Below are 55,023 nucleotides of genomic sequence, written 5' to 3'. Positions count from 1 at the left end.
CGCCGAGGAGCAGGTGGTCAGCACCGTGGCCGGCGTTCGCGAGGTCGCGTCCGCTCCTCGCGAACGGCAGCGCTTCGGCATCGCGGCGGAGCACCGGGGGACGGCCACTTCGTAAGCCTTCACGACGGGACCGCGCACCCCCGTCCGCCACGGCGGGGATGCGCGGTCGTTCCGTGCGGCCGGAGGCCGGCCCCCGTGCGGCCGGTCAGCCGGCGGGGGCCGGGCCCGGCTCGGCGGCGGGCTCCGCGTTCCCCGCGCGCTCCTCCATCGCGCGGCCGAGGAGCACGGCGCCCAGGCCCAGCGCCGCCCACCAGGTCAGCGTCAGGGCGGGGCCGGCCGCCGCCGCGCCGTCGAAGAAGGACACCGAGCGCAGCAGCGACACGCCCGCCCCCGGCGGCAGCCACTGGCCGATCGCCCCGGCCGGCTCGGGCAGCATCTCCGGCGCCGAGGACGCCCCCGAGAAGGGGTTGCCGAGCAGCATGATCACAAAGCCGCCGAGCGCGATGCCCGCCCGTCCGATCAGCGCCGAGAGTCCGGCGACCGCCGCGCCCATGGCCAGTGCGGCCAGCGCGAACGTGCCGGCCACGGTCCACCAGTTCCCCGGAACGGCGTCCAGCCAGCTCTGCGCCAGCGCCGCGGCCACCGCGCCGACCAGGGCGGCGGACCCGGCCAGCGCGGCCACCGCGCGGGCACCGCGCAGCCCCAGCAGCGTCACCGCGGTGCCGGCACCGATCCCGGCCAGGGCCAGCGGCAGCACGCTCGTGTTCAGGACCGCGCCGCGCGGATCCCCCTCGGCGGCGGGCGCCACGTCCACGGTGGTGACCTCGCTGCCCGAGGCGGACGCCTGGTGCGTCACCGCCTGCTGCAGCAGCTGGGCCACGACCGGGCTCGCGGCGGACGCGGTGAGCAGTTTCGGCCCCTGCGCGGTGACGACGACCGCGCCGTACACCTCGCGGTCCTCGACCGCTTCCCGGGCGGCGGCCTCGTCGGCGTAGTGGTGGAGGTCGAAGGCGCCCTCCCGGTTCTCCAGCCGCTGCTCCACCGGTGCGGTCGCCGCGGTGGGGCCGGCGACACCGAGCGGCAGGTCGCGGGGCGCCGTACGGGCCGCGGGCCAGGCGAAGGCCCAGAGAGCCAGCGCCACCAGGGCGGGGACCAGCAGCGTCACGGCGACGATGCGGCGGTGCGGCGACAGTGACGAGGGGGACATGATGACTCCGGCGGTAAAAAAGAAGGATCGTTCGTTTTTCTGTCACCGCCACCGTCCCGCTCCGTCCGCTCCTTGTCAAGAAGGAATGTTCGTTTTAGATTGCGGCCATGGCCCGCGTATCCCAGGAACACCTCGACGCCCGCCGCCGCCAGATCCTCGACGGCGCCGCGTCCTGCTTCGCCCGCAACGGCTTCCACGCCACCTCGATGCAGGACGTCCTCAAGGAGGCGGACCTCTCCGCGGGCGCCGTCTACCGGTACTTCCGCGGGAAGGACGAGCTGATCGCCGCGATCGCGACCGAAGTGCTCGACACGGTGCGCGAAATCTTCCAAGGGGCCGCCCTGGAGAGCCCGCCGCCGACCCCCGAGATCCTCATTCCGCGCACCCTGGCTCAGATGCGGGAGCGCCGGCCGGTGATGTCGGACGACGGTGAGTGGATGTTCCCGCGGCTGATGATCCAGGTGTGGAGCGAGACCACACGCAGTCCCGAGCTGGCGGCCGTACTGGGGGAGGGGTACCGGAACGTCCGTATGGCCTGGGGGCGGATGGTCGAGAGCTACAAGGACGCCGGCCTGATGGACGCCGACGCCGACGCCGACGCCACGGCGCGGGCGTTGATCGCGCTCGTGCAGGGCTTCGCCGTCCAGATGGCCCTCTTCGGCGAAACCTCCGAACGGACGCTGGCCGACGGCCTGCGGGCACTGATGACGGTGCGCCCGGCCGGATGCGGCGGCTGACGGCCGGGCCCGCCCGGTCGACGTCCCCGAAGCGCCGCCCGGCCGGCCCGCCGTCCTGGTGAGCGCCGTGGCGCCCGACGCGCTGCGGCTGCGGCGCCTCCTCGACGGGGCACCCGCCTCCTTCGCGGCCGTGTCCGATTGACGGAACTCCCTTGCCCGGTTATCGGATTGGCAAAGAACGGCCTCGGCCCCTGTCCGCGGCGACCTCACAGCGGAGAGGATCCCCCGTACCCATCGCAACGATGAACGGGGAGGCCCCACTTGAGGGACAGCGGACCGAAGAGGCGGGCTGCCGCGCGCGGTTCGGCCGGAGTGCTCGTCACGGCGACGCTCATAGCCGGCGCCGTCGCGGCACCCACGGCGAGCGCGACGGCGGACACCCACCACGGCAAGGACCGCGAGGCCAGGGGCGTGGCGATCGCCGCCGCCCGGGCCGCGGAGACCGGCATCGACTGGCAGGACTGCCCCGCCGACTGGAACCTGCCCGAGCCGATCCAGTGCGGCTGGGTCTCGGTGCCGATGGACTACGCCAAGCCGTACGGCAAGCAGATCAAGCTCGCCGTCGACCGCATCGGCAACACCGGCACCAGGAGCGAACGCCAGGGCGCGCTCCTGTACAACCCGGGTGGTCCCGGAGGTTCCGGTCTGCGCTTCCCGGCCCGGGTCACCGCCAAGAACCCGGTCTGGGCCGACACGGCCAGGGCGTACGACTTCGTGGGCTTCGACCCGCGCGGCGTCGGCAAGTCCGCGCCCATCTCCTGCGCCGACCCACAGGAGTTCGTCAAGGCGCCCAAGATGGACCCGGTGCCCCGCTCCGAGGCCGACAAGCGGGCCCAGCGCGAGCTCGCCCGCGCGTACGCCGAGGGCTGTTACGAGCGCAGCGGCGAGATGCTGCCGCACATGACCACGCCGAACACCGCTCGCGACCTCGACGTCATCCGCGCCGCCCTCGGCGAGAAGAAGCTCAACTTCCTCGGCGTCTCCTACGGCACCTACCTCGGCGCCGTCTACGCCACCCTCTTCCCGGGCCACGTCCGCCGCATGGTCGTCGACAGCGTCGTCAACCCCTCCCGCGACAAGATCTGGTACCAGGCCAACCTGGACCAGGACGTCGCCTTCGAGGGCCGCTGGAAGGACTGGCAGGACTGGGTCGCGAAGAACGACGCGACCTACCACCTCGGAGACACCCGCGCCGAGGTCCAGGAGCGGTGGCTCGAACTGCGCGCCACCGCCGAGAGGAACCCCCTCGGTGGCGTCGTCGGCCCGGCCGAGCTGATCTCCTTCTTCCAGAGCGCCCCGTACTACGACTCGGCGTGGGCGCCCACGGCGGCCGTCTTCAGCCGGTACGTCGCCGGCGACACCCAGGCGCTCGTCGACGCCGCCGCCCCCGACCTCTCCGACACGGCGGGCAACGCGGCCTCGGAGAACGGCAACGCCGTCTACACGGCCGTGGAGTGCACCGACGCCAAGTGGCCCACCAGTTGGCGCAAGTGGGACCGCGACAACACCCGGCTGCACCGGGACCATCCGTTCATGACCTGGGCCAACGCCTGGATGAACCTGCCCTGCGCCACCTGGCCGGTCAAGCAGCGGACGCCCGTGGACGTCACGTCCGGCAAGGGCCTGCCGCCGGTACTGATCGTCCAGTCCGAGCGCGACGCGGCCACCCCGTACGCGGGCGCCGTCGAACTGCACCAGCGGCTCAAGGGGTCCCGCCTCATCACCGAGAAGAACGCCGGATCCCACGGTGTCACCGGCCTGGTCAACCCCTGCGTCAACGACCGGGTGGACACCTACCTGCTCACCGGCGAGGTGGACCGGTCCGACGTGACCTGCGCACCCCACGCCACACCGAAGCCGTAGCGCTCACGCCGTACGGCACGAGGGGCGGCCGGAACTCTCCGGCCGCCCCTCACCCGTGTGCGCGGGAGCATCAGTTCAGCGGCATGCGCGGGAAGCGGCGCCTGTCCTCCGCCCTGCGCTCGGCGTCCTCCGCCTTGGCGACGGCCGCGTACTGGTCGACGTACTCCTGCTCGGACAGGGTGAGGATGGCGTACATGATCTCGTCGGTGGCGGCGCGCAGGACCGCCTTCTCGTTCTCCATCCCCGCGTAGCGCGAGAAGTCCAGCGGCTTGCCGAAGCGGATCACCACCGGGTGGATGCGGGGGATCTTCTTTCCGGGCGGCTGGGCCTCGAAGGTGCCGATCATCGCGCAGGGAATCACCGGGACGCCCGCCTTGAGGGCCATCACCGCGACGCCGACCTTGCCCTTGTAGAGGCGCCCGTCGTGCGAGCGCGTGCCCTCCGGGTAGATGCCGAGCAGTTCCCCCTTGTCCAGCACGCCGAGGCCCTCCCGGATGGCGGCCTGCCCGGCCTCCTTGCCGGAGCGGTCGACGGGGATCTGTCCCGCGCTGTGGAAGAAGAACGCCGTCAGCCGGCCCTTGAGGCCGGGACCGGTGAAGTACTCGGCCTTGGCGAGGAAGGTGATGCGCCGCTTGAGCACGGCCGGCATCAGGAAGTGGTCCGAGAACGACAGGTGGTTCCCCGCGACGATGGCGGCGCCGGACGACGGCACGTGCTCGAGGCCCTCTATTCGCGGCCGGAAGAGCAGACGCAGCAGCGGGCCCAGCAGCACGTACTTGAGCAGGTGGTAGAACAAGGACACGCTCCTCGACTCCGGCGGACGGGCGGTGCCGCCGCATCCCGGCAGGCCATCCGGCACGTCGTGGGGTGCCAGTCTAGGTCCGGGCGCCGTGGCCCGGCACCATGTCCGACGCGACGGAACGCGCCGTGCCGGGGCGTTGAGTGCCCGTCAGGGGGCGTCGCGGGGGAGTAGGCTCGGACGCATGCGGATCTCCGTCTCCTCCGACATGGACGAACCCGTGGCCCGCGCCCTCCTCGCCGAGCTCCGCGAGCGCGGCCACGAGGTACGCGCGCACGGCGCCCTGAGCCCCGGGGACGACCCGCAGTGGGCCGTCTGCTCCGAGGCGGCGGCCCGTGAGGTCGCCGTCGGCACGGCCGACCAGGCGGTGGTGTGCTGCTGGACCGGCACCGGTGCCTCGATCGCCGCGAACAAGGTGCCCGGCGTCCGGGCCGCCCTGTGCACCGACGCCTACACGGCGGACGGCGCGCGCCGCTGGAACGACGCCAACGTGCTGGCGCTCAGCCTGCGGCTGACGTCCGGGCCGCTGCTGACGGAGATCCTCGACGCCTGGTTCGCCGGCGCGCCCAGCGACGACCCGCAGGACCGGCGCAACGTGGAACGCACGGCGCTCCTCGACCGGGAGCGCACCGGCTCCTGACCCGCCCCGGACCCACCGGTCACAGCCGTACGACGACCAGTGCCGTGTCGTCGGTGGCGCCGCCCGGCGGCAGCAGCTCCAGCAGCACGGTGTCCGCGAGCGTCTCGGGATCCTGCGTCCGGTGGCGGCGCAGGGCCTCGGCGAGCCGCAGCAGCCCCGTGTCGATGTCCTCCCGGCGCCGTTCGACCAGCCCGTCGGTGTAGAGCACCAGGGTCGCCCCCGGCACGAACCGGGTCGTCGCCTCCGTCCTCGGCGTCGGATCGGGCTGGGCGTCGAGCGGCGGATCGGTGGCCCGGTCGAGGAACTCCACGCGTCCGTCGCGATGGAGCAGCACGGGCGGCGGATGGCCGGCGCTGCTGTAGGTGATGGTGTGCCGGTCGAAGTCGATGAAGGTGGTCACCGCGGTCGCGGACTCGGCGCCGTCCACCACGTGGGCGTAGCGGCCCACCACGTTCAGCGCCTGCGCGGGCCCGTCCGCCACCCGGGAGGCGGCCGTCAGCGCGCTGCGCAGCTGGCCCATCACCCCGGCCGCCGCCAGCCCGTGCCCCACCACGTCGCCCACGGACACGCCGATACGGTGTCCGCCCACCAGGTCGACCAGGTCGTACCAGTCCCCGCAGACGTTGAGCGCGCCCACCGCCGGCCGGTAGCGCACCGCGGCCCGGCGGTGGCCGATCTGCCGGCGGGCGGGCAGCATCGCCTCCTGCAGCGCCAGGGCCACCTCGCGCTCCCGGGCGTGCGCCTGGCGCAGCCGGTTGTTGAGTTCCTGCAGTTCACGGGCGCGTGCGTACAGCTCGGTCTCCAGCATCCGCCCCCGGCCGTCACCCGCGCCGCCCTGGACCCGGATCAGCTCGGTGACCTCCTCGACCCGGTGCACGATCAGCGCGACCTGTCCGTCGGGGCCGAGCACCGGAGCGTTCACCGGGCTCCAGTAGCGTTCCTCCCACACCCCGGAGTACTCCGGGGTCTCCACGTCGTAGCGCTGCACGGCCATGGTGTCGCGCTCCCCCGTGGACAGGACCCGCAGCAGCGAGGTGCGCAGGAGGTGCGCGCCCTTGGCCTCCGGGTCGTTCGGGTTCTCCGGGAACACGTCGAACAGGAAGCGGCCCACCACGGTCTCGCGGGAGCGCCCGGTCCCGCGGACGAACGCCTCGTTGACGTCCGCGTACACCAGGTCCGGGGTCAGCAGCGCCACCATGCCGGGCAGAGCCTGGTAGACCGCCGCGTAGTCGATCGACGCCTCCGCCATGGGCCATCGCCTCACTCCGGCGGCGCGGTCAGCGACTGCTCCGCCCAGATGATCTTCCCGTCGGGAACGAACCGGGTGCCCCAGCGCTGGGCCAGCTGGGAGACCAGCAGCAGCCCGCGCCCGCCCTCGTCCATCGCGCGGGGATGCCGCAGATGGGGTGCGGTGGCGCCGCCGTCGAACACCTCGCACACCAGCGCCCGCTCGCGGATCAGCCGCAGCCGCACGGGGCCGCCGGCGTGCCGTATGGCGTTGGTGACCAGTTCGCTGACGACCAGCTCCGTGGTGAAGACCAGGTCGTCCAGCCCCCAGCTGGCCAGCTGCCGGGTGCTGGTCCTGCGGGCCTCGGCCACGACCGCCGGATCCGCCGGCAGGTCCCAGACCGCGATCCGTCCGGGGTCGAGACGCCTGGTACGGGCCATCAGCAGGGCCACGTCGTCGTACGGCCGGGCCGGGACCAGCATGTCGACCACCGCGCGGCAGCTCGGCTCGAGCGCGGTCGCGGCGTCCCGCAGTGCCTGCCGCAGCCGTTCGCGGTCCGTCCTGTCGGGCGAGGGCCTCCCGCCGGTCAGCAGACCGTCCGTGTGCAGGGCGAGCGTGCTGCCCTCGGCCAGGCTCAGCTGCACCGCCTCGAACGGCGGGCCGCCCACACCGAGCGCCGGTCCCTGCGGGAGGTCGACGAAGGTGACCGTGCCGTCGGGTGCCACCACGGCGGGCGCGGGATGGCCGGCGGCCGCCATCGTGCACTGCCCGTCCACCGGGTCGTAGACGACGTACAGACAGCCGGACCCGACGGACCGGCCGGGGAAGTCCCCGGACTCCCCGTCGCCCTCGTCCCGCGCCAGCCGGGACGCCAGGTCGTCCAGATGGGCGAGCACCTCCTCGGGCGGCAGATCGATCGCGGCCAGCGTCCGTACGGCGGTGCGCAGCCGCCCCATGGCCGCGGCGGCGCCGATGCCGTGCCCCGGCGCCTCGCCGACGACCAGGGCGACACGGGCGCCGGACAACGGGATCAGGTCGTACCAGTCGCCGCCCAGACCGGTCAGCTCGTCGGCCGGGCGGTAGCAGGCGGACACCTCCACGGCGTCCTGCTCGGGCAGCCGCCGGGGCAGCAGACTGCGCTGCAGGACCAGCGCGGCGTCCCGCTCGCGGGTGTAGCGCCGGGCGTTGTCCACACAGACGGCGGCGCGGGAGACGAGGTCCTCGGCCAGGTGGAGGTCGTCCTCGTCGAAGGGGTTCTGCCGGCGGCGGCGGAAGAACGTGGTGACGCCCAGGGTGACGCCCCGGGCCCGGACCGGGACGATCATCGCGCTCTGCAGGCCGAGCTCCAGGAAGGTGGACTCCCGGCCGCCCGGCGTCGCGGCCCACTCCGGGGCGAGCGGGTCGAGCTGCTCCTGACGCCAGGACCGGCCCGTGGCCAGACAGCGCACCGGCGGGGAACCCGCCGGGTACGACACGACCGCCCCGGTCTCCACGACCGTCCGCGGCAGGTCCTCGTACACCGACCGGTGGCCCGCGCGGAGCAGCGGCACCCGGTCGGAACCGGTGAGCGGGCCGGGCGGGAGCTCGGCGCCGCGCAGCACCGTCTCCAGCAGGTCCACGATGACGAACTCCGCGAGCTCCGGCACGGCCACGTCCGCCAGCTCCTGCGCGGTGCGCAGGATGTCCAGGGTGCGGCCGATGTGCTCGCCGGCCCGGTCGAGCAGGGCGAGGCGCTGGCGGGCGCGGTGCCGCTCGGTGACGTCCACGACGGTGTAGTACACGCCCATCGGACGGCCCCGGGCGTCGTCGAGGCGGGTGAACGACAGCACGTGCGCGGTCTCGCGCAGCGGTGCCGAGCGGGCCCGGCCGACGATCTCGTAGCCGACCACCTGTTCCCCGGTGGCCAGCACGTGCCGCATCTGCGTCTCGACGGCCTCGGAGTTCATTCCCGGCTGGATGTCCGCGAACCGCAGTCCCAGGCGCTGCTCGGCCGGTCCGCCGCCGAACTGTTCGAGCGCGGCGTTGGACCACACGAAGCGCAGCTCCGTGTCCACGATCGCGATGCCGATCGACGTACCGGTGACCACCTGCTCCAGCACGGCGCGGCTCATGTCCCAGCCGGCCGCGCCGGCCAGTTCCGACAGCAGCACCAGCAGCGACGAACGGCCCCGCGGCTCCACCGTCGGCGTGATCCGCACCATCACCGCGACCGGCCGCCCGTCCCGGTGCCGGGCGGTCAACAGCCCCGCCCAGTCGCCGTCCGAGCGGCACCGCTCGACCAGGTCCGGCACCCGCTCGGCGTCCTCGGGGATCAGCAGCTCGGCGAACTTGCGGCCCACGGCCTCGGAGGCGCGGTACCCCAGCAGCCGCTCGGCCCCGGCGGTCCAGCTCGACACCATGCCGTGCGGATCGAGCAACAGGGGAACGGCGTCGGCCACATCGAACCCCTGCCGGGCAACGTCCTGCTCCTTGTGTCCGCCCACGGCCGACCTCTCTGTCGCTGAGAGTGGTCTACCCCCTCTTGTCCCCATCTTCACCCTTGGGGAGGGATGAGGGCTCTCTGGGATAGGCCGTCCCCCCGCCGGGGCCCGGCGGGGGGACGGCAGCGGCTCAGACCTGCCGGGCCAGGACCTTCTCCAGGGTGTGCAGGGCGCCCTGGAGTTCCTCCGCGGTGACGGTCAGCGGCGGGGCCAGGCGGATGGTGGAGCCGTGGGTGTCCTTGACCAGGACGCCCTCCCGCATCAGGCGCTCGCTGACCTCGCGGCCGGTGCCGAGCGCCGGGTCGACGTCCACGCCCGCCCACAGACCGCGGGAGCGGAACCCGACGACACCCTTGCCGACGAGCGTCTCCAGGCCCTCGCGCAGGATCCCGCCCAGTTCCGTCGCCCGGCGCTGGAACTCGCCCGTCTCCAGCAGCTCCACCACGGCCGTACCGACCGCCGCGGCCAGCGGATTGCCGCCGAAGGTCGACCCGTGCTCACCCGGACGGAGCACCTGAAGCACCTCCCGCCGGGCCACCACCGCCGACACCGGGACGATGCCGCCGCCCAGCGCCTTGCCGAGCAGCACCACGTCCGGGACGACCGACTCGTGCTCCACGGCGAGCGTGCGGCCGGTGCGGCCCAGACCCGACTGGATCTCGTCGGCGACGAACAGGCACCCCGCGCGGCGCGTCAGCTCCCGCACGCCCGCCAGGTAACCGTCGTCCGGGACGATCACGCCCGCCTCGCCCTGGATCGGTTCGATCAGCACCGCCGCCGTCGTCTCGTCGACCGCCGCCTCCAGCGCCGCCAGGTCGTTGTACGGCACCACCCGGAAGCCCGGGGTGAACGGCCCGAACCCGGCCCGCGCCACCTCGTCCGTCGAGAAGCTCACGATCGTCGTCGTACGGCCGTGGAAGTTGTCCGCCGCCACCACGATCGTCGCCCGGTCGGCCGGGACGCCCTTCACGTCGTAGGCCCACTTGCGGGCCACCTTGATCCCGCTCTCCACCGCCTCCGCGCCGGTGTTCATGGGCAGCACCATGTCGAGACCGGTCAGCGCGGCCAGCCGCTCCGCGAACTCCGCGAGCCGGTCGTTGTGGAACGCGCGCGAGGTCAGCGTGAGCCGGTCCAGCTGGCGGTGCGCCGCCTCGATCAGCGCCGGATGCCGGTGGCCGAAGTTGAGCGCCGAGTAGCCGGCCAGCATGTCGAGGTACCGTCGGCCCTCCACGTCCTCCACCCACGCGCCCTCCGCGCGGGCGACGACCACGGGCAGCGGGTGGTAGTTGTGCGCGAGGACCGGCTCCTCCGCGCCGATCAGCTCGGCGGACGTACGCGCGGGGACGACAGAGGTCATGAGCGGATCTCCTGTGTGCAGCACTTGATGCCCCCGCCCGCCTTGTGGAACTCGGACAGGTCGACGGGGACGGGAACGTAGCCGCGGTCGGCGAGCCGGGCGGCGAGGGCCGTGGCCCCCGGGGAGACGAACACATGGCGTCCGTCGGAGACGGAGTTCAGCCCGAACGCCATCGCGTCCTCACGCGTCGCGAGCACCGCGTCCGGGTACAGCCGGGCGAGCACCTCGCGGCTGCCCGGCGAGAACGCCTCCGGGTAGTACGCGATGTTCTCCTCGTCCAGCACGAACAGCGCCGTGTCCAGGTGGTAGAAGTACGGATCCACCAGCGTCAGGCCGATCACCGGCACCCCGAAGAACTCCTGCACCTCACGGTGCGCCTCGCGGGTGGTGCGGAACCCGGTGCCGGCGAGGATCCAGCGCCCGGCGGGCACCAGGTCGCCCTCGCCCTCGCACACCGACTCGGGATGGTGGACCTCGTACCCCGCGGCCTTGAACCAGGCCTCGTACGGCACGGACTCCGGGCGCCGCTCGGGCGCCAGGAACAGGGAGCCGAAGACGCGGCCCTCCACGACGACCGCCGCGTTCGCGGCGAACACCATGTCGGGCAGTGCGGGCTCCGGCTCCACGGTGTCCACGGTATGACCGTGGTCGCGGTAGGTGTCGATCAGCGTCCGCCACTGGCGCCTGGCGAGGGCGATGTCGACGGGACGGCCGGGACGCATCCAGGGGTTGATCGCGTACCGCACGGCGAAGTGTCTGGGTTCGCAGACGAGGTATCGCCGCCGGGACGCCACACGGGAGTCGGACACAGAGGGGTTCCTCCGCTTCCACGCGGGTCTCGACAGGGGGTGAGACCACGGTAGGAAGCGAGCGATACGGACGACAAGGAACAAGAGCTGCGTGTTCACGCAGGAACGCTGCGCAGTTCCACCGTTCAGCGCACGTCTGGTGCGTCCTCCGGGGCGGGCTGGCTCACTCCTGCCTCAGGACTGTCCGGCAGCAGATGCGACAGCACCATCACGCTGATCGTCTTCCGGATGAACGGCTCCTGGCGGATCCGCTCCAGCACCTCCTCGAAGTGCTGCACGTCCCGCGCCCGCACGTGCAGCAGCGCGTCCGCGCCGCCGGTCACCGTCATCGCCGCGGCGATCTCCGGATGGTTGCGCACCACCTCCGCCAGCCGCCGGGGCGGCGCCGCCCCCTCGCAGTACACCTCCACGTACGCCTCGGTGCGCCAGCCCAGCGCGGACGGCCGCACCGTCGCCGTGAAGCCGGTGATCACCCCGGTCTCGCGCAGCCGGTCCACCCGGCGCTTGACCGCCGTCGACGACAGCCCGACGGCCGCGCCGATCTCGGCGAAGGACGTCCTGGCGTTCGCCATCAGCGCGGTGACGATCTTCCGGTCGAGCTCGTCGAACGACGCGGGCCTGCTGTTCATGCGGGCACTGTATCCAGCGCGAACGCCCACGTCCGGGGCATGTCCAGACGTGGAAAACACCCCTACACTCCACCTTCATGCTGCGCGCACTGGCCGTCGACGACGAACGCCCCTCACTGGAGGAACTGCTCTACCTGCTGAACGCCGACCCCCGCATCGGCAGCGCCGAGGGCGCCGGCGACGCCACCGAGGCGCTGCGCCGCATCAACCGCGCCCTGGAGTCGGGACCCGACGGGCCCGAGGCCATCGACGTCGTCTTCCTCGACATCCAGATGCCCGGCCTCGACGGCCTCGACCTCGCCCGGCTGCTCACCGGGTTCGCCCGGCCGCCGCTCGTCGTGTTCGTCACCGCCCACGAGGACTTCGCCGTCCAGGCCTTCGACCTCAAGGCCGCCGACTACGTCCTCAAACCCGTCCGCAAGGAACGGCTGGCCGAGGCGGTCCGCCGCGTCGTCGAACTGCGCGCCGCCGCGCAGCGCGGCACCACCGCCCCGCGCATCCCCGTGCACGAACCCGACCCCGACCACATACCCGTCGAGCTCGGCGGCGTGACCCGCTTCGTCGCCGTCGACGACATCACCCACGTCGAGGCCCAGGGCGACTACGCCCGCCTGCACACCGACCGGGGCAGCCACCTCGTACGGATCCCGATCTCCACCCTGGAGGAGCGCTGGCGCTCCCGCGGCTTCGTCCGCATCCACCGCCGCCATCTGGTCGCCCTGCGCCACATCGGCGAACTCCGGCTCGACGCGGGCACCGTGAGCGTCCTGGTCGGCTCCGAGGAACTCCAGGTCAGCCGGCGGCACGCCCGCGAGCTGCGGGACCTGCTGATGCGCCGGACCACGAGCTAGGCAGGGGGAGCGCACATGCCCCAGGACCCGACCGAACGCCGCGTGGTCGTCACCGGCCCGCCCCGCCGCGCCCGCCACTCCTCCGGTTACTACCGCCCGCGCACCGAGATCGACGAGCAGACCACCCTCGGCCACACCTACGTCCGCTCCCTGATGCGCATCCAGCTGCGCACCGGACTCGTCGTGTTCGCCGTCCTCGCCCTGCTCATCGGCCCGCTCCCGCTGGTCTTCGCCGCCGCCCCCGACGCCCGCCGCCTGGAGTGGGCGGTGCTCGGCTTCGGGCTGTACCCCCCGCTGGTCCTGCTCGCCCGCTGGTACGTGCGCCGCGCCGAACGCAACGAACGCGACTTCGTGCGGCTCGTCGAGGACCGCTGAGACCGGGACGTCCCACGCCGTGAACTCCACCTACGCCGTGCCCGCCGTCGCCCTCGTCGTCCTCGCGACCGTCCTCGTCGGCGCCTTCGGCCTGCGCGTCTCCCGCACCACCTCCGACTTCTACGTCGCCTCCCGCACCGTCGGCCCCCGTCTCAACGCGGCCGCCATCAGCGGCGAGTACCTCTCCGCCGCCTCCTTCCTGGGCATCGCCGGACTCGTCCTCGTCCAGGGCCCGGACATGCTCTGGTACCCGGTCGGCTACACCGCCGGCTATCTGGTGCTGCTGCTGTTCGTCGCCGCCCCGCTGCGCCGCTCCGGCGCCTACACCCTGCCCGACTTCGCCGAGGCCCGGCTCGCCTCCCAGACGGTACGACGGCTCGCGGGCGCCTTCGTCGTCGGCGTCGGCTGGCTGTACCTGCTGCCGCAGCTCCAGGGCGCGGGGCTCACCCTGACCGTCCTCACCGGAGCGCCCGACTGGCTCGGCGGGGTGATCGTCGCCGTGGTGGTGACCGTCATCGTCGGCGCGGGCGGCATGCGCAGCATCACCTTCGTGCAGGCCTTCCAGTACTGGCTGAAACTCACCGCCCTGCTCGTCCCCGCCCTCTTCCTGATCGCCGCCTGGCAGAGCGACGGCGCCCCCAGCCACGCCTTCGACGAGCCGGCCGCCTTCCGCGAACAGCGGGTGGTCCGCGTCGACGACACCCTCGACCTCCGGCTCGAGGGACCGCTCACCGTCACGGTGGACGGCACCGTCGACGGCCGCGACCTCGACGGCACCGAAGTGAGCCTGCCCGCCGGCACCCACCGCATCGACGGCGGCACCCGGCTCACCTTCGCCGAGGGCACCGAGGTCCCCGCCGCCGGGCGCGGCGCCGACGACGTCCTGTCGCCCTCCCGCGCCGAGTCCCGCGAGGAACGCCCGCTGTACGCCACGTACGGGCTGATCCTCGCCACCTTCTTCGGCACCATGGGTCTGCCCCACGTCGTGGTCCGCTTCTACACCAGCCCGCACGGCGTGGCCGCCCGCCGCGCCACCGTCGCGGTCCTCGGCCTGGTCGGCGCCTTCTACCTCCTCCCCCCGGTCTACGGGGCCCTCGGCCGTCTCTACGCGCCCGAACTCACCCTCACCGGCGACGCGGACGCCGCCGTCCTGCTCCTGCCGGGCCGGATGATCGGCGGGACGGGCGGCGACCTCCTCGGGGCGCTGGTCGCCGGGGGCGCCTTCGCCGCGTTCCTGTCGACGGCCTCCGGGCTCACCATGGCCGTGGCCGGCGTGCTCACCCAGGACGTGCTCCCCTCGCGCGGCGTACGGCACTTCCGGCTCGGCACCGTCCTCGCGATGGCCGTCCCCCTCGGGGCGAGCCTCCTGGTCGGCGGGCTGCCGGTGGCCGACGCCGTGGGACTCGCCTTCGCCGTCTCCGCCTCGTCGTTCTGCCCGCTGCTCGTCCTCGGCATCTGGTGGCGCCGGCTGACCCCGCCCGGCGCGGCGGCCGGGATGCTGGTGGGCGGCGGCTCCGCGTTCGCCGCCGTCGCCGCGACCATGGCCGGCTACCCGGGCGACGGCCCCCTGCACGCCCTGCTCGCCTGGCCCGCGCTGTGGTCGGTGCCGCTGGGCTTCCTCACCATGATCCTGGTGTCCCTGGCCACCCCCGGCCGGGTGCCGCCCGGCACGGCGGCGGTGCTGGCCCGCTTCCACCTGCCGGAGGAACTCCGTACGGAGGTGTCCGCATGAGCGGTTTCCTCGCCGGTCTCCTCGTCGCCGTCCTGCCCCTGCTGGCCGCCGGGTTCTGGATCGGCCGGCGCACCGCCCGCCCCGCCGGCCTCGCCGGCCTCGGCACCCCCGTCGAGCACGCCACCTTCGAGACCCTGCACACCGCCTCCCTGGCCACGCCCCCGCTGCGGGCCGGCCTGACGGAGGAGACCGCCGGCAAGTCCGCCCGCAAACTGCGCTCCCTGCTCGGCACGGACGCCCTCTGCCTCACCGACCGCGACCAGGTACTCGTCTGGGACGGCGCCGGCGCCCACCACCGCGCCGAGATCATGGAACGCCTCACCGGCCCCCTCGACACCGGCCGCGGCGAGGCCTTCCCGCTCACCTGCGACACCCCCGACTGCCAGGTGCGCTGGGCCGTGGTGGCCCCGCTCACCGTGGACGACCGGGTGCACGGCGCGCTCGTCGCCTGCGCCCCCCACGAGTCCGCGGTCCTGGCCCGGGCCGCCGGGGAGGTCGCCCGCTGGGTCTCCGTCCAGCTCGAACTCGCCGACCTCGACCAGTCCCGCACCCGCCTCATCGAGGCCGAGATCAGGGCCCTGCGCGCGCAGATCTCCCCGCACTTCATCTTCAACTCGCTCGCCGTGATCGCCTCGTTCGTGCGCACCGACCCCGAACGGGCCCGCGAGCTGCTCCTGGAGTTCGCCGACTTCACCCGCTACTCGTTCCGCCGGCACGGCGACTTCACCACCCTCGCCGACGAACTCCACGCCATCGACCACTATCTGGCGCTGGTGCGGGCACGCTTCGGCGACCGCCTCTCCGTCACCCTGCAGATCGCCCCCGAGGTACTGCCGGTGGCGCTGCCCTTCCTCTGCCTCCAGCCGCTGGTGGAGAACGCCGTCAAACACGGCCTGGAGGGCAAGGCCGACACGTGCCGCATCCAGATCACCGCGCAGGACGCCGGCGCCGAGGCCCTCGTCGTCATCGAGGACGACGGCGCCGGAATGGACCCCGGCCTGCTGCGCCGCATCCTCGCCCGCGAGGTCAGCCCCACCGGCGGCATCGGACTGTCCAACGTCGACGAGCGGCTCCGTCAGGTCTACGGCGACGACCACGGTCTCGTCATCGAGACCGCCGTCGGCGCGGGCATGAAGATCACCGTCCGGCTGCCGAAGTACCAGCCGGGCGTGCACCTGGCGGGGCGGCTCACCCCCAAGTGAGACCGGCCGCCCCGGCGCCTCTCAGGTGCTGCGGGTGGCGACCATTCCCAAGGTGATCAGCCCCAGGACGACCCAGCCGAACCACAGCCAGCCGTTGCTGCCGAGCGCCACCGTGTACGCCGTCACGGCGACCAGACCGCCGACGGTGAGCACTCCCATGGTCTTCGTCGACGTGGAACCGTTCGTGGAACCGGGCATCGCAACACCCTCCTCATGGTTCGGCTCCCTCCATGGTGCCCCCGTTCTGCCTCCTTACGGTGCACACGACGACATGTGTGCCCGATTTCCAGGGCCCCTCACTGGTCCACGACCCGGCCTCGTGGACCGACGGGTCGAAGCCGTAGTCACGCGGGGGCACCTCGCGCGCGCACGCCGCGTCCGACTCGGTGCGCGCCTCGGCGAGCGTGACGTCCTCGCCCAGCCGGGTGAACCCCAGCACCTGTTCGTCGTACGTCCCGTCGCACGACACCAGCCGCGCCTCCCGGCGGGACCGCACGTCCAGGCAGTCCCGCCGCTGCATCGTCGCCGTGTCGGCGAACGCCGTCCCCAGGCGGCGCCGGTCCCCGAGCGGCCCGTACACCGGCCCGTGCGCCCCCAGCACCAGACAGGCGGTACGCCCCCCGGCCGCCTCGAACCCGTCCGCCGTCGGTACGACGGCCAGGCCGCGGACGTCGGCCAGCCGGCCGCGCAGTTCCCGCGTCCGCTCCTCGCACAGGGCCGGGCCCCGCTCCCGCGCCTCCTCGTCCGAGGCGGCCTCGACGAAGGCCACGACCTGCCCGTCGGGTGCCTGGTCCGCACAGGTCGGGTCGAGGGTCAGCCGGGGCGTGCCGCTGAACCGGGCGCCGCCGGGCCAGTCGGTCAGCACGCAGTCGCCCGCCTTCAGCGGTTTGACCAGCCCGACGGCCTCCCCGTACGGAACCGCCGTCCCGCCGCCGTTCTCCCGGTCGGCCAGCGCGTACCAGGCACCGCCCAGCGCCAGCACCAGGCCCAGCCCTCCGGCGAGGGCCGCGCGCAGCGCGTGCGGGCGGGGGCGCCGACGGGTCCCGCCGACGACCGGGTCACGGCCGGCCGCCCCGGGCGCCGGGTGCGCGGAGACGGCCCAGGGCGGCTGGGAGCCGAGGTCCGTCCGTGTCCGCGCGTACGTCTCCGTCTGGGGCGTCACGATCCGCGCCAGCTCGGCCTCCACCTCCCGCGCCGTCGCCCGCAGGTCCGGGTCCTTGGCGAGCAGCCCCCGCAGCACCGGCTCCAGCGCACCCGCCCGCACCGGCGCGCGCGGGTCCTCCAGCACCGCCGCGGTGACCGACGCCAGCGGGGACTCCCGCGCGAAGGGACCGTGCCCCTCCACCGCGTGGTAGAGCGTGCAGCCCAGCGAGAACAGGTCGGCCGCGGGGGTGGGCGGACCGCCGGTGGCCCGCTCCGGCGCCAGATAGCCCGCCGTGCCGACCAGCGCGGACGCCATCGTGTACCGCGTCTCCCCGGTGTCCGGCTGCACGGAGATGCCGTAGTCGGTGAGCAGCACCCGCCCGTACGGTGATCCGGTGCGGTCCGGGGCCAGCAGGATGTTCGCCGGTTTCACGTCCCGGTGCATCACGCCCCGCTCGTGTCCGGCGGTCAGCGCGTCCAGCACGGCCAGCCCGATCCGGGCGCACTCGGCCGGGGCGAGCGGACCGCCCCGGGCGAGCAGCTCCCGCAGGTCGACGGCGCCCGCCACGTACTCCATGACGATCCACGGCAGCCCCTCGTGCTCCAGCACGTCGTGCACGGTCACCACGTGGGGGTGACCGCGCAGACCCGCCGCGTGCCGGGCCTCCGCGCGGGCCCGGGCGACCCGGGCCTCCCGCTCCTGGCCGGGCTCGGCCGGGTCGCCGAACACGACCTCCTTCAGCGCGACCTCGCACGCGAGTCTCTGGTCGTGGGCGAGCCAGACGTGCCCCATGCCGCCGCTGCCCAGCCGGTGCAGCAGCAGATAGCGGCCGGCGATGACCCGGCCCACTCCCGACGTCGGTGATGAGGGCATCCGGTCACTCCCGGGTTCGACGGGGGCGCTCAGCGGGGGCGCTCGTGGTGGGTGCTTCGGGGGCGGCGGACACGCTCGTGGCCGGAGCGCTGCTCGCGGGCCTGCCGGCCGGCGGTGGGGGCGCGCCGCTCGTGGCGGGGTCGTCGGCCGGGGGCGAGGAGGCGGTGGTCCTCGGCGGCGATCCGGTCGAGCCGGGAGGCGGGGAGCCGGTGCCGGGAGTTTCCGGGGACGTCGGAGGGGGCGGGGTGGATCCGGTGCTCGGCGGGGGCGGCGGAGTGGAGCCGGCCGGTGCGGACGTGTCCCCCGGCGTCCCGCCCGGCGACCCCGGCCGCTCGGATTTCGCCGGCCCGGAGGACGGCGGTGACGGCGGTGACGACGACGGCGGCGGTCCGGGGTCCTTCGTCTCCCGCGACGACGACGGCGGGGGCCCGGGCTCCTTCGTCTCCCGTGACGATTCCGGACCCGGGGGAGTGGCCCCGCCACCGGACGCACCCGTGTCCTCCGCCACGCTCAGCGTGACGTGCGCCCCGAACCGCAGCTCGGCCCCGGCGGCCGGATCGGACGCCGTGACCCGCGCGCCGTCCGGCGGCACGTCCTCCCCGTCGTACGCGACCGCCAGCCCCCGCCCGGCCAGCCGTCGGCTCGCCTCACCGAACGTGGTGCCGACGAGGGACGGCACCGCCTGCCGCTTCCTCGTGTCGAAGGCGGTGTCCTCCTCGCCCGTCGTCCCCACGGGCCGCTCGACGCCCCGGTCGGGATCCTCCACATCGACGAGGGCGATCCGCTCCAGCTTGTGGGAAGCGGGCCGCACGACCACGACCTCGGAACGGTCGTACCCCTTCCACTTCTCGTTTCCGTCGTCGAAGGAAACGGAAATCCTGCTCTTGTCCCCCTCGAAGGGCCGCAGTGGATTTCCGCACGAGCACTTCACCGCCGGCAGTCCCTGCTCGTCGACCAGAATCGCGATTCCCGCCTGGAGCAGTGCGTTGAAGGGAACAGCCTTTCCCTTTTTGTAGTCGTGGTTCTTCACCAGAGTGTCGTGACGCAGGAGAACAGGGGTGAGCCGGTCGAGATACTCCGGTATCCCATCCGTACGGAGATCCAGCGCCTCGGCCCAGGCCCGTGCCTTGCGGTCGTTGCGCGGCTCGGCGAGATACCGCTTCAACTGCTCGACGTCGCAGATCGCCGCCTCGCCGGTGCCCCCGTACAGGCCGGGCGTGTCCCCCTGTTGCAGACCGCCGTGGACGGGTCGCGACCGTACGTCGGCGTCCCGTCCGAGTCCGCTGCGCTCGTCGAAGAACGGCGCGAGGGAGGCGGCTCCCGCGGCCACCGCCTTCACGTCGAACAAAGGTGTGGCCGAATCGCACCCACTGGCGACAAGAAGTAATAACGACAGGACGGCGATCTTCCGAATCGCCGATTTTCCCGTCCTGTGCACGAACGTGCGAAGTACCATCACCGCTCCCCCCGGCGGTTCCCCCCTGACGCATTCATGCTACCGGTGGAAATTCCCCGTTCAAGGGGATCGGGGAGACGGTGAATTCAGTTTCCGCGTGCGCTCAGTGAGGCCAGATAGGCGTTGTACGCCTCGAGCTCCTTGTCCCCGTCCCGGTCGGCGGCGCGGTCCTTGCGCCTGGCCTGCCGCTGGTCCGAGGCGTGCCACTGGAACAGCAGCGCGAGCAGTACCAGGACGGAGGGGACCTCGCTGAACGCCCAGGCGATGCCGCCGGCCGCGTTCTGGTCGGACAGGGCGTCGATGCCGAGCGAGCCGGGCGGATTCTCGAACGTCGTGACCATCGGGGACGACGCCATCATCAACGCGATGCCGAAGAACGCGTGGAACGGCATGCCCGCGAACAGCTCCAGCATCCGCATCAGGTACCCCGGCCGGTGCGGACCCGGGTCCACGCCCATGATCGGCCAGAAGAAGACCAGGCCGACGGCGAGGAAGTGCACCATCATCGCGATGTGCCCCACCTTGGAGCCCATCAGGAAGTCGAACAGCGGGGTGAAGTACAGGCCGTACAGGCTGGCGATGAACAGGGGGATGGTGAACACCGGGTGGGTGACGACCCGCATGTAGCGGCTGTGCAGCAGCATCAGCAGCAGCTCGCGCGGCCCCTTGCGGCCCCGCCCGGCCGGCGGCAGCGCGCGCAGGGCGAGGGTGATCGGGGCGCCGAGCAGGATCAGGATCGGCGACACCATGCTGATCACCATGTGCTGCACCATGTGCACGCTGAACATGACCATGCCGTAGTCGTTCAGCCTGGTGCACATCATGAGCCCGATGCTCAGCACACCGGTGACGAAGGCGACGGTCCGTCCCACCGGCCACTTGTCACCGCGCCGCACCAGACGGACCACGCCCCAGCCGTACAGCGCCAGCCCCAGCAGACAGGCGATGAGGAAGAAGGAATCCGCCGACCAGGCGAGCCCTCGCCCCAGCGTGAACGGCGGCAGATCCATGGTCATGCCGTGCCCGCTGTGATCCATCCACCGGCTCCTGTTTCGTGCAGGTTGTACGCAATCCGTCCGCACCAGAGTAGAACCGCCCCCGGCGATCATCGTCACCGGGGGCGGCAAGCGCCCTGAAGGGGCGCGGGGCTGTGTCGACGTGCGGCTCCGCCGCGTGGGCGCGGGAAACCGCCGACCAGCCGCGGTCGGCGTACCGCCGGTACCTCAGAGAACACACTCCGCTTCCGCGTACCGTTCCTCCGGTACGGTCTTCAGCGTCTCGACCGCCTCGGCGAGCGAGACCGTCACGATGTCCGTCCCCCGCAGCGCGGTCATCCGCCCGAACTCCCCGCGGTGCACCGCCTCCACCGCGTGCCACCCGAACCGCGTGGCCAGCACCCGGTCGTACGCCGTGGGCGTCCCGCCCCGCTGCACGTGCCCGAGGATCACCGGCCGCGCCTCCTTGCCGAGCCGCGACTCCAGCTCCAGGGAGAGCTGCCGGGCGATCCCGGCGAACCGCTCATGGCCGTAGACGTCCTTGCCGCCCTCGTCGAAGTCCATGGTCCCGGGCTTCGGCTTGGCCCCCTCGGCGGCGACCACGATCGCGAACCGCTTGCCGGCCGAGAACCGCTCGCCGACCTTCGCGGTCAGCTCGTCGATGTCGAAGGGCCGTTCGGGTACGACGACGGCGTGCGCGCCGGCCGCCATGCCGGAGTGCAGCGCGATCCAGCCCGTGTGCCGGCCCATGACCTCGACGATCAGCACACGCTGGTGCGACTCGGCGGTGGTCTTCAGCCGGTCCAGGGCCTCGGTCGCCACGCCGACGGCCGTGTCGAAGCCGAAGGTGACGTCGGTGACAGCGATGTCGTTGTCGATGGTCTTCGGCACACCCACTATCGGCAGCCCGTTGTCCGACAGCAGCCGGGCCGCCTTCAGCGTGCCCTCACCGCCGATCGGGATGATCGCGTCGAGGCCGAGCTCCCGGACGTGCCCCTTGGCCCGCTCCACGCCGTCCCGCAGATGCTCGGGGCGCACCCGGGAGGAGCCGAGGACGGTGCCGCCGAGGGCGAGGATGCCGCTCACCGCGTCGAGGTCGAGCTTGAGGTAGTCGCACTCCAGGAGGCCCTTCCAGCCGTCCCGGAAGCCGATGACCTCGTCGCCGTGGTCGACGACGGCACGGTGCACGACGGACCGGATGACGGCGTTCAGGCCGGGGCAGTCGCCGCCGGACGTGAGGACACCAATGCGCATAGCCCGAAACAACCTTCTCGATGTGGGCCGGGACCGGACCGCGTTGTCCGGCTCGATCCCTGTCACCCTAGCGGTTTCGGGGGGCGGGGCCGCACCTGGCGTCCGCCTGCTGGACGACCCCGCTCACCTGTGCGGACCAGCCGTCAGACGGGCCGGTCACGCCCGTCCGACGCCCAGGTGCCGCGGTCCGCGGACGCGGGTCCGCGGACCTTCTCAGGCGGGCTGCTGCGCCGCCGAGATGCGCTCGTTGCGCAGCGCCTCGTACCACCGGTCGTCGGTCGGCGGCAGCGCGTTGACGTCGAGCGCCAGCTTCAGCAGCAGGTCCGCGATCTGCGGGTTGCGGGCCAGCACCGGACCGTGCATGTACGTGCCGAAGACGGTCTCGTTGAACGCGCCCTCCGTGCCGTCCCCGGTGCCGTTGCCGTTGCCGAAGCGCACCTGGGCGAGCGGGCGGGCCGTGGGACCCAGGTGGGTGACGCCCTGGTGGTTCTCGAACCCGGTCAGCGGGGGCAGCCCCAGCTGCGGGTTGACGTCCCCCAGCACGTCGCCCACGCACCGGGCGCCCTCACCGCGTACCGAGACCACGTCGAGCAGGCCGAGACCGGGCTCGCGCTGGCCGAGGTCGTTGATGAACTCGTGGCCGAGGATCTGGTAGCCGGCGCAGACCGAGAAGACGATCGCGCCGTTGCCCACCGCCCGGTGCAGACCGCCGTCCCGGCGCAGCCGCTCGGCGGCCAGCCGCTGCGGACGGTCCTCGCCGCCGCCGATCAGGTAGATGTCGCCGGAGGTCGGGATCGGCTGGTCGCTGCGGACGTCGAGCCGTGCCACGTCCAGGCCGCGCTGCCGCGCCCGGCGCTCCACGACGAGGACGTTGCCCTGGTCGCCGTAGGTGCTGAGCAGGTCCGGGTAGATCCACACGACCCGCAGCTGGTTGTCGCTCACTATCAAGTCCCCTGGGGTGTCGTTGGTCAGTTGCCGACGCGGCGGCGCAGGTCCTGGAACGCGGTGTAGTTGGCGATGACCTCGATCCGGCCCGGCGGGCACAGCTGCACCGCCTGGTCGAGGTTGTCGCAGACCTGGAACTGCTGGTTCGCGACCTCCAGGCGCACCGCGAGGTCCAGCTTCCGGTCGCCGACGACGCAGATCGGGTGGCCGGTCAGCCGGGTGTAGTCGACGTCCCACAGCCAGGAGGTGTCGGTGCCGTCGGCGGAGCGCGCGTTCACCGAGAGGATCACCGGCGTGGGCGGCGGGTCGATCAGCGAGAACGTCTCCAGCCAGCCCGCGGGGTTCTTGGCGAGCAGCAGGCGCAGATCACGGCCCTCGAACTGCACGACGTCGTAGCGGCCGGCCACGGCCTGCACCTGGTACATGCGCTCCAGGGCGACCTGCGGCGGCACCCCGAAGACGGCGGCGACGGCCGCGGAGCTCGCGGCGTTGGCCTTGTTGGCGCGGCCCGGCAGCTGGAGGTGGATCGGCCAGGCGGAGCCGTGCGGGTCGAGCACGTGGTCGCCGGAGAGCGCCCAGCTCGGGGTGGGCCGCCGGAAGCCGCACTCGCCGCAGAACCAGTCGTCGCCCGGGCGCTGCATCACACCGCCGCAGGACGGGCAGGACCAGGCGTCGTCCTTCCACATCTGGCCGGCGGCGACCCAGATCACGTTGGGGGAGGAGGACGCGGCCCACACCACCAGCGGGTCGTCGGCGTTGGCGACGATCACGGCCTTGGAGCCGGCCAGGCCCTCGCGCCAGTTCTCCGCGAGCATGCGGGTCTCGGCGGCGCGGTCCAGCTGGTCGCGGGAGAGGTTGAGCAGTGCGATGCACTTGGGGTCGGTGTCCCGGGCGACGCCCGCGAGGTACTTCTCGTCGACCTCGATGACGCCGAACTTGGCATCCGAGCCGCCGGCCAGCGCCGAGGTGATGCCGGCCGGCATGTTGGCGCCGAGCGCGTTGGAGACGACGGGCCCCGCGGCCCGCAGCGCCTCGGCGATGAGCCGGGTGGTGGTGGTCTTGCCGTTGGTCGCCGAGACCAGGACGCAGTCCAGGTTCTGCGCGAGCCGGGCGAGGAGATCGGGGTCGAGTTTGAGTGCCACCCGGCCGCCGATCACCGAACCGCTGCCGCGCCCGGCGGCGCGGGATGCCGCCGCGACCGCCTTGCCCGCGGTCACGGCCAGCTTGGCCCGCGGCGTGAGCGGGTCCGAGTTGCCTGCCATCAGTTCTCGATCCTCCTTGCGTACGCGCCGCGTCTGTGCCTGACGGCCACGTGGTGAGACCTCAGCCTATCGAGATCCATTCGCACTCCAGAACCGCGGCACCATCGTGAGACGGGCGTTGCTGGAAGGACCGTACTCTGACGGTCATGCGACAAGGCTCCATCCCCGGCGTCCACGGACGTGTGCGGCCCCTCACCCTGCTCGGCGACCCGGTGCTGCACGCGCCCTGCCGGGAGGTCACCGACTTCGGCCCGGAACTCGCCCGTCTGGTGGACGATCTGTTCGCCACGATGTACGCGGCGCAGGGCGTGGGCCTGGCCGCCAACCAGATCGGCGAGCCGCTCAGGGTGTTCGTCTACGACTGCCCGGACGACGAGGACGTCCGCCACCTGGGCCACGTGGTGAACCCGAGGCTGGTCGAGACGGACGGGGTGGTGGTGCGCGGCCCCGAGGGCTGTCTGTCCCTGCCCGGCCTGGAGGCGGGGACCGAGCGGTACGACCACGCGGTCGTCGAGGGCTTCACGGTGACCGGCGAGCCGGTCACCGTCCACGGCACCGGGTTCTTCGCCCGGTGTCTGCAGCACGAGTGCGACCACCTGGAGGGCCGGGTCTACGCCGACCGTCTGACGGGGTGGCGGCACCGGAAACTGACGCGGCAGGTGGCCCGGGCCTCTTGGCGCCGGGGGGACTGAACCCCCGGGAGCGAGGGGCCGCGTCGATGTGCGGCTCCGCCGCTTGCGCGTGCCCGGTCGCGGACGCGCCCGCACACGGCCCGCGACGGTCAGAACCCCGGACCTCCCACCTTGTCCCCCGCGGCCGCCAGACGCCCCCACAGCAGATCGGCCAGACTCCGCACCAGCTCCGCCCGTGAGCAGGGCCGTTCGCCGAGCCACCAGTCGCCCGCCGCGTGCATCATGCCGACGATGCCGTGCCCCCACACCCGGGCCAGCTGCCGGCCGTCCGGTCCGAGGTCCAGCCGGTCCCCGATGACCTGGGCCAGCTCCTCGCCCATCCGGCGCAGCAGCGGCGCCGAGTGCTTGCCCACGTCGAAGCCCTGGTCGCTCTGCGACTCCTCCGCCGGGTGCATCAGGAACCGGTACACCTGGGGCCGCGCCTCGATCGCCGAGAGATAGGTGTCCAGGGTGGCCTCGACCCGTTCGCGCCGGTCCGCCGGGGCGTCCAGCGCGGCCCGCAGCGAGTCCAGCAGGGCGTCGGTGTGCCGCTTGGCCAGGGCGGCGTAGAGTCCTCCCTTGTCACCGAAGTGCCGGTAGAGGATCGGCTTGGTGATGCCGGCCTCGGCGGCGATCGCGTTCATCGAGGCCCCCGGGCCGTCGCGCAGCACCACCCGGTCGGCGGCCTCCAGCAGCTCGCGCCGGCGTCGGTCGGCGGACCGCTGCTGATCGGTCCGCTGTGTGGTGTTCATGAGCTCTCCCCACCCGTGCTGATTCGGTGACGCCTGCGCAAACTAACACTGACGGCGCCTCGGTCATCGAACGGGATACCGACCGGCCCTGGGGAGTTGACTTTTCCTACCCACCGGTAACAGACTCGGTGTTACCGCAAGTAACATGCATGTGTGCCGCTGGAGGGGACATGGCCGAGTTCACCATGGAGCTCAACGACGAACAGAAGGAGGTCCGGGACTGGCTGCACGGCTTCGCCGCCGATGTGATCCGCCCCGCGGCCGCCGAATGGGACGAGCGTGAGGAGACTCCCTGGCCGGTCATCCAGGAGGCCGCCAAGGTCGGCATCTACTCCCTGGACTTCTACGCCCAGCAGTACTTCGACGCAACCGGCCTCGGCATCCCGATGGCCATGGAGGAGCTCTTCTGGGGCGACGCCGGCATCGCCCTGTCGATCGTCGGCACCGGCCTGGCCGCCGTCGGCGTCCTCGCCAACGGCACCGAGGAGCAGATCGGCACCTGGATCCCCCAGATGTACGGCGACGCCAACGACGTCAAGGTCGCCGCGTTCTGCTCCTCCGAGCCCGACGCCGGCTCCGACGTGGCCTCGATGCGCACCCGCGCGGTGTACGACGAGGCCAAGGACGAGTGGGTGATCAACGGCACCAAGACCTGGGCGACCAACGGCGGCATCGCCAACGTCCACGTCGTGGTCGCGGTCGTCGACCCGGACCTCGGCTCCAAGGGCCACGCCTCCTTCATCATCCCGCCGGGCACCCCCGGCTGCTCCCAGGGGCAGAAGTTCAAGAAGCACGGCATCCGCGCCTCGCACACCGCCGAGGTCATCCTGGACGACGTGCGCGTCCCCGGCTCCTGCCTGCTCGGCGGCAAGGAGAAGCTGGACGAGCGCCTCGCCCGCGCCCGCGAGAAGGCGAAGCAGGGCGGTGAGCGCGTGAAGAACGCCGCGATGGCCACCTTCGAGGCGTCCCGCCCCGCCGTCGGCGCCATGGCGGTGGGCACCGCCCGCGCGGCGTACGAGGTCGCCCTCGACTACGCGACCACGCGTGAGCAGTTCGGCCGCCCGATCATCGACAACCAGGGCGTCGCCTTCCAGCTCGCCGACATGCGCACGCAGATCGACGCCGCCCGCCTCCTGGTGTGGCGCGCCTCCTGGATGGCGATCAACGGCAAGCCGTTCACGGCGGCCGAGGGCTCGATGTCCAAACTGTTCGCCAGCGAGACGGCCAAGAAGGTCACCGCCCAGGCGATCCAGATCCTCGGCGGCAACGGCTACACCCGCGAGTACCCGGTGGAGCGCATGCACCGCGACGCCGCGATCTACACGATCTTCGAGGGCACGAGCGAGATCCAGCGCCTGGTGATCGCCCGCACCCTGTCGGGCATGCCCATCCGCTGAGACGGCCACCCGGACGACCCGGCGGCGCGGACGGCACCGCCGGGTTACCCCTGCCCCGATCCCGGGGAAGGCTCGTGCGTGACCGACGCGACGGAGGACGCGATGACACGCACGGCCCGGGAACTGCTGGAGACGACCACCAGGGAACTCGCCCCCGATCCGGGGTCCAACCCCCTGGTTCCCCTGATCGCCCGGGGCGAGGCCGACCGGGCCGTCCTGGCCGCGCTCGCCCTGGAGCAGCGCCGGGTGATCCCGGCGGACCGCCGCGCCTTCCTCCATCTGGCGGAGCGGGCCGACCCGGAGTCGGCCGCGTACTTCACCGCCCTGGCCGAGGGCGAGGCCCTGGCGGCGGAGCACCTGAAGACGTTCACGGCCGCGTGCGGCGTGGACGAGGAGCGGGCGGACGCGTACGAGCCCCTGCCGGGCTGCCAGGCCTACCCCGCGTACGTCGCCTGGCTGGCCCTGAACGCCGAACCGCCGGACGTGGTGCTGGCCCTGACGGCGAACTTCTCGGCCTGGGGCGGCTACTGCGCGACGATCGCGAAGGCCCTGCGCACCCACTACGGCTTCGGCGACGAGGCCTGCGCCTTCTTCGACTTCTTCGCCGAACCGGCCCCGGCCCTGGACGAGGCCGCCACGGAGGCGGTCCGGACCGCCCTGGACGAGGGGCGCCTCGACGAGAACGGCGCACATGTGTATGCCCGCTTGCTCCAGGCATACGAGGCGATGTTCTGGTCGACGTTGGGACAGCACGGGCAGGGGCGCGGGGAACTGCGCGACAAGCCCCCCACCGCCCGCTCCCGGCAATGAACCCCGCGTGCTACGGCGCACCCCCACTGCTGTGGGCGATGCACGCCACGTCGATCCGATCGGCGAGCTTCGCCAGCTCGATCGTCAGCGCGGCCACCGTGTCCTCGTCGAGCCCGTCCTCCCCCGCCTCGACGAGCCGGACCCACCGCCCGCCCACCGTACGCAGCAGCTTGCTGACATCGGCGGCGGCCACCTGCAAGGTCCCGCGGTCGTCGACGATCAGAGGCAGAGTCACTTCGCGGTTCACAGTCGGGATCGTAGCCGCGCGGGCATCACGCACCCTGCCAAACCGTCGTGATGTTGCAGAACTCGCGGATTCCGTGCCCGGACAGCTCACGCCCGTACCCCGACCGCTTGACCCCGCCGAAGGGGAACGCCGGATGGGACGCCGTCATCCCGTTCACGTACACGCTTCCCGCCTCCAGGTCCCGTACGAACCGGTCGACCTCGGCCTCGTCGCGGGTCCAGACGTTGGAGCTCAGCCCGAAGTCGGTGTCGTTGGCGATCAGGACCGCCTCGTCGACGTCCGCCGCGCGGTAGAGCGTGGCGACCGGGCCGAAGGCCTCCTCGCGGTGGATGCGCATCTCCCGGCCGATGCCGGCCAGGACGGTCGGCGGGTAGTACCAGCCGGGCCCGTCGGGGCGCTCGCCGCCGCACAGCACGGTGGCGCCCGCGCGGACGGCGTCGTCGACCAGCTCCTCCAGGTCGTCCCGGCCCCGTTCGCTGGAGAGCGGGCCGACGTCGGTCTCCTCGTCCATCGGGTCACCGACCTTCAGCGCCCTCATGCCCGCGACGAAGCGCTCGGCGAAGGCGTCGTAGACGTCCGTGTGCACGATGAACCGCTTGGCGGCGATGCAGGACTGCCCCGTGTTCTGCGTCCGCGCGGTGACCGCGGTCTCGGCGGCCCGGTCCAGGTCGGCGGAGGGCATGACCACGTACGGGTCGCTGCCGCCCAGCTCCAGCACCGTCTTCTTGATCATCTCCCCGCAGGTGGAGGCGACCGCGCGGCCCGCGGGCTCGCTCCCGGTGAGGGTGGCCGCCTTCACCCGCTCGTCCCGCAGGATGTCGTCGACCGCGGCGGAGCCGACGAGCAGGGTCTGGAAACAGCCCTCGGTGAAGCCCGCGCGGTGGAAGAGGTCCTCCAGGTACAGCGCGGTCTGCGGCACGTTCGAGGCGTGCTTGAGCAGTCCCACGTTGCCCGCCATCAGCGCGGGCGCGGCGAACCGCACCACCTGCCACAGCGGGAAGTTCCACGGCATCACGGCGAGCACCGGACCCAGCGGCCGGTAGCGCACCAGGACACGGGAGGCGCCGGAGTCCTTCACGTCGGAGGCGGCGGGTTCCACGTCGGAGAGCAACCGCTCCGCGTGATCGGCGTACCAGTGCATCGCCTTGGCGCACTTCGCGGCCTCCGCGCGGGCCTGCTTGATCGGCTTGCCCATCTCCATGGTGATCACCCGGCCGATGGTCTCCCGGTCCTCGTCGAGGATCTCGGCGGCCCGGTGCATCAGGCGGGCACGCTCGGCGAAGGTCGTCGTCCGGTACGTACGGAACGTGGCCTCCGCGAGCTGGATCCGGTGCCCGATCTCCTCCTCGTCCATGGGGTGGTACGTCTTGACCGTCTCGCCGTTCGCCGGGTTCACCGTGGCGATGTGCATCGCTGACCTCCCTGGGGCGGGCTGTGCTTTCCGACCTTCCCGCGCGGTGGTGGGCGGCGCAACGCGGGAGGTCTTCTCAGGGCGAGTGCTCCGCCAGGCGGTCGAGAAACGCGGCCTGCGCGCCGACGATCACCTCGCGGGCCCGCTCCAGGGGGAACCACGCCACCCGGTCCAGCTCCGGGAACTCCTGGACCCGCCCCGACCTCGGCGGCCACTCCATCGCGAAGGTGCCGGGGACGACCGCCGCCGGATCGAGGTCCGCCTCCACCGCCCAGGCGGTGACGGTCTTCCCGCCGGACTGCCGGACCTCCCCGAGCGGCAGCGCCTCCCCGTCCGGCGGCGGCAGCCCCAGCTCCTCCCGGAACTCGCGGCGCGCCGCCTCCCAGGCGGGCTCACCGGGGTCGTACTCGCCCTTCGGCACGGTCCACGCCCCGCTCTCCCGCCGGGCGAAGAACGGGCCACCCATATGACCGAGCAACACCTCGAGGCCCTGACCGGTATGTCGGAACAACAGCAGTCCGGCGCTTCGGGCGCCCTTCACGGCCGTACCTCGGGGTGCGCGGCGAGCAGGGTCTCCACCGTGTCCGCCTCCTCGGGGCGCTTGTCCTCGCGGTAGCGGATCACGCGGGCGAACCGGAGGGCGACGCCGGCCGGGTAGCGGGGGGAGCGCTGGAGGCCGTCGTAGGCGATCTCCACGACGAGTTCGGGGCGCACCGTCACGACGTAGCCGCTCTCGTCGACCGCCAGCTCCCGCAGCCGTTCGGTCTGCCAGGCCAGCATCGCGTCGGTCAGGCCCTTGAAGGTCTTGCCGAGCATGGCGAAGCCGCCGTCGGCGGTGCGGGCGCCCAGGTGCAGGTTGGAGAGCTTCCCGCTGCGGCGGCCGTGGCCCCACTCGGCGGCCAGCACCACCAGGTCGAGCGTGTGGACGGGCTTGACCTTCAGCCAGGACGCGCCGCGCCGGCCGGCGCTGTAGGGGGCGTCCAGCCCCTTGGCCACGACTCCTTCGTGGCCGCGTTCCAGCGTCTCGGCGAGGAACTCCTCGGCCGCGCCCAGGTCCCCGGAGCCCGACACCAGGGTGCGGCGCACCCGCATGGGCTCCGGGACCAGCCGGGCCAGTTCCGCGTGGCGCTCGGTGAACGGCAGGTCCAGCAGGTCGCGGCCGTCGACGGAGAGGGCGTCGAAGAAGACGGGGGAGACGGGGACCTCCCGGGCGGCCGTGGCCACGTCCACCCGGGAGCCGACCCGTCCGGCGGTCTCCTGGAAGGAACGGGGACGGCCGTCCCCGCCGAAGGAGATGACCTCCCCGTCCAGGATGAACCGCTCGCCCCGCAACTCCCGGGCCACCGCCGTCACTTCCGGCAACCGGTCGGTGATGTCGTCGAGGGTGCGGGTGTGCACGCGCACGGTGTCCCCGTCGCGGTGGACCTGGACGCGGATGCCGTCGAGCTTCTCCTCCACCGCGCAGGCCCCCAGCTTCTCCACCGCCTCGGCGACCGAGGAGGCGCTGTGCGCCAGCATCGGCAGCACCGGACGGCCGACGGTGAGCCGGAACCGCTCCAGTGCCCCGGGACCGTCCGCCAGCAGCGCCCCGGCCACCGCCTGGAGCGAGCCGGCCAGCATCACCGCCCGCCGCACATCGGCCGCCGGCGCCCCCGTCGCCTGCGCCAGCCCCTCCACCGCGACCGCGTCCAGGGCGCCCTGCCGGACCTCGCCGGTGAGCAGCCCGGACAGGAACCGCTGCTCCTCCTCGGTGGACGCGCCCAGCAACTCGCCGACCAGCCGGGCCCGCTCCGCCTGGGAGCCCGGGCCGGACACCTCGCCGAGCGCGGTGAGCAGCGCGTCGACCTCGCGCACCGTCAGGGACGGCTCGGCGGCGGGGGCGACCGGACGGCTCAGCACCTTCCAGCCGACCCCGATGCGGCCCTGCGGCAGCCGGCCGGCCAGATACGGGATGACGACCGGCACGTCGTCCGCCTCCGCCTCCCGGAACAGCCCGGCGAGCAGAGCGATCTTCCGGGACCGCGCCGAGGCGGCGGCGACCTCCTGGGACACACGGGCCAGCCGGGACAGCAGCATGCAGCCATAGTGCTCCGGGGGCGGGTGTTCCACACCCCCGCCGTCCGGCGCCTACCCGTTCACCGCGGCGTCCAGGCCGGTCATCAGCAGGTCCCCGACGATCGCGGCCGCCGCGCGGTAGCCGCCGCTCGCCGCGTGCACCACCTGCTCGGCGAAGCCGATCGCGTTGCCCGCCGCCCAGACCCCGGGCACCGTGGTCAGACCGGTCGGATCGACCACCGGGTACGCGCCGAACGGGGTCTCGTTCATCTCGGCGCCCAGCCGCTCCAGCAGGCTCGTCTGCGGCACCGGACGCGGCCCGACGAACAGCACGGAACGGGCGTGCGTGGTGCCGTCGGCCAGCCGCACCCCGGTGAGCCGGTCGTCCTCGACCACCAGCTCCGCGACCTCACCGGGCACCACGTCGACCCCGGCGGCGGCCAGCCGGCGCAGGTCCTGGTCGGACAGTTCCTCCTCGGCGACCTCGTGCAGGAAGAAGGTGACGTCCTTCGACCACTGGGACACCATCAGCGCCTGGTGCACGCTCAGCGCGCTCGACGCGAGCACCCCGAACGGCTCGTCGCGCACCTCCCAGCCGTGGCAGAACGGGCAGTGCAGCACGTCCCGCCCGAACCGCTCGGCGACCCCGGGGACCGCCGGCATCTCGTCCTTCAGCCCGGTGGCGACGACCAGCCGCCGGGCCCGTACGGCCGGTCCGGCGTCGAGTGCGACGGTGAAGTCCCCGTCCCTGGTGACGTCCGTGACCCGGTCCCGGACGAGCTCCACGCCGTAGCGCGCGATCTCCTCCCGGCCCAGCGCCAGGAACTCGGCCGGTGCCATCCCGTCCCGGGACAGATAGCCCTGCATGTGCGACGAGGGCGCGTTGCGCGGCTCGCCCGCGTCGACGACCAGCGTGCGGTGCCGGGCCCGGCCGAGCACCAGCGCGGCGGACAGCCCCGCCGCCCCGCCGCCTACGACGACCACGTCGTACGTCCCGCTTCCGAATGTCTCGTTCATCGTGACCACCTCCACCACGACAGTCACCCGGCCACTGCCGCATTGACAAACAACTTTGCCGAACCTGCAATATTCGTATGACTACGGACGACGTTCTCGCGGAAGTTGGCCCCCGGCTGCGGCGGATCAGGAAGGAGCGGGAGGTGACCCTCGCGGCGCTGTCCGAGGCGACAGGCATCTCCGTGAGCACCCTCTCCCGGCTGGAGTCCGGGCTGCGCAAACCCAGTCTGGAGCTGCTGCTGCCGATCGCGCAGGCCCACCAGGTGCCGCTGGACGAACTGGTCGGCGCGCCGCCGGTCGGCGATCCGCGCATCCGCGCGTCCGAGCCGATCGTGCGCTACGGCCGCACCCACTGGCCGCTCACCCGCCAGCCCGGCGGCCTCCAGGCGTACAAGGTGCTGGAACCGAAGCGGAGGCTCGAACCCGAACCGCGCACCCACGAGGGCTACGAGTGGCTGTACGTGCTCTCCGGGAAGCTGCGGCTGGTGCTCGGTGAGCACGACGTGGTGCTGGCGGCGGGGGAGGCGGCCGAGTTCGACACACGTGTGCCGCACTGGTTCGGGTCGACGGGGGAGGGGCCCGTGGAGTTCCTCAGCCTGTTCGGGCCGCAGGGGGAGCGGATGCACGTACGGGCGCGGCCCAAGCGGGCGTGACGGACGGGGCCGTTCCCTTTCGGTGTCCCTTCGGGTGTCCCTTCCCGGTGTCTCTTCCCAGGGGGCAAGCGACCGCTTAGTATGCGATGGACCCGGTCAGGCGAACACGACGTTCACGCTCCCGTGGAGGCCCCGCATGCAGGCATGGCAAGTGCACGAGCTCGGCGAGCCGGGCGAGGTGATGCGCCTCGCGGAAGTGGCGCGTCCGGCGCCCGGTGACGGGCAGGTCCTGCTGAAGGTGCGTGCCGCCAACATCAACTTCCCGGACGCGCTGATGTGCCGGGGCCAGTACCAGGTCAGGCCGCCGCTGCCGTTCACCCCGGGGGTGGAGATCTGCGGCGAGACCGAGGACGGGCGCCGGGTGATCGCCAACCCCGCGCTGCCCCACGGCGGCTTCGCCGAGTACGCCGTCGCGGACGCCGCCGCGCTGCTGCCCGCGCCGGACGCGCTGGACGACGCCGAGGCCGCCGCCCTGCACATCGGCTACCAGACCGGCTGGTTCGGCCTGCACCGCAGGGCCCGCCTGGAGGCCGGCGAGACCCTGCTCGTCCACGCCGCCGCGGGAGGGGTCGGCAGCGCGGCCGTACAGCTCGGCAAGGCGGCGGGCGCCACCGTCATCGGCGTGGTCGGCGGCGCCGCGAAGGCGTCCGTCGCCCGCGAGCTGGGCTGCGACGTGGTGATCGACCGGCGCGAGCAGGACGTCGTCGCCGCGGTCAAGGAGGCCACCGGCGGCCGGGGCGCCGACGTGGTCTACGACCCCGTCGGCGGCCCGGCCTACGCCCAGTCCGCCAAGGCCGTCGCCTTCGAGGGCCGGATCGTCGTCGTCGGCTTCGCGAGCGGATCCATCCCGAGCCCCGCCCTGAACCACGCCCTCGTCAAGAACTACGCGATCCTCGGCCTGCACTGGGGCCTGTACAACACCAAGAACCCCAAGCTGGTCCAGCACTGCCACGAACAGCTCACCGAACTCGCCGCGCGGGGCGCGATCAAGCCGCTGGTGAGCGAGCGCGTGCCGCTCGCCGGGGCCGCCGACGCCGTGCAGCGGGTCGCCGACGGCGTCACCACCGGGCGCGTCGCCGTGCTGCCCTCGCCGGAGAACGGAGCCGCCGCATGACCGACGCCGCCGAACTGCGCCGCCGCACCGAGGAGCTGCTGGCCGCGCATCCACCCGCCGCCACTGAACGCCTGGACTTCCTGCGCGCCCGCTTCGACGCCGGACTCGCCTGGGTGCACTTCCCCGAAGGGCTCGGCGGACTCGGTCTCCCGCGCTCGCTCCAGGCCGTCGTGGACGCCGAACTGGAGGCCGCCGGGGCGCCCGACAACGACCCGCGCCGCATCGGCATCGGCCTGGGCATGGCCGCGCCGACGATCCTGCAGTACGGCACCGAGGAGCAGAAGCGGCGCTTCCTGAGGCCCCTGTGGACCGGCGAGGAGGTGTGGTGCCAGCTGTTCAGCGAGCCGGGCGCCGGATCCGACCTGGCAGCGCTCGGTACGCGCGCCGTCCGTGAGGGCGAGGACTGGGTGGTCAACGGGCAGAAGGTGTGGACGTCCAGCGCCCACCTCGCCCGCTGGGCCATCCTCATCGCCCGCACCGACCCGGACGTGCCCAAGCACCGGGGCATCACGTACTTCGTGTGCGACATGACCGACCCCGGTGTCGAGGTGCGGCCGCTGCGCCAGATCACCGGCGAGGCCGAGTTCAACGAGGTCTTCCTCACCGACGTCCGCATCCCCGACGCCCACCGCCTCGGCGAGGTCGGGGACGGCTGGCGGGTCGCGCAGACCACCCTGAACAACGAACGCGTCGCCATCGGTGGTATGCGGCTGCCCCGTGAGGGCGGCATGATCGGGCCGGTCTCGAAGACCTGGCGCGACCGGCCCGAACTGCGCACCCACGACCTGCACCAGCGGCTGCTGAAGCTCTGGGTCGACGCGGAGGTCGCCCGGCTCACCGGCGAACGCCTGCGCCAGCAGCTCGTCGCCGGGCAACCGGGCCCCGAGGGCGCCGGCATGAAGCTCGCCTTCGCCCGCCTCAACCAGGAGATCAGCGGCCTGGAAGTGGAACTGCGTGGCGAAGAGGGCCTGTTGTACGACGACTGGACCATGCGCCGCCCCGAACTGGTCGACTTCACCGGGCGCGACGCCGGCTACCGGTACCTCCGCTCCAAGGGCAACAGCATCGAGGGCGGGACCAGCGAGGTCCTGCTGAACATCGTCGCCGAGCGCGTCCTGGGCCTGCCGGCCGAGCCGCGCACCGACAAGGACGTCGCATGGAAGGACCTGGCCCGATGAGCACGCCCGACCTGCTGTACTCGGAGGAGGAAGAGGCGCTGCGCGCCGCCGTCCGGGACCTGCTCACCGACCACTGCGACGCGGCGGGCGTGATCGCCCGTACCGAGTCGGACGCCCCGCACGACATCGCGCTGTGGAAGGCGCTCGCAGGCGGAATGGGTCTCGCGGGCCTGCTGATCCCGGAGGAGCTGGACGGGCAGGGCGCCACGCATCGGGAAGCCGCGGTCGTGCTGGAGGAACTGGGGCGGGCGGTCGCGCCCGTCCCGTATCTGACCAGCGCCGTCGTCGCCACCGAGGCCGTGCTGGAGTGCGGCGCCGACGACCTGCTGTCCCGGTTGGCGTCCGCCACGGTGATCGGCGCGCTCGCCGTCGCCCTGAACGTCCCGGCCGGCGGCGCCCACCAGGCCGTACGGCTCGAGAACGGCGGCCTGCACGGCGAGCTGACCGGCATCGCGGACGCCGCCGTCGCCGATGTGCTGCTGGTGCCCGCCGACGACGGCGGTCTGTACGCGGTCGACGCCGCCGCCGTCACGATCGTCCCCCAGGTCTCCCTGGACCTGACCCGGCCGGTGGCGACGGTCGTCCTCGACGGCGCCCCGGGACGCCGGCTGGGCGACGCGGAGCCCGCGGTACGCCGCGCCCTGCGGGCCGGTGCCGGACTGCTCGCCTCCGAACAACTCGGCTCCGCCGACTGGTCGTTGACGGAGACCGTCCGCCACCTGAAGGACCGCACGCAGTTCAACCGCCCCGTCGGCGGCTTCCAGGCGCTCAAGCACCGGCTCGCCCAGCTGTGGCTGGAGGTCGTCAGTCTCCGCGCGGCCGCCCGGGGCGCCGCCGACGCGCTCGCGACCGGCGAGGACGTCGACGTGGCGGTCACCGTCGCCCAGGCCTACGCCGCGCCCGTCGCGGTCCGGGCCGCCGAGGAGGCGCTGCAACTGCACGGCGGCATCGGCATGACCTGGGAACACCCGGTGCACCTCCACCTCAAGCGGGCCAAGGCCGACTCGATCGCCTACGGCACGGCGGGCGCCCACCGCGAGGCACTGGCGGAACTGGTCGACCTGAGAGCGCCCTGACCGGCCGGACAACGGGAGAAGCCCGTCCCCCTGGTGGGGGCGGGCTTCTCCGTGCGCCCGGCCCGGTGAAGTGAACGACCGACGGCGGATCGGCCAACTCCCCGCACGGCCGTGCCCCTTGGACACCTGCGGACCTCATACTCACTGAGGTCCCGTACGGCCCCTCCAGGGAGGCAGAGCATGGCCCTCACCACCCGTCGCAGAGCCCTCACCACCCTCGGCGCCGCCCTCGCCGGTACCGCCGCCCTCCCCGCGACCCAGGCACTGGCCGGTGAACAGCAGCGCCGCCCGAGTCCGTTGTGGCGAGCCCACGCACACAACGACTACGAGCACCCCCGTCCCCTCCTCGACGCCCTCGACCACCGCTTCGGCAGCGTCGAGGCCGACATCTACCTGGTCGGCGGCCAACTCCTGGTCGCCCACGACCCCGAGGACCTCGACCCGTCCCGCACCCTCGAGTCCCTCTACCTCGACCCGCTCACCGCCCGGGTCCGCGCCCACCGCGGCTCGGTGTACCGCGGGCACCGCAGGCCGCTCCAGCTGCTGATCGACATCAAGACCGAGGGCGCCTCCACCTATCTCGAACTCGACCGCCACCTGCGCCGCTACCGGCACCTGTTCACCACCTACGCCCACGGCAGGGTGCTGCCCGGACCGGTCACCGCCGTCGTCTCCGGCGACCGCGCGGCCCGTGCCCCCATGGAGGCCCAGAGGGTCCGCCGTGCCTTCTACGACGGCCGGCTCACCGACCTCGGCAGCACCGCACCGGCCTCCTTCGTCCCGCTGATCAGTGACAACTGGACGCTCAACTTCACCTGGCGGGGCGTCGGCGCCTTCCCCGACGCCGAGCGCCGGAAACTGCGCGACATCGTGGGCACCGCCCACGCGCGCGGGCAGCGGGTGCGGTTCTGGGCCACCCCCGACCTGCCGGGGCCCGCCCGCGACGCGCTCTGGGGCGAACTGGTGGCGGCGGACGTCGACCACCTCAACACGGACGACCTCGCGGGCCTGGAATCCTTCCTCGACGCCCACCGGAGGGCGTGACACCACACGTTCGGAGGACAGGTCAGCCGCCCGGACGAACCCTCCGCTACGCCACACTTGCGGCCGAACGCCGCGAAAAGGATGTGGCGGAGGAGGTTGACGATGGCCATTTCCATCTCTGTGGTGCTGCTGCTCTCGGTCCTTGCGGTGATCTTCCTGCGCAACGGCGGGCTGAAGATCTCCCACGCGCTGGTCTGTCTGCTGCTCGGGTTCTACCTGGCCAGCACGAGCATCGCGCCCACGATCCACAGCGGCCTCACGGCGACCGCCGACATCGTCGGCGGTCTGCGGCCGTGAGGCCCCCGCGCCGGGCGCGGTTCAGCGGTCGGTGACCGCGTCCCGCGGCAGCACGGTGACGCGGTGGAAGTTGCACCCCGCCGGTGCCGGCAGCGCGGACGGAGATCTGTTCTGGTGCGCCTTGAGGGCGACGCTCACCAGACTGAGCAGCAGGTCCACGTCCGTGGCGCAGTCCAGATGCACCGTCACCCAGTCCGAATTCGGGACCACTTGTATCGCGCTCGACCCGCCCAGGTCGTAGTGGAAGCGCTGGATGGCGCGACGGGTGAGGTGGAGGTCCACGTCCCGCGCGGAGTGGAAGTGGACGATCTCCGCACGGGCGGTGCGGAGCGCCTGCCCCGTGCCGCAACCGGCCGGACAGGCCGTGAGATCGGACCAGGTGAGCAGTCGCTCCATGGCTCGCTGCGCCGGTGTCATGCCCTCATCGTTGCCTGCTCAACGTCCGGACACCAGAAGTTGGGCGATTCGTAATCGAGCGGTGAGGTTGTGAGGCCGCCGGAACACCGGTGGGGAACTGACATACGATCATGTCATGGCAGCCGACGAGCTCATGACCTGGCATGGCGTTCCCGTCCTCGTGTGCGACCGGGACGGCCGGAAGCTGAGCGGCGGTGACACCGCCCTCGATCTGATCGGCGATGCCATGGGCTGTCACGCGGAGGTGGTGGCCGTCCCCGTCGAGCGGGTGGCCGACGAGTTCTTCGCCCTGCGCTCGGGCGTCGCCGGGGACGTGGTGCAGAAGTTCGTCAACTACCGGCTCCGTCTGGCGATCGTCGGCGACATCGCCTCCCACGTGGCGGACAGCGACGCCCTGCGCGACTTCGTGCGGGAGGCGAACCGCGGCACCCAGATGTGGTTCGTCGCCGACCGCGCGGAACTCGAGCAGAGGCTCGCTCGCGGGTAGCCCGCGTGCCCCGGGGCACGCGTCAGGACCGTTCGGCCACCACCGCCGGGTCGTCCAGGACCCCCCGCACCACCGAGTGCGCCGCGCCCAGCAGCGGGCCCTCGGGCCCCAGCGGGGACACGGAGACGGGACAGGCCGGCCCCGCGGTACGGCGGGCCAGCTCGGAGCGGAGCGACGGCAGCAGCCAGGGCGCGAGCCCGGACAGGGCCCCGCCCAGCACCACGCTCTCGGGGTCCAGCAGATTGACCGCCCCGGTCAGGGCGATCCCGAGCGCCGTTCCCGCCTCCTCCAGGGCGTGTCGTACGTCCGTGTCGCCCTGCGCGGCGCGGCCCGCGAGGAGGCCGACGCGGTCCTCGCCCGGCTCCAGTCCGGCCGCGCGCAGCACCGCCTCCTCGCCGGCGTACTGCTCCAGGCAGCCCCTCCCGCCGCAGGCGCACTCCGGTCCGTCGGGCCGTACCGGTACGTGACCCAGCTCGCCCGCGAAGCCGCGGTTCCCGTGCAGCAGCCGTCCGTCCACGACGACCGCGGCACCGATGCCGATCTCGGCGGACACATGGAGGAAGTCGCGCGGGGTGTCCTCGCCGAGCCACAGTTCGGCCAGCGCGCCGAAGTTGGCCTCGTTGGCCACGGTGAGCGGCAGGTCCGCCGGGAGCAGGTCGCCGAGGTCCGTGTCGAGCCAGCCGAGGTTCGGGGCGCGTACGACGGTCCGGGCGTCGCGCGCGACCAGGCCCGGCACGGCCACGGCGAGCCCCGCCGGCCACAGGCCCTCGCCCTCCGCCTCGGCGACGACCCGCTCTATCAGCCCGGTGAGTTCCCCGAGCACCGGGCCGGGGGCGCGGTCCCGGTTCGGGACGTGCCGCACCGTCCGTGACCGGACCCGTCCGCGCAGGTCGACCGCGCAGACCGCGAGATGGTCGACGCCGACCTCGGCGCCGATGCCCGCGGGGCCGCGTCCGCTGACGGCCAGCGCCGAGCCGGGACGGCCCACGCGTCCGGGCCGCTCGGGGCCCAGCTCCTCCAGCAGGCCCGAGCGGATGAGCTCGTCGACCAGCGTGGACACCGCCGCGCGGGTCAGGCCGATGCGGGAGGCGACGGCGGCCCGGGACAGCGGCCCCTCGGCGCTCACGGTGTGCATGACACGTGACAGGTTGCGGCGGCGCATGCCCTGCTGGGTGTCGGGCAACGCGCGCCCCGGACCGGCCGGGCGGGTCTTGTGCGGCGGTGCGCTCATTCCTCCGTCGTTCCTCGGTCTCTGCGGTCGTCGGTGTACTGACGGTCGCTCCGGCCTGTCGGCTCGTGCCTGCCGGTCGGTGCCGGGGCGGCGGGCACGGACAGCCGGTGCCGTGCCGGTGGGCGCCGGCGGTCGGTGCCCACCGGCGGGCGCCGTCAGCCGGTGGCCGTGCCGCGGTCCAGCAGCGGGGCCGCGTCGGAGAGTACCCCGGCCAGCCTGGCCAGCGTCTCCTCGTCCCGCTCCACGGCCTCCAGCACCGGGCCCGCCGCCGTGTCCCAGCGCCGGGCGACCGCGGCCGGGTCCTCCCCGGTGAGCAGCCCGGCCGCCTGCGCCGCCGCACCGAGCGCGACCAGCTCCTTGGCCCGGGGCACCTGGACGGACCGCCCCGACAGCCGCCGTACGGTCTGCTGCCAGGCCGTGCCCCGGGCGCCGCCGCCGATCAGCAGCAGGGGCGCCGACGGGTCGGCGTCCTCGTCGAGGACCAGGTCCAGCGCGGCCAGCAGGGAGTACACGGCACCGTCGTAGGCGGCCTGGAGCAGCTGACCGCCGGTGGTGTCGTGGCGCAGCCCGTGCAGCAGGCCGGAGGAGTGGGGGAGGTTCGGGGTGCGCTCGCCGTCCAGGAAGGGCAGCAGCGTGACGCCGCGCCCGGGTTCGACGGCCTCGCGGTCCAGGTTCAGCAGCGCCGCGACCCGGTCCACGGCCAGCGTGCAGTTGAGCGTGCAGGCCAGCGGCAGCCAGTCGCCGCGCGCGTCGGCGAACCCCGCCACCGTGCCGGTCGGATCGGCCGGCCTGCGCTGCGTCACCGCGTACACGGTGCCCGAGGTGCCGAGGCTCATCACCGGCGTGCCGGGACGCACCCCGAGGCCCAGCGCGGCGGCGGCGTTGTCACCGGTGCCGCACGCCACCAGGGTGCCCTTGGAGAACGGCAGGTCGTGGCCGTCGCGCACGGTCCCGGCGACCTCACCGGGACGCACCACGCGGGGCAGCAGCGCCGGGTCGAGCCCCACGTGCGCGAGGATCTCCTCGTCGTACGCCTCCGTCCCCGACGCCCACCAGCCGGTGCCGGAGGCGTCGCCGCGGTCGGTGGTGCCCTGCCCGGTGAGCCGCTCGGTGAGGTAGTCGTGGGGGAGGCGGACCGCCTTGGTGGCGCGCACCGCGTCCGGCTCGTGCTCCGCCAGCCAGGCCCACTTGGTGACCGTGAAGGAGGCGGCCGGCACGCTTCCGGTGCGCTCGGCCCAGAACTTCGCGCCGCCCAGCTCCTCGATCAGCCGGCGGCCCTGCGGCGCGGAACGCACGTCGTTCCACAGCAGCGCCGGGCGGACCGGCTCCCCGTGTCCGTCCAGGGTGACCAGGCCGTGCTGCTGTCCGCCGATCGACACCGCGGCGGCCTCGTGCGCCGCCTCGCCGCACTGGCGCAGCGCCTCGGACAGGGCGTCCCACCACTGGCGCGGGTCGCTCTCCCGGCCCGCCCCCGAGGTCACCGTGTGCGGTGCCTGGCCGCTCGCGACGACCCGGCCGGTGGCCACGTCGACGACCAGCGCCTTGGTGGACTGGGTGGATGTGTCCACGCCGACGACGAGCGGACCCTCGGCTGCTGACATCGGTCTCTCCCTCTTCTGCGACCCACTTCCGCGACTCGGCGGGGTGTGTCTCTTCCCAGAAATGTTCCTGCATACTAATTTGTAAACCGCCATGACGAAATACCTCAGCGAGCAAGGAGCCGTGGCATGAACTACCAGCCCACCCCCGAGGACAAGTTCACCTTCGGACTGTGGACCGTCGGCTGGCAGGGACGGGACCCCTTCGGCGACGCCACGCGGCGTGCCCTCGACCCGGTCGAGTCGGTGCGGCGCCTGGCCGAGCTGGGCGCCCACGGCGTCACGTTCCACGACGACGACCTGATCCCCTTCGGCTCGAGCGACAGCGAGCGCGAGGAGCACATCAAGCGGTTCCGGCAGGCGCTGGACGACACCGGCATGAAGGTGCCGATGGCCACCACCAACCTGTTCACCCACCCGGTGTTCAAGGACGGCGGCTTCACCGCCAACGACCGCGACGTGCGCCGCTACGCGCTGCGCAAGACCATCCGCAACATCGACCTCGCGGCCGAGCTCGGCGCCGAGACCTATGTGGCCTGGGGCGGCCGTGAGGGCGCCGAGTCCGGTGGCGCCAAGGACGTGCGGGACGCCCTCGACCGCATGAAGGAGGCCTTCGACCTGCTCGGCGAGTACGTCACCTCGCAGGGCTACGACATCCGCTTCGCCATCGAGCCCAAGCCGAACGAGCCGCGCGGCGACATCCTGCTGCCCACCATCGGCCACGCCCTGGCGTTCATCGAGCGCCTGGAGCGCCCGGAGCTGTACGGCGTCAACCCGGAGGTCGGCCACGAGCAGATGGCCGGGCTGAACTTCCCGCACGGCATCGCGCAGGCGCTGTGGGCGGGCAAGCTCTTCCACATCGACCTCAACGGCCAGTCCGGCATCAAGTACGACCAGGACCTCCGCTTCGGCGCGGGCGACCTGCGCGCCGCGTTCTGGCTGGTGGACCTGCTCGAGTCGGCCGGGTACGAGGGCCCGCGGCACTTCGACTTCAAGCCGCCGCGGACCGAGGACTTCGACGGCGTGTGGGCCTCGGCGGCCGGCTGCATGCGCAACTACCTGATCCTCAAGGAGCGCGCCGCCGCGTTCCGCTCCGACCCGGAGGTGCAGGAGGCGCTGCGCGCGGCCCGGCTGGACCAGCTGGCCCAGCCCACGGCGGCCGACGGCCTCCAGGCCCTGCTCGACGACCGGTCCGCCTTCGAGGACTTCGACGTCGACGAGGCCGCCGCGCGGGGCATGGCCTTCGAGCGCCTCGACCAGCTGGCGATGGACCACCTGCTGGGCGCCCGGGGCTGAGCCCCGACCGCGAGGGCGTGGCCGTCCCGTCCCTGCCACGGGACGGCCACGCCCTCGCACACGCGTCCGGGACGACCGCGCCTCCCCGCGTGGTGCGCATCCGGTCGTGGTCGACGCGGCGACCGCGCGGACTCACGGCGGTCGCCGCGCATCCGGGCCGGCGTGGGACCTCCCCGCGGCGACGGCGCGTACCGAGTCGGCCCGGCACGCATCCCGCGGGTGCGCCCTCGCGCAGTACGGCCGTGTGGCGCACGCGCGTGGTACGGGTCAGGCCCGCCGCGGGGACGGTGCTGTTCCGGGCGTGCGCTCCGCGCGGGGTACGTCGTCATCATGGCGTCCGTGCCCTGAGTCCGTATCAACTTCCGCGCGGTGTCCTCGCGCAGGCCCCGGGTTCGCGGCGACCATGGTGCGTATGGCCATGCCACCCGTACCGCCCAGGCCGCCGGACGGCACTCCGCCTCCGGGCGGCGGCAGCTTCGGACCGCCCGCGAACGGCGGCGCGCCGCCACCCCGTCCTCCTGGGCCTCCCGGCGGACGCAGGGTCGTGCTCCTCCTGCTCGCCGTTGTCGTCGCCCTCGCGGCCGTGTCCCTCGTCGTGCTGATGACCAGGGGTGACGACGACTCGCCGGACAAGGAGCCCACCGAGAGCAGCACGGGCACCGGCGGCTCGCCCGATCCGTCGTTCGGCATCCCCACCGAGCTGCCCAGCGGTCTCCCGAGCCGGCTGCCGTCCGGTTTTCCCACGGAGCTGCCGTCCGAGTTCCCGAGCGAGCTGCCGAGCGGTCTGGAGTCGCTCCTGCCGTCCCTGGGGGACGTGGAGCTGCCCTGACGGCACCGCGCGAGGCGCGGTCACTCTCCGGTGGCCCTTCGCCGGGGCCGTCGCCGGTCCCCGCGGGAACCCCTGCCGGGACCGAGCGACCGTGTTCCTCGCGGTACGGCCACCGGGCCGGTCGTGGCCTCGGTGCGGCGACGATCCCGCCGCGGCTACCTTTCGGGCGCGCGCTCCGCCGAGGCCAGTGCCGTCGCCGGGTCCTGGGAGGAGTCCCCTGCCGGGGTCCACCGGCCGCGTTCCTTGCGGTACGGCCACCAGCGCCCCTCGCGGTCCAGGCGCAGCTGGACGGGTGCGCCGGCCACCGTCCACCGGTTGGCCCGGGCCCGGAGCACCGGTCGTTCGTCCTCGTCCCACGCCGAGTCGAGGGCGGCACGCGCGCGTGCCAGCCGTTCGCCGTCCACGGTCCACTCCTCGTCGAGCACGGCCAGGGCCGCCGTACCGCCGTGCCGCCAGGCCCGTACGGCCACGCCCAGCCCTTCCCGGCCGCGCCCGGACCCCTCGGCGAGCCGCTCCGTCACGGCGCGGCCGGGCTCCCCGGCGGCCAGCCGCACCGCGTCCCGCGCGACGGCCGGTTCCGGTTCCACGGGCCGCCGTTCGTGCCCGTCCCGGAGCGCTTCCGCCAGCAGCCGGTGGGCTCGTACGGCGGTCCGGGCGGCCAGGAACTCCAGCGCGGGCGGATCGATCCCGGCCGCGGGCTCCGCCTCCGTGTCCAGCGACGGTGGAACACCCGGCTCCGCGGGGAGGACCGGGGCGTCGGGAAGCGACGGCAGGATGTCCCCGGCCGCGTACGCCTCGGCCGCGTCCACGCCCTCCGCACCCCGCGCGGGCTGCCCGGCGGACGCGTCACCGCGTGTCTGGAGCGCGTCCAGCAGGGCGCGTTCACCCCGTCCCCGCATCAGCAGCAGGACGAACGGGTCCTGGTCCAGCAGCCGGGCCACCTGGTAGCACAGCGCCGCCGTGTGACCGCAGTGGTCCCAGGCCCCGCAGTCGCACTCCGGTTCCAGATCGCCCAGGCCCGGCAGCAGTTCGACGCCGGCCAGCTCCGCGTCCTCGACCAGGTGCGTGGGCATCTCGCGGTCGAGCAGCGCCGCCACATGCCCGGCCCGCTCCACGGTCATGGCCAGGAACCGGTCCCACTGCTCCTCGGACAGCTCCTGCAGCAGCACGTCCGCGCGGTGGGCCGTACGGTCCCGGTCCTGTACGACCGCCGTGATGCGCCCCGGCCGTACGGACACCGCGCCGACCGCGCCCGCGCGTGCCAGCCCGCGGCCCGCCTTGAGCTGCCCGGAGTCCAGCGCCGTACCCTCCAGCGCCGTCAGCCAGGCCCGGCCCCACCAGGTCCCCGCGAAACCGCGCCCCCGCGCGGGCGGCAGCGCGGCGAAGACGCGCTCCACGCCGGCCTCGTCACCGTCGTACCGGGTCATCGCAGTCCCCCTCGCAGTTCGACCAGCTCCGCCAGCTCGGCGTCGGTCAGTTCGGTGAGCGCCGCCTCGCCGGAGCCGAGCACCGCGTCGGCCAGCTCGCGCTTGCGCTCCAGCAGCCCGGCGATGCGGTCCTCGATGGTCCCCTCGGCGATGATGCGGTGCACCTGCACCGGCCGGGTCTGGCCGATGCGGTACGCGCGGTCCGTCGCCTGGGCCTCGACGGCGGGGTTCCACCAGCGGTCGTAGTGCACGACGTGCTCCGCGCGGGTGAGGTTCAGCCCCGTGCCCGCCGCCTTCAGCGACAGCAGGAAGACCGGTACCTCGCCGTCCTGGAAACGGCGCACCATCGCCTCGCGCTCGGCGACCGGCGTGCCGCCGTGCAGGAACTGCGTCGGCACGCCCCGCGCGGCCAGGTGCCGTTCCAGCAGCCGGGCCATCCGCACGTACTGCGTGAACACCAGGACACCGGCCCGCTCGGTGAGGACCGTGTCGAGGAGTTCGTCCAGCAGCTCCAGCTTCCCGGACCTCCCGGCGACCACCGGCCGTTCCTCCTTGAGGAACTGCGCCGGGTGGTTGCAGATCTGCTTCAGGCCGGTCAGCAGCTTCACGATCAGCCCGCGCCGCGCCATGCTGCCGGCGCCCGCGATCTCGGCCATCGCCTCGCGCACCACGGCCTCGTACAGCGCCGTCTGCTCCTGGGTGAGCGACACCGCGTGATCGGTCTCCGTCTTGGGCGGCAGCTCGGGCGCGATCCCGGGGTCCGACTTGCGGCGGCGCAGCAGGAACGGCCGTACCAGACGGGCCAGCCGGTCCGCCGCGGCCGGATCCTGCCCGCCCTCGACGGCGTCCGCGTACCGCCGTCGGAAGGTGCCGAGCCGGCCCAGCAGGCCGGGGGTCGTCCAGTCCAGGATCGCCCACAGTTCCGACAGGTTGTTCTCCACCGGCGTGCCGGTGAGCGCCACGCGCGCGCGTGCGCCGATGGAACGCAGCCGGCGGGCCGTCGAGGAGTACGGGTTCTTCACGTGCTGGGCCTCGTCGGCGACGACCATGCCCCAGGGGACCCCGGCGAGCCGGGAGGCGTCCAGCCGCATGGTGCCGTACGTGGTGAGCACCACCTCGCCGTCGGCCAGGTCGTCCAGCGCCCGCCGCGCGCCGTGGAAGCGGCGCACCGGGGTGCCGGGCGCGAACCGCTCGATCTCCCGCTGCCAGTTGCCCATCAGGGAGGTCGGGCAGACCACGAGAGTGGGACCCGCGGACTCCGGATCGGTCTGGCGGTGCAGGTGCAGGGCGATCAGGGTGATGGTCTTGCCGAGCCCCATGTCGTCGGCGAGACAGCAGCCCAGGCCCAGGGAGGTCGTCCGGGCCAGCCAGTTCAGGCCGCGCCGCTGGTAGTCCCGCAGCGTGGCGGCGAGCGCGGCGGGCTGCTCGACGGGCTCCTGTGCCTCGGGGTCCGCGAGCCGGTCCCGCAGGGCCGCCAGCCACCCGGTGGGCCGGACCTCGATCCGGCCGCCGTCGACCTCCACGGAGCCCGTCAGGGCCGCACCGAGCGCGTCGACCGGCGTGATCTTGCGGTCCTGGCGCGCACGGGCCCGGGCCAGTTCCCGCGGGTCGATCAGGACCCACTGGTCGCGCAGCCGCACGAGGGGGCGGTTCGCCTCGGCCAGCCGGTCCAGTTCCTCGCGCGTGAGCCGCCGGTCGCCCAGGGCGAACCACCAGTCGAAGGCGAGCAGCGCGTCGGCGGACAGGAACGACGGCCCGTCCGCGGACCCGGCCCTTCCGGGCCCCGGCTCGTCGTCGGCGGGACCGACCTCCGCGCGGGTGGTGAGTTCGCGGACCAGTTCCCTGGGCCAGTGCACGTCGACGCCCGCGGCGGCGAGTGCCCGGCCGCCGTCGCCGAGGAGTTCGGCGATCTCCTCCTCCGCGAGGTCCACCGCGTCCGGCGCGGTCGCCGACAGCAAGGGGGTGAGCGGCGCCCAGGCCCGCGCCGCGCGGCGGAGCGCGAGCAGGGCGTCCATGCGCGCGCGGGAGTCGAAGGCCGCGTCACAGGCCCCGGCCCACACCTCGCCGGCGTCCGCGACGAGTGCGGGGTCGCTCACGCCGTGCAGCTGGAGGACGGCCCGGAACGACACGTCCGCGGTGTCGGCCGCGTCCGTGAGCCCGCGCACCTCGATCCGCAGCGACAGCCGTACGCCGGCGTCGTGGCCGGCGGCGATGCCGGCGGCCCAGGCCCGCAGTCCGGGCAGCCGTTGCGGTTCCGGTACCGCGAAGGCGGCGGTGCCGGTCGCGAGGCGGGCGGCGGGGGAGCGGGGGAGGGTGTCGGCGACCGCGTCGAGGAAGGCGCGCAGCAGCCGTTCGGGGTCGGGCAGCCGAGGCGGCCCGGTGCCGTCCAGCGGCGTCGCGTGGGCCTCCGGCGGCATCGCGGCGGCGAGCCGGCGGATCGCCTCGACGTCCTGCGCGTCCAGCGGGCCGACGCGCCAGGCGTCGTGGTCGGCGGGGGAGAGACCGGGCAGCAGCAGACCGCGCGCCACCAGGTGCAGGGCGTGCATGGCGGCGGCGCCCCAGAACCGGGTGGCCCGGTGCCCGGCGCCACCGGCACGCGCACGGGTGAGGAACGGGAGCGCGTCGCGCACCGGCAGTACGGTGGCGGGCACACGCACCGCCTCGATCCCGTCGTCGCCGGGTACCACGACGGTCAGGTCCCCGGCCGACGCCGCGTCCACGGCCGGGGGAGGCGAGCCGTCGGGCCGCCAGAACGCGATCCGACCGGTGCGGGCGGGGTCACCTGGTACGAATACGGCCGGACAGCCGGTCAGTTCGGAGTGTGCGGGGTGTGCGGAGGAGGGTGCCAGGGGAGTCGTCTGCGCAACGATGACAGAAGTCCTCAAACTTGACTAGTGAAGCCGGAGTCGCCGAGGGTACAGCACGAGCGGCGCCGACCGGTTATGCCCGCGCTGTGAGCTGAGTCACCATGGAGGCGCGTCGTGGGACTCCCGGGCGGGGAGGCCCACAACGGGCTCTCGGAGACCTTAGGGGCGCGCCTCAGGGACGTCTCAGGGTCGCGGTCCGGAACTGCCGCGGGCGCGGGCCCGTTTTCACGGCAGAGAGCGGCAGTGGCCGCGAAGGAGGCGACACTCATGTCGAAGAACGCCAAGATCGCCGCGGGGGGTGTGGCGGCCGGACTGATCCTGTTCTTCTGGCTGCCCTGGTGGGCCGCGCTTCTGATAGTCCTGGGAGTTCCGGCCGCCGCGTACCTCGCCCTGGACCCCGCACAGCGGCGCAGGCTGCGCCGCGTCTCCCGCAAGGAGCTGGGCCGCTGAGGCGCTACGGCGTCACCGCCTCACCGGAGCCCAGCGCGCAGGAGTTGACCACATCGCCGTCCGCGGGCCTGCCGACCGTCCGGTCCGCGGGCGGCGCGACTCCGCGCTCCACCCATGCGACCAGGGCGTCGAACGCCGAGCGGTAGCAGGGCAGGATCGGCCGCAGCCGGTCCGGATGGGTGTCGTACAGCCCGTCGACGTGTGTGCCGTCCTGCACCGTGTAGTAGCGGTGCATCCGCCCGCGCCCGCTCGCCTCGACCATGCCGTCGTACACATCGGAGTCGACGGACTTGGGCAGCAGCGCGTCCAGATCGCCGTGCAGGGTGATCATCGGCCGCCCGATCCGCCCGGTGAGCGCCACACGCTCCACGGCACGGTGCACGGACGCGGGGCGCGAGGCGTAGTCGTAGGCGGCGTCGGACGGGCACGGCGCGAGGATCTGCTCCGTCGTCGACCCGGCGGAGGGACCGGGGCAGCCCGGGTCGTGGTCCGGGTCGAACTCGGCGCGGTAGATCTTCTGCGTGAGCCCCCAGTAGGCCTTCTCGTGGTACGGCCACAGGAACTCGGAGCCGCGTGCGAAGCCCGCCGCGTACATGTCCTCGTCGGTCGCCCTGCCGTACATCCGGGCCACCGCCACCGGCAGGGAGAGCAGCGGGTGACGCCCCTCGGCGGCCCACAGGGTGCCCTCCCAGTCCACCCCGCCGTCGTACAGCTCTGGGCGGTTCTCCAACTGCCAGCGGGTGAGGTAGCCGCCGTTGGAGACGCCGGTCATGTACGTACGGTGCGGGGCGTGCCCGTAGCGCTGGGCCACCGCGCGCCGGGCGGCGCGGGTGAGCTGTGTGGTGCGCGCGTTCCACTCGGCGACGGCGTCACCGGGACGCTCACCGTCGCGGTGGAAGTCGACACCGCTGTTGCCCTTGTCGGTCGCCGCATAGGCGTAGCCCCGCGCCAGCACCTGGTCGGAGATCGCCTTGTCGGTCGCGTACTGCTTACGGTTGCCGGGCGCGCCGGTGACGACCAGCCCGCCGTTCCAGCGGTCGGGCAGCCGGATCACGAACTGGGCGTCGTGCCGCCAGCCGTGGGTGGCGTTGAAGCGGGACGAGTCCGGGAAGTAGCCGTCGATCTGCACCCCGGGCACGCCGGACGGCGACCGGGTGGCCGCGGCGGTCAGCCCCGCCTGGTCGGCCATGTCGGTGTACGGCGTACCGGCCAGCCCCGCCGTGGTGAGATCGGCGAGGCAGGCACTGCGCTGATGGGCCGCGCCCGGCACGCGCACGCGTTCCTGGCGCGCGCAGTGACCGTCCCCGGCCGCGCCGGCCGGAGTCGGAGCGGTGAGGGCGGCCGCGGCGAGGGCGGCGACGAGCAACGGAACGCCACGGAAGGGGCGCATGACGGCCTCCGAAAGGACGGACAGCGGAAGGGGGACATGGGGTCGATCGCGGAACTGCCCCATGGTGGAGGCCCGCCCTCACCGTCATCGATGGGTTGGCGCCCTATGGAACGGCGCCCACACGTGGGGTTTCAACACACGCTAATGTCCCTCACCCTGGCCTTTTCGAAGCCGCGTGTACTCAGAGCGGCCGTACGGCCATCCGGTCGAGTGCTTCGAGCAGGCCCGGCAGCTCCGGGCCCCGGCCCACCGGCAGGACCTCGCCGGGTTCGTCGTCGAGCAGGACGAACGCGATGTCGTCCGTCCGGGCCACCAGCGACCAGCCGGGGCCGTCGGCACGCAGGGTGCGCGCGCCGCCCGGGGCGAAGGACGAGCGGACCCGGCCGAGCGGCGGCGGCGAGTCGATGTACGCGCGCGCCTCCGCCAGTACCCGCCGGATCCCGCTGTGCCCCGGCCGCCCGTCCGTCCGGTCGCCCGCTTCCTCCGTCCGGCCCTCCTCGGCGGGCCCCTCCGTGCCGTCGGCAGCCCGGGCCGAGCCGCCCGGTGCCGGGAACGCCGCGTCGTCGACCCGCTCCCGCCAGACCGCCCACTGCAGCGCGATCTCGTCGGCACCCAGCCGGCGCTGGGCCGGTCCCCAGGCCTCGGTGTCCGGCGGGGTCAGTGGGGGCCCGGCCCCGGCGTCCGGGCCGGGATCGTGCGGCGCGGGCACGTGCGGCGCCGCGACGGCCACCGCGAGGGGCCAGCCGGGCAGCGCGGCGACGACCGTGCGCTCGTCCGGCGACAGGTCGTGCTCCATCCCGCAGTCCCAGGACGCGATCGCGACGGCGACCAGCGAGACGTCGTCGACGACGACGGTCCACCGGGCGCCCTCGCCGTCCTGGCCGAGCACCAGCCCGTACCCGTCGGCGAGTGGCGGAAGGCCGAGCGCCGCGCACGCCTCCGGGTAGTCGTCGCCCAGCACGCTCGGGAACTTCGCCGGCGTCAGCAGCGCCGCCGTGAGCACATAGAGCGCGTCGTCCGCGGCGGCGACGGCTTCCTCGTCCGTCCCGGCCATCCCAGCCTCCCCATCGGTTCGTCCACCGGCGCGCACCCTATGCCGACGCCGAGCCGCTTGTCACGACCCCCGCGGCCATGCCCGGAGCTGCAGGTTTCCGGCCGGACGGGACGAATCGACCACGCTCCGGCGGACGGTTCAGGCGGCCGGAAGACCCAGCAGCGCCCGCGCGACCGTCCCCGGAGACTCGCCCCGCTCCCGCGCGAGCGCGGTCACGGCCCGGCACGCCAGCTCGTTCACCCCGAACGACAGCGCCTCCGGCGACACCCAGCCGGCCGCCTCGTCGATCCGGTCCTGATCGTCCTCCGCGCAGGCCGAGACGTACGCCGCGGCGGCCTCGAACAGATTGTGCGGACGCTCCTCCCGCCCGGCCCGCTCCTCCGCGCGCCGGACGCCGGTCACCCTGCTCCCGATCCCCCGAACCCGTTCCCACATGCGGTCCACCCCTTCCCCGGTGCGGTTGTCGTCGCCGACCGTTCGTCTCCTGCCACTCAACGTAGGGTTGCGGTCTCGACGGCAGAAGGGGGCGGTACGGCGCGACGCTTCGAACGGCTGGAACGGATCCGGCGGCTGGACCCCTACCGGGAGGCCACGGAAATCCACCGGCTCAGCGCGGCGTACGAGTCCCCTGGGACTTCACCCGGGCCCTGGAGCCGGCCCTCTGCCGCACCTACGCCGTTCCCCGGCACGTGCGTGGTGATGCCCAAGCGGTGGATCGACTCCTACGGATGGCGCAGGCTGTCGCGGCACGAGACCGTCGCCGGTGCCGTCCACCACCAGACGCTGGGACGGTGCATGGGCATCAAGGACATCCCCGGGTCCTACGAGGAGTTCGAAAGCTGCCTGGACGCCTGCGAAGAGGCCCACTTCGACTGGGACGAGGGCGCGCGGCGGATCTCGGACGCCACGCTCGACCTCATGACCTCCTGGTATCCGCGCCCGCTCGCCCCCGTAGTGCGCACCGCCACGCTCGCGCTGCTCGACGAACCCCTTCTGCGCGCCTTCCGCTCCACCCCGCCGAGCGCGGCCACCCAGGCGTGGGTGCGCCGCGCGGTACGGCTGCGGGGCCGCGCCGTCCGACTGCTGCCGCCGCGGCGCGCCCCGCGCTTCGCCCGGCAGAACCGGGAGATCAAGAGCTACCCGAACGGCTACCGGTTGGCCGACCTGGGCACCAGCCCCGTGCCGGGACTGCGGGGTTGCCCGGTGCGGCACCCGGACTGAGCGCCCGGCCGCGTGGCCGAGTGCTCAGTCCGCACGGACGGCCAACGCCAGGAAGCGCGTGTCCTCGTCGGCGTACGACGTCATGCGCCACCCCGAACGGGACAGCAGCACGCGGAGATTCGGCTCCGCGCGGAGGTCGTCCGGGGTGAGCGTGCGGCCCTGCCGGGCGGCGAGCGCCGCCCGGCCGATCGGATGGAACAGCGCGAGCACGCCACCCGGCCGCACCACCCGCGCGATCTCCCGGAGGTTGCCGGCCGGGTCGGGCAGGTGGGCGATCAGACCCGCCGCGAACACGGCGTCCAGCGCGGACGGGCGCAGCGGCAGCGCGGCGACGTCGGTCAGCAGCAGCGCCCCGTCGCGGTCCCGTCCGGCCCGTGCCGCCTCCCGCAGCATGGCCGGCGTCAGGTCCGCGCCGAGGACCACGCCCGAGGGCCCCACGGCCGCACGCAGCGGAGGCAGGGCGCGTCCGGTGCCGCAGCCCGCGTCGAGCACCCGGTCCCCCTCGCGCAGCCCGAGCTCGGCGACCGCGGCGGCGTAGACCGGGCCGTCGTCGGGGAAGCGGCGGTCCCAGTCGGCGGCACGCGCGGTGAAGAACTCCTGGACGTGTGTGTGGTCGTCGCTCATGCTCCGCATGATCCCCCACCGGAAAGGGAGACGCCCTTGTGCGCACGTTCGAGCGTGACGCGGTCGTTCCGCCGCACCGCTGCGTCATAATTCAGCAGTCTCCGAAACACGCCCCCTTCGCGCACCCGGGCCCACGGCACACCCGTACCCCCGCCGACCGCGGCCGGCACTCCGGAGAGAAGCGATCGATGGTCCCCGAACACTCCGACGCCCCGGCGACGAGACGGTCGCGCCGACGCTGAAGACACTGGCCGCCGACGGATTCGGCGGGGGCAAGACCACCCTGGTGGGCGCGGTGGTCCTCGCGGACACCAGGCGCCTGGAGGGCTGCTTCCCCGCCGTGGACCACTTCGAGCACCGGCGGATCCCGTTCGTCGTCGCGGTCAACCGCTTCGCGGGAGCCCGGAGCCACGACACGGGGGCCGTCTGCCGCGCGCCCGACCTGGACGGCGGAACGCCCGTCGTGCTGTGCGGCGCACGCGAGCGCGCCTCGGGGAAGGAGGCGCTGGTCCGGCTCGTCGAGTACGCCGGACGCGTGCACACCGCCCGGCTGCCCGACTCGGTGGGACGACCGCGGGATCCGGGCTCGCGCCACTGTTCCTCGGTCATCTTCCACCCCTTGGCCCCCGTCCTCCTTGCCCGGCGCCCGGTCGTGGGGAAGGCTGGCGCGAGGGCCCTCCCGCCAGGAGGGAACGGCACACGGGGAAGACCACGGGGAAGACCAGGGGGAGACACACGACATGGCGCAGAACCAGGGACTCGGCTGGCTGCTGGACGACCTGACCCAACGCGTCGAACACGTACGGCACGCGCTGGTCCTGTCCAACGACGGGCTGGTGACGGGCGCGAGCACGGGGCTGCGACGCGAGGACGCGGAGCACCTCGCCGCCGTCTCGTCCGGACTGCACAGCCTCGCCAAGGGTTCGGGACGGCACTTCGGCGCGGGCGGGGTACGCCAGACGATGATCGAGTTCGACGACGCGGTGCTCTTCGTCACCGCGGCGGGCACCGGCAGCTGCCTGTGCGTACTCAGCGGGGCGGAGGCCGACATCGGCCAGATCGCGTACGAGATGACCTTGCTGGTCAACCGGGTCGGCGAGCACCTGGACGTGGACGCCCGCCAGCCGGAACCCGGCACAGACATCTGACCTGCGAGTTCGTCCTCCGCTGCGGAGTTATCCACAGGCTCGCCACGAAGAGTGACAAAGCGGCTACGGTTTTTCCGAGCGGGCGCACCCGGCGCCGGCCGCCCACACTCCACGGGGGAGGACGAACATGTCCGGACAGCACACCGTCGCGCATGACACCACCGCCATCGCCGAGCGGACCACGGCGGCACGGGAGGTCCGGGTCGGCCCGGGCCGTGCGGCCCGCGAACTCGGTCTCAAGGGCACCGAGTTCGACCTCGCCGTGCAGCTCGGACGAATCCGTGCGATCCCCGACGGCGGCGGAGGGGGCCTGCGGGTCGACCGGGCCGAGATCGAGCGGCTCCGCGCCGGGCCCGGCTTTCCGGAGGCCCTGCGCCGGAGCGTGCAGGCCGTGGGAACCACGGAGGGCGCCGCCCTCATCGACGTGACGAAGACCCGTTTCACCCGCCTCGCGAGGCTGGGGCTGCTGGTGCCCGTGAAGTTCCACCTGAACCGCTACCGCGCCGTGGTCTGGCTCTATCCGGCCGAGGAACTACGGCTGTTCGCGGCCGACGACAGGAACACACCCCTGCTGACGGGGCGCACGCCCGAGAGCCTCAGAAGCCTGCTCGACACCGGCATCGACCTGCGCCCGCGGAACTGGCGCACCCGGCAGCTGGACTTCATGCTCCGCCGGGCCGACGACCCCTGGGCGCGCGCCGGGGCCGTGGCATCGCTGCTCGACCCGCTGCACGTGTCGGAGGCCGTCCCGGACGCCTACGACCGCTCCCACCTCAACCGGTTCCGCCGGAGGCCACCGTCCCACGGCGCGCCCGGCTCACCGGCCGCGGAGCTGGCGGAAGAGCTCATGACCGCCCAGGACCCGGACGAGGTCGCCCGGCTGCAGACCGACCTGACCCGGCTGACGGAGGAGGCGCGGGCACACCGGCCGGCGCCCCGTCCCGCTCCCCACCGCCCCGGACCGGCTCGGCGGACGCGGGAAACCGCGGAGCCGGCACGCGGAACGTCCCGCGGCCTGCTGGGCCGGTGGTGGCGCGGAAACCGGTGACCTACAGGGCCCGGAACAACCCCTCCTGGACGACGGACACCAGCATCCGGCCCTCCAGATCGTAGATCCGGCCGCGGGCCAGACCCCGTCCGCCCGTGGCGATCGGCGACTCCTGGTCGTACAGGAACCACTCGTCGGCGCGGAACGGACGGTGGAACCACATGGCGTGGTCCAGCGACGCCATGTCGAAGCCGCGCGGCCCCCACAGCGGCTCCACCGGGATCCGCACGGCGTCCAGGAGGGTCATGTCACTGGCGTACGTCAGGGCACAGGTGTGCACCAGCGGATCGTCGCCGAGCGGGCCGACCGCGCGCATCCACACCGCGCTGCGCGGCTCGGCGCCCTTGACGTCGCCGGCGTCCCAGCGCAGCCGGTC

General features: G+C 73.3%; 53 protein-coding genes and 2 pseudogenes (2 of these 55 only partly in view). 25 read left to right on the top strand and 30 right to left on the bottom strand.

Features of this window, described 5'->3' with window-relative positions:
• Positions 1 to 115: the final stretch of a type II toxin-antitoxin system Phd/YefM family antitoxin gene (locus KUM38_RS34445; protein WP_217135404.1), read on the top strand. Its footprint begins 173 nt before the window's first position; 115 of the gene's 288 nt are visible here — the last part of the coding sequence; the start codon falls outside the window, past its left edge; it ends in the stop codon at positions 113 to 115.
• 90 nt (positions 116 to 205) lie between these two features.
• Here the strand turns inward: KUM38_RS34445 and KUM38_RS34440 are convergent, their stop codons facing one another.
• On the bottom strand, positions 206 to 1,207 hold the full coding sequence (locus KUM38_RS34440) for an ABC transporter permease (protein ID WP_217135402.1): 1,002 nt from the start codon (positions 1,205 to 1,207) through the stop codon (positions 206 to 208).
• A 107-nt stretch (positions 1,208 to 1,314) separates the two neighbouring features.
• On the opposite strand from KUM38_RS34440, the gene KUM38_RS34435 reads away from it, so the two are divergent.
• Positions 1,315 to 1,944: a TetR/AcrR family transcriptional regulator gene (locus KUM38_RS34435; RefSeq protein WP_217135400.1), complete on the top strand. Its 630-nt coding sequence runs from the start codon at positions 1,315 to 1,317 to the stop codon at positions 1,942 to 1,944.
• 261 nt (positions 1,945 to 2,205) lie between these two features.
• Complete coding sequence (locus tag KUM38_RS34425) at positions 2,206 to 3,807, top strand: alpha/beta hydrolase (RefSeq protein ID WP_217135398.1); 1,602 nt, start codon at positions 2,206 to 2,208, stop codon at positions 3,805 to 3,807.
• 70 nt (positions 3,808 to 3,877) lie between these two features.
• On the opposite strand, the gene KUM38_RS34420 is transcribed toward KUM38_RS34425, so the two are convergent.
• Positions 3,878 to 4,603: a 1-acyl-sn-glycerol-3-phosphate acyltransferase gene (locus KUM38_RS34420; protein WP_217135396.1), complete on the bottom strand. Its 726-nt coding sequence runs from the start codon at positions 4,601 to 4,603 to the stop codon at positions 3,878 to 3,880.
• A 187-nt stretch (positions 4,604 to 4,790) separates the two neighbouring features.
• On the opposite strand from KUM38_RS34420, the gene KUM38_RS34415 reads away from it, so the two are divergent.
• Positions 4,791 to 5,246: an RpiB/LacA/LacB family sugar-phosphate isomerase gene (locus KUM38_RS34415; protein ID WP_217135394.1), complete on the top strand. Its 456-nt coding sequence runs from the start codon at positions 4,791 to 4,793 to the stop codon at positions 5,244 to 5,246.
• A 19-nt stretch (positions 5,247 to 5,265) separates the two neighbouring features.
• On the opposite strand, the gene KUM38_RS34410 is transcribed toward KUM38_RS34415, so the two are convergent.
• From KUM38_RS34410 to KUM38_RS34390, 5 genes are all read right to left on the bottom strand, one after another.
• The gene (locus tag KUM38_RS34410; RefSeq protein WP_217135392.1) at positions 5,266 to 6,495 is read right to left on the bottom strand and encodes a PP2C family protein-serine/threonine phosphatase; all 1,230 of its coding nucleotides are present in this window, start codon (positions 6,493 to 6,495) and stop codon (positions 5,266 to 5,268) included.
• A gap of 11 nt (positions 6,496 to 6,506) precedes the next feature.
• Positions 6,507 to 8,957, bottom strand: a complete 2,451-nt coding sequence (locus KUM38_RS34405; RefSeq protein WP_217135390.1) for a SpoIIE family protein phosphatase — start codon at positions 8,955 to 8,957, stop codon at positions 6,507 to 6,509.
• 127 nt (positions 8,958 to 9,084) lie between these two features.
• Positions 9,085 to 10,311 (bottom strand): ornithine--oxo-acid transaminase, encoded by a 1,227-nt coding sequence (gene rocD, locus KUM38_RS34400; protein WP_217135388.1) that lies wholly within the window; start codon positions 10,309 to 10,311, stop codon positions 9,085 to 9,087.
• Positions 10,308 to 11,120: a dimethylargininase gene (gene ddaH, locus KUM38_RS34395; protein ID WP_217135386.1), complete on the bottom strand. Its 813-nt coding sequence runs from the start codon at positions 11,118 to 11,120 to the stop codon at positions 10,308 to 10,310. The genes rocD and ddaH overlap by 4 nt, the downstream gene beginning before the upstream one ends.
• 125 nt (positions 11,121 to 11,245) lie before the next feature.
• Positions 11,246 to 11,749, bottom strand: a complete 504-nt coding sequence (locus KUM38_RS34390; protein WP_217135384.1) for an Lrp/AsnC family transcriptional regulator — start codon at positions 11,747 to 11,749, stop codon at positions 11,246 to 11,248.
• 77 nt (positions 11,750 to 11,826) lie between these two features.
• Here KUM38_RS34390 and KUM38_RS34385 point away from each other — a divergent pair, with 77 nt between their 5' ends.
• The 4 genes from KUM38_RS34385 to KUM38_RS34370 are packed head-to-tail and all read left to right on the top strand — an operon-like array spanning position 11,827 to position 15,909.
• Positions 11,827 to 12,600 (top strand): LytTR family DNA-binding domain-containing protein, encoded by a 774-nt coding sequence (locus KUM38_RS34385; RefSeq protein ID WP_217135382.1) that lies wholly within the window; start codon positions 11,827 to 11,829, stop codon positions 12,598 to 12,600.
• Positions 12,601 to 12,615: 15 nt separating this feature from the next.
• Entirely contained in the window at positions 12,616 to 12,975 is a 360-nt protein-coding gene (locus KUM38_RS34380) for a hypothetical protein (protein WP_217135380.1), read from the top strand.
• A gap of 19 nt (positions 12,976 to 12,994) precedes the next feature.
• Positions 12,995 to 14,707: a cation acetate symporter gene (locus tag KUM38_RS34375; RefSeq protein ID WP_217135378.1), complete on the top strand. Its 1,713-nt coding sequence runs from the start codon at positions 12,995 to 12,997 to the stop codon at positions 14,705 to 14,707.
• On the top strand, positions 14,704 to 15,909 hold the full coding sequence (locus KUM38_RS34370; protein WP_217135376.1) for a sensor histidine kinase: 1,206 nt from the start codon (positions 14,704 to 14,706) through the stop codon (positions 15,907 to 15,909). Before KUM38_RS34375 ends, KUM38_RS34370 begins: the two co-directional genes overlap by 4 nt.
• A 21-nt stretch (positions 15,910 to 15,930) precedes the next feature.
• Here the strand turns inward: KUM38_RS34370 and KUM38_RS34365 are convergent, their stop codons facing one another.
• From KUM38_RS34365 to KUM38_RS34335, 7 genes are all read right to left on the bottom strand, one after another.
• Entirely contained in the window at positions 15,931 to 16,107 is a 177-nt protein-coding gene (locus tag KUM38_RS34365) for a membrane protein (RefSeq protein ID WP_030865508.1), read from the bottom strand.
• A 13-nt stretch (positions 16,108 to 16,120) separates the two neighbouring features.
• Positions 16,121 to 17,926 carry a serine/threonine-protein kinase gene (locus KUM38_RS34360; protein WP_217135374.1) on the bottom strand — a complete coding sequence of 602 codons (1,806 nt, stop codon included), beginning with the start codon at positions 17,924 to 17,926 and terminating at the stop codon, positions 16,121 to 16,123.
• 4 nt (positions 17,927 to 17,930) lie between these two features.
• Entirely contained in the window at positions 17,931 to 19,265 is a 1,335-nt protein-coding gene (locus KUM38_RS34355) for a DUF6777 domain-containing protein (RefSeq protein ID WP_308409128.1), read from the bottom strand.
• Between the two features lie 203 nt (positions 19,266 to 19,468).
• On the bottom strand, positions 19,469 to 20,419 hold the full coding sequence (locus KUM38_RS34350; RefSeq protein ID WP_217135370.1) for a cytochrome c oxidase assembly protein: 951 nt from the start codon (positions 20,417 to 20,419) through the stop codon (positions 19,469 to 19,471).
• A 186-nt stretch (positions 20,420 to 20,605) separates the two neighbouring features.
• The gene (locus KUM38_RS34345) at positions 20,606 to 21,631 is read right to left on the bottom strand and encodes a 6-phosphofructokinase (RefSeq protein ID WP_217135368.1); all 1,026 of its coding nucleotides are present in this window, start codon (positions 21,629 to 21,631) and stop codon (positions 20,606 to 20,608) included.
• Between the two features lie 213 nt (positions 21,632 to 21,844).
• Positions 21,845 to 22,573, bottom strand: coding sequence for a type 1 glutamine amidotransferase (locus KUM38_RS34340; RefSeq protein WP_217135366.1), 729 nt, complete (start codon positions 22,571 to 22,573; stop codon positions 21,845 to 21,847).
• A 26-nt stretch (positions 22,574 to 22,599) separates the two neighbouring features.
• Positions 22,600 to 23,838 carry a MurT ligase domain-containing protein gene (locus KUM38_RS34335; protein WP_217135364.1) on the bottom strand — a complete coding sequence of 413 codons (1,239 nt, stop codon included), beginning with the start codon at positions 23,836 to 23,838 and terminating at the stop codon, positions 22,600 to 22,602.
• 146 nt (positions 23,839 to 23,984) lie between these two features.
• On the opposite strand from KUM38_RS34335, the gene def reads away from it, so the two are divergent.
• On the top strand, positions 23,985 to 24,530 hold the full coding sequence (def, locus tag KUM38_RS34330) for a peptide deformylase (RefSeq protein WP_217135363.1): 546 nt from the start codon (positions 23,985 to 23,987) through the stop codon (positions 24,528 to 24,530).
• 89 nt (positions 24,531 to 24,619) lie between these two features.
• Here def and KUM38_RS34325 read toward each other — a convergent pair whose 3' ends face one another.
• A complete protein-coding gene (locus KUM38_RS34325; RefSeq protein WP_217135360.1) occupies positions 24,620 to 25,261 on the bottom strand; it encodes a TetR family transcriptional regulator in 642 nt (213 codons plus the stop codon).
• Positions 25,262 to 25,431: 170 nt separating this feature from the next.
• Here KUM38_RS34325 and KUM38_RS34320 point away from each other — a divergent pair, with 170 nt between their 5' ends.
• Together KUM38_RS34320 and KUM38_RS34315 are read left to right on the top strand one after the other, a co-directional pair.
• A complete protein-coding gene (locus KUM38_RS34320; RefSeq protein ID WP_085571887.1) occupies positions 25,432 to 26,658 on the top strand; it encodes an acyl-CoA dehydrogenase family protein in 1,227 nt (408 codons plus the stop codon).
• A 102-nt stretch (positions 26,659 to 26,760) separates the two neighbouring features.
• Positions 26,761 to 27,468, top strand: a complete 708-nt coding sequence (locus tag KUM38_RS34315) for a transcriptional regulator (protein WP_217135650.1) — start codon at positions 26,761 to 26,763, stop codon at positions 27,466 to 27,468.
• Between the two features lie 10 nt (positions 27,469 to 27,478).
• Here KUM38_RS34315 and KUM38_RS34310 read toward each other — a convergent pair whose 3' ends face one another.
• From KUM38_RS34310 to KUM38_RS34290, 5 genes are all read right to left on the bottom strand, one after another.
• Positions 27,479 to 27,715, bottom strand: a complete 237-nt coding sequence (locus KUM38_RS34310) for a DUF6213 family protein (protein WP_004991175.1) — start codon at positions 27,713 to 27,715, stop codon at positions 27,479 to 27,481.
• A 25-nt stretch (positions 27,716 to 27,740) separates the two neighbouring features.
• Positions 27,741 to 29,126, bottom strand: a complete 1,386-nt coding sequence (locus tag KUM38_RS34305; protein ID WP_217135358.1) for an NADP-dependent succinic semialdehyde dehydrogenase — start codon at positions 29,124 to 29,126, stop codon at positions 27,741 to 27,743.
• Between the two features lie 76 nt (positions 29,127 to 29,202).
• The gene (locus KUM38_RS34300; RefSeq protein WP_217135356.1) at positions 29,203 to 29,667 is read right to left on the bottom strand and encodes an NUDIX domain-containing protein; all 465 of its coding nucleotides are present in this window, start codon (positions 29,665 to 29,667) and stop codon (positions 29,203 to 29,205) included.
• Entirely contained in the window at positions 29,664 to 31,202 is a 1,539-nt protein-coding gene (locus KUM38_RS34295; protein ID WP_217135354.1) for an ATP-dependent DNA ligase, read from the bottom strand. The genes KUM38_RS34300 and KUM38_RS34295 overlap by 4 nt, the downstream gene beginning before the upstream one ends.
• Before the next feature lie 51 nt (positions 31,203 to 31,253).
• Positions 31,254 to 32,198 carry an NAD(P)/FAD-dependent oxidoreductase gene (locus tag KUM38_RS34290; RefSeq protein WP_217135352.1) on the bottom strand — a complete coding sequence of 315 codons (945 nt, stop codon included), beginning with the start codon at positions 32,196 to 32,198 and terminating at the stop codon, positions 31,254 to 31,256.
• A gap of 77 nt (positions 32,199 to 32,275) precedes the next feature.
• Between KUM38_RS34290 and KUM38_RS34285 the strand changes: the two genes are divergently transcribed.
• The 6 genes from KUM38_RS34285 to KUM38_RS34260 all read left to right on the top strand — a co-directional run bounded on the left by KUM38_RS34285 (position 32,276) and on the right by KUM38_RS34260 (position 37,560).
• Positions 32,276 to 32,851 (top strand): helix-turn-helix domain-containing protein, encoded by a 576-nt coding sequence (locus KUM38_RS34285; protein ID WP_217135350.1) that lies wholly within the window; start codon positions 32,276 to 32,278, stop codon positions 32,849 to 32,851.
• A 136-nt stretch (positions 32,852 to 32,987) separates the two neighbouring features.
• A complete protein-coding gene (locus KUM38_RS34280) occupies positions 32,988 to 33,965 on the top strand; it encodes an NADPH:quinone oxidoreductase family protein (protein ID WP_217135348.1) in 978 nt (325 codons plus the stop codon).
• Positions 33,962 to 35,143: an acyl-CoA dehydrogenase family protein gene (locus KUM38_RS34275; RefSeq protein ID WP_217135347.1), complete on the top strand. Its 1,182-nt coding sequence runs from the start codon at positions 33,962 to 33,964 to the stop codon at positions 35,141 to 35,143. Before KUM38_RS34280 ends, KUM38_RS34275 begins: the two co-directional genes overlap by 4 nt.
• Positions 35,140 to 36,219 carry an acyl-CoA dehydrogenase family protein gene (locus KUM38_RS34270; protein ID WP_217135345.1) on the top strand — a complete coding sequence of 360 codons (1,080 nt, stop codon included), beginning with the start codon at positions 35,140 to 35,142 and terminating at the stop codon, positions 36,217 to 36,219. The genes KUM38_RS34275 and KUM38_RS34270 overlap by 4 nt, the downstream gene beginning before the upstream one ends.
• 180 nt (positions 36,220 to 36,399) lie before the next feature.
• A complete protein-coding gene (locus tag KUM38_RS34265; protein ID WP_217135343.1) occupies positions 36,400 to 37,263 on the top strand; it encodes a phosphatidylinositol-specific phospholipase C/glycerophosphodiester phosphodiesterase family protein in 864 nt (287 codons plus the stop codon).
• Between the two features lie 102 nt (positions 37,264 to 37,365).
• Positions 37,366 to 37,560 carry a hypothetical protein gene (locus KUM38_RS34260; RefSeq protein ID WP_073934709.1) on the top strand — a complete coding sequence of 65 codons (195 nt, stop codon included), beginning with the start codon at positions 37,366 to 37,368 and terminating at the stop codon, positions 37,558 to 37,560.
• 21 nt (positions 37,561 to 37,581) lie between these two features.
• Here KUM38_RS34260 and KUM38_RS34255 read toward each other — a convergent pair whose 3' ends face one another.
• Positions 37,582 to 37,977, bottom strand: coding sequence for a luciferase family protein (locus KUM38_RS34255; RefSeq protein WP_217135341.1), 396 nt, complete (start codon positions 37,975 to 37,977; stop codon positions 37,582 to 37,584).
• Between the two features lie 115 nt (positions 37,978 to 38,092).
• On the opposite strand from KUM38_RS34255, the gene KUM38_RS34250 reads away from it, so the two are divergent.
• The gene (locus KUM38_RS34250) at positions 38,093 to 38,464 is read left to right on the top strand and encodes a DUF4180 domain-containing protein (protein WP_217135335.1); all 372 of its coding nucleotides are present in this window, start codon (positions 38,093 to 38,095) and stop codon (positions 38,462 to 38,464) included.
• Positions 38,465 to 38,486: 22 nt separating this feature from the next.
• On the opposite strand, the gene KUM38_RS34245 is transcribed toward KUM38_RS34250, so the two are convergent.
• Together KUM38_RS34245 and xylB are read right to left on the bottom strand one after the other, a co-directional pair.
• The gene (locus tag KUM38_RS34245; protein WP_217135333.1) at positions 38,487 to 39,695 is read right to left on the bottom strand and encodes an ROK family transcriptional regulator; all 1,209 of its coding nucleotides are present in this window, start codon (positions 39,693 to 39,695) and stop codon (positions 38,487 to 38,489) included.
• Positions 39,696 to 39,850: 155 nt separating this feature from the next.
• Complete coding sequence (gene xylB / locus KUM38_RS34240; protein ID WP_217135331.1) at positions 39,851 to 41,296, bottom strand: xylulokinase; 1,446 nt, start codon at positions 41,294 to 41,296, stop codon at positions 39,851 to 39,853.
• A gap of 126 nt (positions 41,297 to 41,422) precedes the next feature.
• Between xylB and xylA the strand changes: the two genes are divergently transcribed.
• Both xylA and KUM38_RS34230 read left to right on the top strand, forming a co-directional pair.
• A complete protein-coding gene (gene xylA, locus KUM38_RS34235; RefSeq protein ID WP_217135323.1) occupies positions 41,423 to 42,589 on the top strand; it encodes a xylose isomerase in 1,167 nt (388 codons plus the stop codon).
• A 544-nt stretch (positions 42,590 to 43,133) separates the two neighbouring features.
• Entirely contained in the window at positions 43,134 to 43,418 is a 285-nt protein-coding gene (locus KUM38_RS34230; RefSeq protein WP_217135321.1) for a hypothetical protein, read from the top strand.
• A 155-nt stretch (positions 43,419 to 43,573) separates the two neighbouring features.
• Here KUM38_RS34230 and KUM38_RS34225 read toward each other — a convergent pair whose 3' ends face one another.
• A complete protein-coding gene (locus KUM38_RS34225) occupies positions 43,574 to 44,845 on the bottom strand; it encodes an SWF or SNF family helicase (RefSeq protein WP_217135319.1) in 1,272 nt (423 codons plus the stop codon).
• Positions 44,842 to 47,658 (bottom strand): SNF2-related protein, encoded by a 2,817-nt coding sequence (locus tag KUM38_RS34220; protein WP_254398215.1) that lies wholly within the window; start codon positions 47,656 to 47,658, stop codon positions 44,842 to 44,844. Before KUM38_RS34220 ends, KUM38_RS34225 begins: the two co-directional genes overlap by 4 nt.
• 321 nt (positions 47,659 to 47,979) lie before the next feature.
• On the opposite strand from KUM38_RS34220, the gene KUM38_RS34215 reads away from it, so the two are divergent.
• A complete protein-coding gene (locus KUM38_RS34215; protein ID WP_217135317.1) occupies positions 47,980 to 48,162 on the top strand; it encodes a hypothetical protein in 183 nt (60 codons plus the stop codon).
• Between the two features lie 4 nt (positions 48,163 to 48,166).
• On the opposite strand, the gene KUM38_RS34210 is transcribed toward KUM38_RS34215, so the two are convergent.
• The 3 genes from KUM38_RS34210 to KUM38_RS34200 form a co-directional block, all read right to left on the bottom strand.
• Complete coding sequence (locus KUM38_RS34210; protein WP_217135316.1) at positions 48,167 to 49,552, bottom strand: tannase/feruloyl esterase family alpha/beta hydrolase; 1,386 nt, start codon at positions 49,550 to 49,552, stop codon at positions 48,167 to 48,169.
• 181 nt (positions 49,553 to 49,733) lie between these two features.
• The gene (locus tag KUM38_RS34205) at positions 49,734 to 50,606 is read right to left on the bottom strand and encodes a hypothetical protein (protein WP_217135315.1); all 873 of its coding nucleotides are present in this window, start codon (positions 50,604 to 50,606) and stop codon (positions 49,734 to 49,736) included.
• 138 nt (positions 50,607 to 50,744) lie between these two features.
• Complete coding sequence (locus tag KUM38_RS34200; RefSeq protein WP_217135314.1) at positions 50,745 to 51,041, bottom strand: hypothetical protein; 297 nt, start codon at positions 51,039 to 51,041, stop codon at positions 50,745 to 50,747.
• Positions 51,042 to 51,176: 135 nt separating this feature from the next.
• On the opposite strand from KUM38_RS34200, the pseudogene KUM38_RS34195 reads away from it, so the two are divergent.
• Positions 51,177 to 51,827: pseudogene (locus KUM38_RS34195) on the top strand (oxygenase MpaB family protein).
• A gap of 24 nt (positions 51,828 to 51,851) precedes the next feature.
• On the opposite strand, the gene KUM38_RS34190 reads toward KUM38_RS34195, so the two are convergent.
• Positions 51,852 to 52,451 (bottom strand): class I SAM-dependent methyltransferase, encoded by a 600-nt coding sequence (locus tag KUM38_RS34190; RefSeq protein ID WP_217135313.1) that lies wholly within the window; start codon positions 52,449 to 52,451, stop codon positions 51,852 to 51,854.
• A gap of 286 nt (positions 52,452 to 52,737) precedes the next feature.
• On the opposite strand from KUM38_RS34190, the pseudogene KUM38_RS42505 reads away from it, so the two are divergent.
• The 3 genes and pseudogenes from KUM38_RS42505 to KUM38_RS34180 form a co-directional block, all read left to right on the top strand.
• Positions 52,738 to 53,019 (top strand): annotated as a pseudogene (locus KUM38_RS42505) (ATP-binding protein); the annotation flags it as partial.
• Between the two features lie 172 nt (positions 53,020 to 53,191).
• Entirely contained in the window at positions 53,192 to 53,599 is a 408-nt protein-coding gene (locus KUM38_RS34185; protein ID WP_217135312.1) for a roadblock/LC7 domain-containing protein, read from the top strand.
• A gap of 127 nt (positions 53,600 to 53,726) precedes the next feature.
• Entirely contained in the window at positions 53,727 to 54,647 is a 921-nt protein-coding gene (locus tag KUM38_RS34180) for a DUF6397 family protein (RefSeq protein ID WP_254398163.1), read from the top strand.
• A gap of 1 nt (position 54,648) precedes the next feature.
• On the opposite strand, the gene KUM38_RS34175 is transcribed toward KUM38_RS34180, so the two are convergent.
• Positions 54,649 to 55,023 carry the 3' end of an acyl-CoA thioesterase II gene (locus tag KUM38_RS34175; RefSeq protein WP_217135310.1) on the bottom strand. The gene runs 492 nt beyond the window's last position, so the window shows 375 of its 867 coding nt (coding positions 493-867); its start codon lies off the right edge, out of view; it ends in the stop codon at positions 54,649 to 54,651.

The organism is Streptomyces sp. AC558_RSS880 (assembly GCF_019049255.1).
Classification (GTDB): domain Bacteria; phylum Actinomycetota; class Actinomycetes; order Streptomycetales; family Streptomycetaceae; genus Streptomyces.
Note: the sequence above shows the minus strand (reverse complement) of the source record. Positions and strands in the feature narration are given on the sequence as shown.

Coding starts and splice junctions, on each gene's coding strand:
- KUM38_RS34385 (WP_217135382.1), top strand. CDS start 11,827: ATGCTGCGCGCACTGGCCGTCGACGACGAACGCCCCTCACTGGAGGAA.
- KUM38_RS34225 (WP_217135319.1), bottom strand. CDS start 44,845: ATGACCCGGTACGACGGTGACGAGGCCGGCGTGGAGCGCGTCTTCGCC.
- KUM38_RS34215 (WP_217135317.1), top strand. CDS start 47,980: ATGTCGAAGAACGCCAAGATCGCCGCGGGGGGTGTGGCGGCCGGACTG.
- KUM38_RS34390 (WP_217135384.1), bottom strand. CDS start 11,749: ATGAACAGCAGGCCCGCGTCGTTCGACGAGCTCGACCGGAAGATCGTC.
- KUM38_RS34200 (WP_217135314.1), bottom strand. CDS start 51,041: ATGTGGGAACGGGTTCGGGGGATCGGGAGCAGGGTGACCGGCGTCCGG.
- KUM38_RS34255 (WP_217135341.1), bottom strand. CDS start 37,977: ATGACACCGGCGCAGCGAGCCATGGAGCGACTGCTCACCTGGTCCGAT.
- KUM38_RS34325 (WP_217135360.1), bottom strand. CDS start 25,261: ATGAACACCACACAGCGGACCGATCAGCAGCGGTCCGCCGACCGACGC.
- KUM38_RS34295 (WP_217135354.1), bottom strand. CDS start 31,202: ATGCTGCTGTCCCGGCTGGCCCGTGTGTCCCAGGAGGTCGCCGCCGCC.
- xylA (WP_217135323.1), top strand. CDS start 41,423: ATGAACTACCAGCCCACCCCCGAGGACAAGTTCACCTTCGGACTGTGG.
- KUM38_RS34180 (WP_254398163.1), top strand. CDS start 53,727: ATGTCCGGACAGCACACCGTCGCGCATGACACCACCGCCATCGCCGAG.
- KUM38_RS34380 (WP_217135380.1), top strand. CDS start 12,616: ATGCCCCAGGACCCGACCGAACGCCGCGTGGTCGTCACCGGCCCGCCC.
- def (WP_217135363.1), top strand. CDS start 23,985: ATGCGACAAGGCTCCATCCCCGGCGTCCACGGACGTGTGCGGCCCCTC.
- xylB (WP_217135331.1), bottom strand. CDS start 41,296: ATGTCAGCAGCCGAGGGTCCGCTCGTCGTCGGCGTGGACACATCCACC.
- KUM38_RS34205 (WP_217135315.1), bottom strand. CDS start 50,606: ATGGCCGGGACGGACGAGGAAGCCGTCGCCGCCGCGGACGACGCGCTC.
- KUM38_RS34290 (WP_217135352.1), bottom strand. CDS start 32,198: ATGAACGAGACATTCGGAAGCGGGACGTACGACGTGGTCGTCGTAGGC.
- KUM38_RS34245 (WP_217135333.1), bottom strand. CDS start 39,695: ATGAGCGCACCGCCGCACAAGACCCGCCCGGCCGGTCCGGGGCGCGCG.
- KUM38_RS34275 (WP_217135347.1), top strand. CDS start 33,962: ATGACCGACGCCGCCGAACTGCGCCGCCGCACCGAGGAGCTGCTGGCC.
- KUM38_RS34270 (WP_217135345.1), top strand. CDS start 35,140: ATGAGCACGCCCGACCTGCTGTACTCGGAGGAGGAAGAGGCGCTGCGC.
- KUM38_RS34190 (WP_217135313.1), bottom strand. CDS start 52,451: ATGAGCGACGACCACACACACGTCCAGGAGTTCTTCACCGCGCGTGCC.
- KUM38_RS34435 (WP_217135400.1), top strand. CDS start 1,315: ATGGCCCGCGTATCCCAGGAACACCTCGACGCCCGCCGCCGCCAGATC.
- KUM38_RS34315 (WP_217135650.1), top strand. CDS start 26,761: ATGACACGCACGGCCCGGGAACTGCTGGAGACGACCACCAGGGAACTC.
- KUM38_RS34440 (WP_217135402.1), bottom strand. CDS start 1,207: ATGTCCCCCTCGTCACTGTCGCCGCACCGCCGCATCGTCGCCGTGACG.
- KUM38_RS34365 (WP_030865508.1), bottom strand. CDS start 16,107: ATGCCCGGTTCCACGAACGGTTCCACGTCGACGAAGACCATGGGAGTG.
- KUM38_RS34415 (WP_217135394.1), top strand. CDS start 4,791: ATGCGGATCTCCGTCTCCTCCGACATGGACGAACCCGTGGCCCGCGCC.
- KUM38_RS34265 (WP_217135343.1), top strand. CDS start 36,400: ATGGCCCTCACCACCCGTCGCAGAGCCCTCACCACCCTCGGCGCCGCC.
- KUM38_RS34350 (WP_217135370.1), bottom strand. CDS start 20,419: ATGGATCACAGCGGGCACGGCATGACCATGGATCTGCCGCCGTTCACG.
- KUM38_RS34410 (WP_217135392.1), bottom strand. CDS start 6,495: ATGGCGGAGGCGTCGATCGACTACGCGGCGGTCTACCAGGCTCTGCCC.
- KUM38_RS34185 (WP_217135312.1), top strand. CDS start 53,192: ATGGCGCAGAACCAGGGACTCGGCTGGCTGCTGGACGACCTGACCCAA.
- KUM38_RS34370 (WP_217135376.1), top strand. CDS start 14,704: ATGAGCGGTTTCCTCGCCGGTCTCCTCGTCGCCGTCCTGCCCCTGCTG.
- KUM38_RS34210 (WP_217135316.1), bottom strand. CDS start 49,552: ATGCGCCCCTTCCGTGGCGTTCCGTTGCTCGTCGCCGCCCTCGCCGCG.
- KUM38_RS34335 (WP_217135364.1), bottom strand. CDS start 23,838: ATGGCAGGCAACTCGGACCCGCTCACGCCGCGGGCCAAGCTGGCCGTG.
- rocD (WP_217135388.1), bottom strand. CDS start 10,311: ATGACCTCTGTCGTCCCCGCGCGTACGTCCGCCGAGCTGATCGGCGCG.
- KUM38_RS34320 (WP_085571887.1), top strand. CDS start 25,432: ATGGCCGAGTTCACCATGGAGCTCAACGACGAACAGAAGGAGGTCCGG.
- KUM38_RS34260 (WP_073934709.1), top strand. CDS start 37,366: ATGGCCATTTCCATCTCTGTGGTGCTGCTGCTCTCGGTCCTTGCGGTG.
- KUM38_RS34285 (WP_217135350.1), top strand. CDS start 32,276: ATGACTACGGACGACGTTCTCGCGGAAGTTGGCCCCCGGCTGCGGCGG.
- KUM38_RS34345 (WP_217135368.1), bottom strand. CDS start 21,631: ATGCGCATTGGTGTCCTCACGTCCGGCGGCGACTGCCCCGGCCTGAAC.
- KUM38_RS34280 (WP_217135348.1), top strand. CDS start 32,988: ATGCAGGCATGGCAAGTGCACGAGCTCGGCGAGCCGGGCGAGGTGATG.
- KUM38_RS34250 (WP_217135335.1), top strand. CDS start 38,093: ATGGCAGCCGACGAGCTCATGACCTGGCATGGCGTTCCCGTCCTCGTG.
- KUM38_RS34360 (WP_217135374.1), bottom strand. CDS start 17,926: ATGCCCTCATCACCGACGTCGGGAGTGGGCCGGGTCATCGCCGGCCGC.
- KUM38_RS34305 (WP_217135358.1), bottom strand. CDS start 29,126: ATGCACATCGCCACGGTGAACCCGGCGAACGGCGAGACGGTCAAGACG.